This window comes from uncultured Parabacteroides sp., assembly GCF_947855115.1.
GTDB lineage: Bacteria > Bacteroidota > Bacteroidia > Bacteroidales > Tannerellaceae > Parabacteroides.
In genome coordinates this window covers 1-57,671 of sequence record NZ_CANTZW010000022.1, presented here as the reverse complement: position 1 = coordinate 57,671, position 57,671 = coordinate 1, and the positions used below count along the sequence as shown (strand labels likewise).

49 protein-coding genes and 1 pseudogene (1 of these 50 running past the window's edge) are annotated in these 57,671 nt (G+C 44.6%); 17 read left to right on the top strand and 33 right to left on the bottom strand.

Annotated features, from left to right (window positions below; all coding sequences use genetic code 11):
• A protein-coding gene (locus Q0110_RS13260) for a sugar-binding domain-containing protein (protein ID WP_297907161.1) crosses the window boundary here: on the bottom strand, positions 1-977 show its 5' portion. The gene continues 1,846 nt to the left of window position 1, outside the view; only the first 977 of its 2,823 coding nucleotides appear in the window; the start codon lies at positions 975-977; the stop codon falls past the left edge of the window.
• Between the two features lie 167 nt (positions 978-1,144).
• On the opposite strand from Q0110_RS13260, the gene Q0110_RS13255 reads away from it, so the two are divergent.
• The 6 genes from Q0110_RS13255 (at position 1,145) to rho (ending at position 8,742) form a co-directional block, all read left to right on the top strand.
• The gene (locus Q0110_RS13255; RefSeq protein ID WP_297907159.1) at positions 1,145-1,318 is read left to right on the top strand and encodes a hypothetical protein; all 174 of its coding nucleotides are present in this window, start codon (positions 1,145-1,147) and stop codon (positions 1,316-1,318) included.
• A 120-nt stretch (positions 1,319-1,438) separates the two neighbouring features.
• Positions 1,439-3,196 (top strand): aspartate--tRNA ligase, encoded by a 1,758-nt coding sequence (aspS, locus tag Q0110_RS13250; RefSeq protein WP_297907156.1) that lies wholly within the window; start codon positions 1,439-1,441, stop codon positions 3,194-3,196.
• Between the two features lie 111 nt (positions 3,197-3,307).
• Positions 3,308-4,405 (top strand): Nif3-like dinuclear metal center hexameric protein, encoded by a 1,098-nt coding sequence (locus Q0110_RS13245; protein ID WP_297907153.1) that lies wholly within the window; start codon positions 3,308-3,310, stop codon positions 4,403-4,405.
• A 1-nt stretch (position 4,406) separates the two neighbouring features.
• Positions 4,407-5,171, top strand: a complete 765-nt coding sequence (locus Q0110_RS13240) for a C4-type zinc ribbon domain-containing protein (RefSeq protein WP_297907150.1) — start codon at positions 4,407-4,409, stop codon at positions 5,169-5,171.
• A 73-nt stretch (positions 5,172-5,244) separates the two neighbouring features.
• Positions 5,245-6,561 (top strand): tRNA lysidine(34) synthetase TilS, encoded by a 1,317-nt coding sequence (gene tilS, locus Q0110_RS13235; RefSeq protein WP_297907147.1) that lies wholly within the window; start codon positions 5,245-5,247, stop codon positions 6,559-6,561.
• A gap of 201 nt (positions 6,562-6,762) precedes the next feature.
• Positions 6,763-8,742, top strand: a complete 1,980-nt coding sequence (rho, locus tag Q0110_RS13230) for a transcription termination factor Rho (RefSeq protein WP_297907144.1) — start codon at positions 6,763-6,765, stop codon at positions 8,740-8,742.
• A 161-nt stretch (positions 8,743-8,903) separates the two neighbouring features.
• Here the strand turns inward: rho and Q0110_RS13225 are convergent, their stop codons facing one another.
• Positions 8,904-10,184: a DEAD/DEAH box helicase gene (locus tag Q0110_RS13225; protein WP_297907141.1), complete on the bottom strand. Its 1,281-nt coding sequence runs from the start codon at positions 10,182-10,184 to the stop codon at positions 8,904-8,906.
• A 136-nt stretch (positions 10,185-10,320) separates the two neighbouring features.
• On the opposite strand from Q0110_RS13225, the gene Q0110_RS13220 reads away from it, so the two are divergent.
• Positions 10,321-12,189: a PAS domain-containing hybrid sensor histidine kinase/response regulator gene (locus tag Q0110_RS13220; protein WP_297907137.1), complete on the top strand. Its 1,869-nt coding sequence runs from the start codon at positions 10,321-10,323 to the stop codon at positions 12,187-12,189.
• A 3-nt stretch (positions 12,190-12,192) separates the two neighbouring features.
• Here Q0110_RS13220 and Q0110_RS13215 read toward each other — a convergent pair whose 3' ends face one another.
• The 14 genes from Q0110_RS13215 to Q0110_RS13150 all read right to left on the bottom strand — a co-directional run bounded on the left by Q0110_RS13215 (position 12,193) and on the right by Q0110_RS13150 (position 28,266).
• Complete coding sequence (locus tag Q0110_RS13215) at positions 12,193-13,017, bottom strand: transporter substrate-binding domain-containing protein (protein ID WP_297907134.1); 825 nt, start codon at positions 13,015-13,017, stop codon at positions 12,193-12,195.
• A 9-nt stretch (positions 13,018-13,026) separates the two neighbouring features.
• Complete coding sequence (locus tag Q0110_RS13210) at positions 13,027-15,108, bottom strand: putative porin (protein ID WP_297907131.1); 2,082 nt, start codon at positions 15,106-15,108, stop codon at positions 13,027-13,029.
• Between the two features lie 132 nt (positions 15,109-15,240).
• Complete coding sequence (locus tag Q0110_RS13205) at positions 15,241-15,789, bottom strand: 2-oxoacid:acceptor oxidoreductase family protein (protein ID WP_297907128.1); 549 nt, start codon at positions 15,787-15,789, stop codon at positions 15,241-15,243.
• 20 nt (positions 15,790-15,809) lie between these two features.
• On the bottom strand, positions 15,810-16,574 hold the full coding sequence (locus tag Q0110_RS13200; protein ID WP_297907124.1) for a thiamine pyrophosphate-dependent enzyme: 765 nt from the start codon (positions 16,572-16,574) through the stop codon (positions 15,810-15,812).
• 12 nt (positions 16,575-16,586) lie between these two features.
• The gene (locus tag Q0110_RS13195; protein WP_297907121.1) at positions 16,587-16,757 is read right to left on the bottom strand and encodes a hypothetical protein; all 171 of its coding nucleotides are present in this window, start codon (positions 16,755-16,757) and stop codon (positions 16,587-16,589) included.
• A 5-nt stretch (positions 16,758-16,762) separates the two neighbouring features.
• Complete coding sequence (locus Q0110_RS13190) at positions 16,763-17,842, bottom strand: 3-methyl-2-oxobutanoate dehydrogenase subunit VorB (protein WP_297907119.1); 1,080 nt, start codon at positions 17,840-17,842, stop codon at positions 16,763-16,765.
• A gap of 14 nt (positions 17,843-17,856) precedes the next feature.
• Positions 17,857-18,084 carry a 4Fe-4S binding protein gene (locus Q0110_RS13185; RefSeq protein WP_005856324.1) on the bottom strand — a complete coding sequence of 76 codons (228 nt, stop codon included), beginning with the start codon at positions 18,082-18,084 and terminating at the stop codon, positions 17,857-17,859.
• Between the two features lie 309 nt (positions 18,085-18,393).
• On the bottom strand, positions 18,394-19,311 hold the full coding sequence (locus Q0110_RS13180; protein ID WP_297907107.1) for a DUF368 domain-containing protein: 918 nt from the start codon (positions 19,309-19,311) through the stop codon (positions 18,394-18,396).
• Positions 19,312-19,327: 16 nt separating this feature from the next.
• Positions 19,328-20,785, bottom strand: coding sequence for a CDC27 family protein (locus Q0110_RS13175; protein ID WP_297907104.1), 1,458 nt, complete (start codon positions 20,783-20,785; stop codon positions 19,328-19,330).
• Positions 20,786-20,795: 10 nt separating this feature from the next.
• Positions 20,796-22,535, bottom strand: a complete 1,740-nt coding sequence (locus Q0110_RS13170; RefSeq protein ID WP_297907101.1) for a glutamine--tRNA ligase/YqeY domain fusion protein — start codon at positions 22,533-22,535, stop codon at positions 20,796-20,798.
• A 52-nt stretch (positions 22,536-22,587) separates the two neighbouring features.
• On the bottom strand, positions 22,588-23,841 hold the full coding sequence (locus Q0110_RS13165; RefSeq protein WP_297907098.1) for an Nramp family divalent metal transporter: 1,254 nt from the start codon (positions 23,839-23,841) through the stop codon (positions 22,588-22,590).
• Between the two features lie 303 nt (positions 23,842-24,144).
• Entirely contained in the window at positions 24,145-25,464 is a 1,320-nt protein-coding gene (locus tag Q0110_RS13160; RefSeq protein ID WP_297907095.1) for an ATP-binding protein, read from the bottom strand.
• Positions 25,454-26,803, bottom strand: a complete 1,350-nt coding sequence (locus tag Q0110_RS13155) for a sigma-54 dependent transcriptional regulator (protein ID WP_297907092.1) — start codon at positions 26,801-26,803, stop codon at positions 25,454-25,456. Before Q0110_RS13155 ends, Q0110_RS13160 begins: the two co-directional genes overlap by 11 nt.
• 116 nt (positions 26,804-26,919) lie before the next feature.
• On the bottom strand, positions 26,920-28,266 hold the full coding sequence (locus tag Q0110_RS13150) for an MATE family efflux transporter (RefSeq protein ID WP_297907089.1): 1,347 nt from the start codon (positions 28,264-28,266) through the stop codon (positions 26,920-26,922).
• Between the two features lie 320 nt (positions 28,267-28,586).
• On the opposite strand from Q0110_RS13150, the gene Q0110_RS13145 reads away from it, so the two are divergent.
• Positions 28,587-29,150 (top strand): Crp/Fnr family transcriptional regulator, encoded by a 564-nt coding sequence (locus Q0110_RS13145; protein WP_366139677.1) that lies wholly within the window; start codon positions 28,587-28,589, stop codon positions 29,148-29,150.
• Positions 29,151-29,236: 86 nt separating this feature from the next.
• Entirely contained in the window at positions 29,237-30,613 is a 1,377-nt protein-coding gene (locus Q0110_RS13140) for an MATE family efflux transporter (RefSeq protein ID WP_297907083.1), read from the top strand.
• Positions 30,614-30,671: 58 nt separating this feature from the next.
• On the opposite strand, the gene ftsZ is transcribed toward Q0110_RS13140, so the two are convergent.
• The 7 genes from ftsZ to Q0110_RS13105 all read right to left on the bottom strand — a co-directional run bounded on the left by ftsZ (position 30,672) and on the right by Q0110_RS13105 (position 38,961).
• Complete coding sequence (gene ftsZ, locus Q0110_RS13135; protein WP_297907080.1) at positions 30,672-31,937, bottom strand: cell division protein FtsZ; 1,266 nt, start codon at positions 31,935-31,937, stop codon at positions 30,672-30,674.
• A gap of 6 nt (positions 31,938-31,943) precedes the next feature.
• Positions 31,944-32,678 carry a hypothetical protein gene (locus Q0110_RS13130; RefSeq protein WP_297907077.1) on the bottom strand — a complete coding sequence of 245 codons (735 nt, stop codon included), beginning with the start codon at positions 32,676-32,678 and terminating at the stop codon, positions 31,944-31,946.
• 195 nt (positions 32,679-32,873) lie between these two features.
• On the bottom strand, positions 32,874-34,547 hold the full coding sequence (locus tag Q0110_RS13125) for a tetratricopeptide repeat protein (protein ID WP_297907074.1): 1,674 nt from the start codon (positions 34,545-34,547) through the stop codon (positions 32,874-32,876).
• Positions 34,548-35,133: 586 nt separating this feature from the next.
• On the bottom strand, positions 35,134-35,847 hold the full coding sequence (locus Q0110_RS13120; protein ID WP_297907072.1) for a hypothetical protein: 714 nt from the start codon (positions 35,845-35,847) through the stop codon (positions 35,134-35,136).
• A gap of 76 nt (positions 35,848-35,923) precedes the next feature.
• Positions 35,924-36,298, bottom strand: coding sequence for a HepT-like ribonuclease domain-containing protein (locus Q0110_RS13115; RefSeq protein WP_297907069.1), 375 nt, complete (start codon positions 36,296-36,298; stop codon positions 35,924-35,926).
• A complete protein-coding gene (locus Q0110_RS13110; RefSeq protein ID WP_297907066.1) occupies positions 36,276-36,572 on the bottom strand; it encodes a nucleotidyltransferase domain-containing protein in 297 nt (98 codons plus the stop codon). Before Q0110_RS13110 ends, Q0110_RS13115 begins: the two co-directional genes overlap by 23 nt.
• A gap of 97 nt (positions 36,573-36,669) precedes the next feature.
• Positions 36,670-38,961, bottom strand: a complete 2,292-nt coding sequence (locus Q0110_RS13105) for a CHAT domain-containing protein (protein WP_297907063.1) — start codon at positions 38,959-38,961, stop codon at positions 36,670-36,672.
• A 266-nt stretch (positions 38,962-39,227) separates the two neighbouring features.
• Here Q0110_RS13105 and Q0110_RS13100 point away from each other — a divergent pair, with 266 nt between their 5' ends.
• Genes Q0110_RS13100 through Q0110_RS13090 form a run of 3 tightly spaced genes read left to right on the top strand, consistent with a single transcriptional unit; the run spans position 39,228 to position 41,416 of the window.
• Positions 39,228-40,106, top strand: a complete 879-nt coding sequence (locus Q0110_RS13100; RefSeq protein WP_297907060.1) for a caspase family protein — start codon at positions 39,228-39,230, stop codon at positions 40,104-40,106.
• Between the two features lie 8 nt (positions 40,107-40,114).
• Positions 40,115-40,642, top strand: coding sequence for a sigma-70 family RNA polymerase sigma factor (locus tag Q0110_RS13095; RefSeq protein ID WP_297907057.1), 528 nt, complete (start codon positions 40,115-40,117; stop codon positions 40,640-40,642).
• Between the two features lie 15 nt (positions 40,643-40,657).
• Entirely contained in the window at positions 40,658-41,416 is a 759-nt protein-coding gene (locus tag Q0110_RS13090) for a hypothetical protein (RefSeq protein WP_297907054.1), read from the top strand.
• Between the two features lie 97 nt (positions 41,417-41,513).
• Here the strand turns inward: Q0110_RS13090 and Q0110_RS13085 are convergent, their stop codons facing one another.
• From Q0110_RS13085 to Q0110_RS13060, 6 genes are all read right to left on the bottom strand, one after another.
• On the bottom strand, positions 41,514-42,287 hold the full coding sequence (locus tag Q0110_RS13085; protein WP_297907051.1) for a prephenate dehydrogenase/arogenate dehydrogenase family protein: 774 nt from the start codon (positions 42,285-42,287) through the stop codon (positions 41,514-41,516).
• 99 nt (positions 42,288-42,386) lie between these two features.
• Entirely contained in the window at positions 42,387-43,457 is a 1,071-nt protein-coding gene (locus Q0110_RS13080) for a bifunctional 3-deoxy-7-phosphoheptulonate synthase/chorismate mutase type II (protein ID WP_297907048.1), read from the bottom strand.
• A 37-nt stretch (positions 43,458-43,494) separates the two neighbouring features.
• Positions 43,495-44,679: an aminotransferase class I/II-fold pyridoxal phosphate-dependent enzyme gene (locus Q0110_RS13075; RefSeq protein WP_297907045.1), complete on the bottom strand. Its 1,185-nt coding sequence runs from the start codon at positions 44,677-44,679 to the stop codon at positions 43,495-43,497.
• Positions 44,654-45,499, bottom strand: coding sequence for a prephenate dehydratase (locus Q0110_RS13070; RefSeq protein WP_297907041.1), 846 nt, complete (start codon positions 45,497-45,499; stop codon positions 44,654-44,656). Before Q0110_RS13070 ends, Q0110_RS13075 begins: the two co-directional genes overlap by 26 nt.
• 263 nt (positions 45,500-45,762) lie before the next feature.
• Positions 45,763-46,428, bottom strand: coding sequence for a response regulator transcription factor (locus tag Q0110_RS13065; protein WP_297907038.1), 666 nt, complete (start codon positions 46,426-46,428; stop codon positions 45,763-45,765).
• Between the two features lie 26 nt (positions 46,429-46,454).
• Positions 46,455-47,834 (bottom strand): HAMP domain-containing sensor histidine kinase, encoded by a 1,380-nt coding sequence (locus Q0110_RS13060; protein ID WP_297907035.1) that lies wholly within the window; start codon positions 47,832-47,834, stop codon positions 46,455-46,457.
• Positions 47,835-47,941: 107 nt separating this feature from the next.
• Between Q0110_RS13060 and Q0110_RS13055 the strand changes: the two genes are divergently transcribed.
• Together Q0110_RS13055 and Q0110_RS13050 are read left to right on the top strand one after the other, a co-directional pair.
• A complete protein-coding gene (locus tag Q0110_RS13055) occupies positions 47,942-48,091 on the top strand; it encodes a hypothetical protein (protein ID WP_297907032.1) in 150 nt (49 codons plus the stop codon).
• Positions 48,092-48,334: 243 nt separating this feature from the next.
• On the top strand, positions 48,335-50,659 hold the full coding sequence (locus Q0110_RS13050; protein ID WP_366139672.1) for a TonB-dependent receptor: 2,325 nt from the start codon (positions 48,335-48,337) through the stop codon (positions 50,657-50,659).
• Here the strand turns inward: Q0110_RS13050 and Q0110_RS13045 are convergent.
• A complete protein-coding gene (locus tag Q0110_RS13045; RefSeq protein ID WP_297907026.1) occupies positions 50,640-51,482 on the bottom strand; it encodes a helix-turn-helix transcriptional regulator in 843 nt (280 codons plus the stop codon). The genes Q0110_RS13050 and Q0110_RS13045 overlap by 20 nt on opposite strands.
• 97 nt (positions 51,483-51,579) lie before the next feature.
• Complete coding sequence (locus Q0110_RS13040) at positions 51,580-52,161, bottom strand: HdeD family acid-resistance protein (protein WP_297907023.1); 582 nt, start codon at positions 52,159-52,161, stop codon at positions 51,580-51,582.
• A 158-nt stretch (positions 52,162-52,319) separates the two neighbouring features.
• Between Q0110_RS13040 and Q0110_RS13035 the strand changes: the two genes are divergently transcribed.
• Entirely contained in the window at positions 52,320-52,724 is a 405-nt protein-coding gene (locus Q0110_RS13035) for a lipocalin-like domain-containing protein (protein WP_297907020.1), read from the top strand.
• 126 nt (positions 52,725-52,850) lie between these two features.
• Here Q0110_RS13035 and ybaK read toward each other — a convergent pair whose 3' ends face one another.
• Entirely contained in the window at positions 52,851-53,333 is a 483-nt protein-coding gene (ybaK, locus tag Q0110_RS13030; protein ID WP_297907017.1) for a Cys-tRNA(Pro) deacylase, read from the bottom strand.
• A 3-nt stretch (positions 53,334-53,336) separates the two neighbouring features.
• Positions 53,337-55,463 carry a Tex family protein gene (locus tag Q0110_RS13025; RefSeq protein ID WP_297907015.1) on the bottom strand — a complete coding sequence of 709 codons (2,127 nt, stop codon included), beginning with the start codon at positions 55,461-55,463 and terminating at the stop codon, positions 53,337-53,339.
• Positions 55,464-55,615: 152 nt separating this feature from the next.
• Here Q0110_RS13025 and Q0110_RS13020 point away from each other — a divergent pair, with 152 nt between their 5' ends.
• Positions 55,616-57,124, top strand: coding sequence for an ATP-binding protein (locus tag Q0110_RS13020; RefSeq protein WP_297907012.1), 1,509 nt, complete (start codon positions 55,616-55,618; stop codon positions 57,122-57,124).
• Between the two features lie 155 nt (positions 57,125-57,279).
• Positions 57,280-57,596: pseudogene (locus tag Q0110_RS13015) on the top strand (tyrosine-type recombinase/integrase); the annotation flags it as partial.
• Positions 57,597-57,671: the final 75 nt, after the last annotated feature.

Sequence of the window (57,671 nt, the reverse complement as noted above, 5' to 3'; positions counted from 1 at the left end):
GTATCCATCGGCACATGGCCTGTTAGCGGGAATACGCAAGCGTCGTGTTTCCCACGGAGAAAGGTGGTCAATCCATTGATGATGAATTGTGTACCTTCAGCCTTGAAATCCCTTAATCCGAAGGTGGTGCTTTGGCTATCTTGGATATTTTCTCCTTGGATGTGCGCTGTCAGGCGGTATAAGGTAGGGGAGAACTCACTCCATTCCAAAGCCTCATCACCCATCGGTATTTGGAATACGACCTCGTCTTGTTGCACTACTATATTCTTATTGAATTTGATATGGTGCTCTAAGCCTGTGTTGAAAGCTTCCATCTCTATTTGCACAGCGGCGATTATCATTTGCTCGAATGGATTTGAGAGCTTTATTTTTACGTCTACCGTTTTTTGATCCGCGTGTGGATATACTTGTATCCGGTGGATGTGGAATTGCGGACGGGCTTCCAGTTTCAGGTCTCCGATAATACCGTTCCAGTTTGTCTGCGTGGATTCCGTATAAGCGTGTGAGTTATCCAATAATTGGGGTGGTACGCTCAAGCCGTTATCAACCAGAATTGTCAAGCGATGTTTTCCGGCAGAGAGGTATTCGGACAAATCGTACTCTTGAGGAGTAGAAATATAGTCGGATGAACCGACGTATACGCTATCTACCCATATTTGGGTCGGTTTGGTCCGTTCTAAGGTCAACCAGATGCTTTTGCCCTCCCAATTTTCCGGAATCGTGATCTCTTTCTGATACCAAGCCTTACCTTGATAGCGGAAAGGCCTGGATAAATGGGTTGTCTCGTCCTTGTCCTTGTTTGGGTATCCTTTTTGGTTGGTATCCGTGGTACCCGGTAATTGAATTTGCTCCGTGACATCTGTTGAATCCAATCGTAATTCCCAGCGACCGGCAAGCGATAATTCTTCTCGACTCTCTTTAGGAGTTTGGCATGCGAGTAGCATAAGCATAAGTGGTATACTCCAAAATCTCTTCATGATAATGTCCTTATTCTAAATATGGTTTATTCAATTAATAATAGACAAAGGTAGTATTTTCGAGGGGTTATTTGTTGGTTGGATACTGTTTTTTTTCATCATAAGGTATGAACTATCAGCAACGTTTGCCTGTTTAATGGCTATTATTACGTTAAAAAATAAAGAATATGGCAACAAATGATTCAAAGACATCCATAGACTCTAAACAAGAGAGGATGGAGGAGATATATCCGGTAGAACAAGTCGCTGTTAAAAACGAGGAAAAGATAACCGCCAAGGAGGTAAGAGAGGCGGTAAAAAAGATTAATCCTGATGCGGACAGCCTAGGTAGCAGAGGGTAGAACGTATTTTAATTTGCGAAAAAGAATAATTATTAAGATTTATAGTATTATCTTTGCGGTTGCGGTTTGCAATAAACCGAGGTGTAAGGATTGGTAAATCTAGCAAATTAAATAATAAAGATGTATAGAACAAGAACTTGTGGCGACTTGCGCCTTGCGGATGAAGGCCTGGTGGTTACACTGGCCGGTTGGGTGCAGAAAACCCGCAAAATGGGAGGAATGACATTTGTCGATATCCGCGATCGTTATGGTATTACTCAGTTGGTTTTTAATCAGGAAATTGACGCGGAGCTTTGCGAGAAAGCGAATAAGTTAGGCCGTGAATTCGTGATTCAAGTAACTGGTACGGTTCGTGAGCGTTCGAGTAAGAATACGCATATCCCGACAGGTGATATCGAGTTGATCGTTTCCGAATTGAATGTCTTGAATTCTGCGCTTACGCCTCCGTTCACGATCGAGGAAGAGACAGATGGTGGTGATGATTTGCGTATGAAATACCGTTATCTGGATTTGCGCCGCGCTTGCGTTCGTAAGAATCTGGAGCTTCGTCATAGAATGGCGTTCGAGGTGCGCCGTTATTTGGATGAGCAGGGTTTCTTGGAGGTCGAGACTCCGGTTCTTGTAAATTCTACCCCGGAAGGCGCTCGTGATTTCGTGGTTCCCTCACGTATGAATCCGGGACAATTCTACGCTTTGCCTCAGTCTCCGCAGACCTTGAAACAATTGTTGATGGTTTCCGGTTTCGACCGTTATTTCCAGATCGTAAAATGTTTCCGCGATGAGGATTTGCGTGCGGATCGCCAGCCGGAGTTTACGCAGATCGACTGCGAGATGAGCTTCGTGGAGCAAGAGGATGTATTGAATATGTTCGAGGGCATGGCGAAACATCTGTTTAAGGTAATCCGCGATGTCGAGTTCAAGGAGCCGTTCATGCGTATGACGTGGCAGGATGCCATGAAACAATATGGTAGCGATAAGCCGGACTTGCGTTTCGGCATGAAGTTCGTTGAGTTGATGGACATCATGAAAGGCCATGGCTTCTCCGTATTCGATAACGCCGCTTATATCGGTGGTATTTGTGCAGAAGGTGCCGCTAGCTATACTCGTAAACAATTGGATGCGTTGACAGAGTTCGTGAAACGTCCGCAGGTAGGCGCTAAAGGTTTGGTTTACGCTCGTGTGGAAGCCGATGGTAACGTAAAATCAAGCGTGGATAAATTTTATAGCCAAGAGGTTCTCCAAGAGATGAAGGATGCGTTCGGCGCTAAGCCGGGCGATTTGATCTTGATCCTTTCCGGTGATGATGCGATGAAGACTCGTAAGCAACTTTGCGAGTTACGTTTGGAGATGGGTAATCAATTAGGCCTTCGCGACAAGGATAAGTTCGTTTGCTTGTGGGTGATCGACTTCCCGTTGTTCGAGTGGAACGAGGAGGATCAACGTTTTTACGCTATGCACCATCCGTTTACCTCTCCGAATCCGGATGATATACCTTTATTAGATACCGATCCGGGCGCTGTTCGTGCGAATGCGTATGATATGGTTATCAATGGCGTTGAAGTGGGAGGCGGTTCTATCCGTATCCATGACAGCCGTTTACAAGATAAGATGTTCAAGCTCTTAGGATTCACGGAGGAGAGAGCACAAGAGCAATTCGGTTTCTTGATGAATGCGTTCAAGTATGGAGCTCCTCCTCATGGAGGTCTGGCTTATGGCTTGGATCGTTTTGTGTCTTTGTTCGCCGGTTTGGATTCCATCCGCGACTGTATCGCTTTCCCGAAGAACAATTCCGGTCGGGATGTTATGCTTGATGCCCCGGGTGTCTTGGATCCGGCCCAGTTGGATGAACTGAATTTAATCGTTGATATCAAGAAATAATCCAGCCTGAATTTCCATTCGGATGGAACAAGACTCCCATCCGAATGGAATTTTCTTTTCTTCCGAAAGGAATTACTTTTTCTTTCGAACGTAAATCGAAGGATATTTAGTATGGTAAAGGTTAAAGATATATTGAGAGAAATCGAGCATTATGCCCCGCTTCCGCTTCAAGAAGGTTTTGATAACGCGGGGGTGCAAGTAGGCGACGTGAACCAGCATGCGACGGGGGTGTTGCTGTGTCTGGATGTTACCGAGGAGGTGCTTGATGAGGCGATCGAGATGGGGTGTAACCTGATCATTTCTCATCATCCTTTGGCCTTTAAGCCGTTTAAGTCGTTGACAGGTTCCAGTTATATCGAGCGTTGCATGATGAAAGCATGTAAGTACGACATGGTGATTTATGCCGCCCATACCAATCTGGATAATGCCGTAGGAGGTGTGAATTACCGTTTGGCTGAGTTGATCGGCTTGCAGAATGTACGGATCTTGAGCCCCCAGAAAGGAGCCTTATTGAAGTTGGTGACGTTCGTTCCGGAAGCTTATGCCGAGATCATGCGGAATACTTTATTCAACGCCGGTGCGGGAAGTATCGGGAATTATGATGCTTGCAGTTATAATTTGCATGGCGAGGGGACATTTCGTGCCAATATAGGGTGCAATCCGTTTTGTGGCGAGATCGGTGAGTTGCATTTGGAGAAAGAGGTGCGTATAGAGACGATCCTTCCGGCATTTAAGAAAACGGCAGTGATGCGTGCTCTCTTATCCGTCCATCCATATGAAGAACCGGCTTTTGATTTCTATCCGTTATCGAACACGTGGGAACAAGCTGGTTCCGGTGTGGTAGGAGAGTTGCCGGCCGAGGAGGATGAGTTGAGTTTCTTGCTGCGGATCAAGGATCTGTTTAATGTCGGTTGTGTGAAGCATTCTCCGTTCACGGGTAAGCCCATACGTGAGGTCGCTATTTGCGGGGGAAGTGGCGCTTTCTTGATTAAGGACGCTATTGCGTATGGCGCTGATGTCTTTATCACCGGCGAGGCGAAATACAATGATTTTTACGATGTGGAGGACCAAATTCTATTGGCGGTTATTGGTCATTATGAATCGGAAATCTGTACAAAAGACATATTTTATAACATAATATCGAAAAAATTCCCTACCTTTGCGGTACATTTTTCGAATGTTAATTCAAACCCAGTAAAATATTTATAGAATGGCTACAGATAAACAATCATCTGAAAAGGAATATACGGTTGAAGAAAAGCTTTCTACGCTATATCAACTTCAGACGATGATGACTGAAATTGATAAGATCAAGACCCTTCGCGGTGAGCTTCCTCTGGAGGTTCAAGACTTGGAGGATGAGATCATAGGACTGGAAACACGTCTCCAGAACTATCAAGCGGAGATCAAGGAGTTTGAGGCTTCTGTTGTTGAGCAAAAGCATAAGATCACGGAATCTACTACATTGATAGATCGCTATAAAACACAATTAGACAACGTGCGTAATAACCGGGAGTTTGATAACCTGTCTAAGGAGATCGAGTTCCAGGGTTTGGAAATTGAGTTCTCAGAGAAAAAGATCCGTGAATTTGGAGAGGCTATAGAAGCTAAGAAAAAAGATATTACCGAATTAACAGAGAAATTGGAAGGCCGTAAGGCAGACTTGGTTCAGAAAAAGAGCGAGTTGGAGCAAATCATTTCCGAGACAAAGCAGGATGAGGAGAAGCTGCGCGAGAAAGCGAAAAAACTGGAAGCTACTATCGAACCTCGTTTGTTGACTGCTTTCAAGCGTATCCGTAAAGGCGCTCGTAATGGTTTGGCTGTTGTTTATGTACAACGTGGTGCTTGCGGTGGTTGTTTTAATAAGATCCCGCCCCAGAAACAGTTGGATATTAAGCTGCGCAAGAAGATTATCGTTTGCGAGTACTGTGGTCGTATCATGATTGATCCGGAATTAGCAGGTGTAGAAGATTAATTCGAAAGATCTATAGGTAATGGCTCTAGCTAAGATTGGTTAGGGCCATTGTTGTTTTTAATGCGAAAGTGTCATGATACATACGATACGTTTATACATCGAGAAATACCAGTTGTTGTCCGAGGATCGTCCGGTTTTGGTCGGATTGAGCGGCGGGGCTGATTCCGTGGCTTTGCTAGGCGTATTGGTTCGTTTGGGGTATCCGTGTATCGCGCTTCATTGTAATTTTCATTTGCGCGGAGAGGAGTCGGGGCGAGACGAGACGTTTGCCCGTAAGTTCGCCGAATCCTTGGAAGTGCCTTTTCATAAGATAGATTTCGATACGGTCTCTTATGCGGGAGAGAAGCGTGTTTCAATAGAGATGGCTGCCCGTGAGTTGCGTTACGCTTGGTTTGAGAAGATGCGGGAGCGGTTAGGAGGACAAGCGATCGCTGTTGCCCATCACCGGGATGATAGCGTGGAGACTGTACTGATGAATTTGGTGCGGGGTACGGGAATCCGGGGAATGGGGGGGATCCGTCCGAGGAATGGTTTTATTGTCCGTCCGTTGCTGTGTGTAGGTCGTGAGGATATCTTGACGTGGTTGACAGATCGAGGGTACGTTTATATGACGGACAGTTCGAATTTGTCGGATGCCTATACCCGTAATTTTATCCGTTTAAATGTGTTACCGCTTTTGGAGAAGATAAATCCTTCGGTGAGAAATACCATCGCACGTTCCGCTGAGCATCTTTCCGCCGTGGAAGCCCTATATATATATGTATTGGAACAAGCCCGGAAAGAGGTTGTCGTGTCGGATAATCGTCTTTCTATCGGGGCGCTGATGCGATTTCCGGCTCCGGAGACGATTTTATATGAGCTATTGAAAGGATATGGCTTTACCCGTTTGGTCTCGGAAGAGATTTTCGTAGCCTTGTCCAAGGAGTCTGGTAAGTTGTTTTACTCGTCTACCCATCGCCTGCTGAAAGATCGGGATGATTTGTGGATCGTTCCTTTGGAGAAGAAAGAGGAACGGACTTTCGTCTTGGACCCGGAAAAAGGTATTTATCACGAACCCATTGAACTATCTTTCCGTAAACTTGTTATAACTATAGATTTCCCTATCGAGAAGAATAAGCGGATCGCTTATTTGGATTACGATAAACTTGATTTCCCCTTGACATTGCGGACTTGGAAAGAAGGGGATTGGTTTATTCCCTTCGGGATGAAAGGACGTAAGAAGTTGAGCGACTATTTCTCCGATCATAAATTTAGCCGGATTCAAAAGGAGCGTATATGGCTTCTTTGTTGTGGTGACGCTATCGTTTGGGTGGTAGGAGAAAGGATTGATAATCGTTTTCGTATAGACAAATCAACAAAGCGTGCGCTAATTGTGAATTTTTTTGGTTAAATCCTCGTTTATTGTAAAAATATTCTTACATTTGCGAAGATTTACTCCGCAGATATGTTACTAATGGTTCAAATTAGCTGGACAATCCGCTTATTACATGAAAATTAAAATTTAATAAAGATACAATGATACCATTGGATGTACATCGTGTTCGTACATGTGAGCCGTGTGTATAAGCCATTTATATTATTACTTCGCAATATGCAGAAATATAACATTCTAGAACTAAATGAAAAACTTCTTCCCGAGCTTCAAGGTATCGCGGAAGAGTTGGGTATAAAAAAAGTTAGCAGCTTAAAAAAAGAAGAGTTAGTTTATCGGATTCTTGATGAGCAGGCAATCTCCTATGCCGGCATTCAGGCAGAAAAGATGAAAGAGAAAGAGGCTAAGAAGCCTGCCGAGGGCCGTAAGAGAGGCCGACCGGCTAAGGCTGTTTCTTCTAAGGCCGCCAAGACCGAGGTAACCGAAGCTGTGGAAAATCCCCAACCGGTTCCGGAGAAGCCGATCGTTACTCCGGCTGATAAGAAAGAGCAAAAGGAGCAACCCGAGCGTAAGAAAAGAGTTCGTATCGAGAAAAAAGAAAAGGTAGCCGGCGCTATCGCTCCTTCTGAGGAGAATAAGGAAGTGGTAGTCTCGAAAGAGCCACAAACGATTTCTACGGTAACGGAAATTCCCGTCGTGGAAACTCCGGTGGTAGAGAGCCCGGTAGAAAAACCTTTGTTGCCCCCCGTTGTGGTGGAACTGGAGTCGGAAGAGGAGGTGGTTTTGCCGGAAAATCCAACTCCGGTAGAGGAAGCGGGAGAAAACCCGCAGCAACCAGCGGAAGAGGAACCTAAGCGTATCGTATTCCGTCATCCGGACGCTAAATCCGTGCTAGATCAAGTTTTCCCATTCTCCGCTCCGAAAACCGAGACTAACAAACCTCAACCCGAGGCCGCTCCCCAACAAAATAATCCTCGACAGAACAATCGACAGAATAATCATAATAACAACCGTAATAATAACAATAACGCTAATAACAATCAGCAAGCTCAAGAGAAGATGTATGAGTTTGACGGTATCCTCACTGGAACCGGTGTATTGGAGATGATGCAAGACGGTTACGGTTTCCTTCGTTCTTCCGATTATAACTATTTGACCTCTCCGGACGATATTTATGTTTCTCAATCCCAGATCAAGTTATTTGGCTTGAAAACGGGTGATGTGGTAGAGGGTTCGATCCGTCCACCGAAGGAAGGTGAGAAATATTTCCCGTTGGTGAAAGTGGATAAGATCAATGGTCGTACACCGGAAGAGGTTCGTGACCGTGTTCCTTTTGATCATTTGACTCCGTTGTTCCCGGATGAGAAATTTATGCTTACGGCACGTAAATCACCGAAAGTATACGATAATATCGCTGTACGTGTAGTTGATTTATTCTCCCCGATCGGAAAGGGACAACGCGGTTTGATCGTCGCTCAGCCGAAAACCGGTAAGACGATGTTGTTGAAAGATATCGCAAACGCTATCGCTTACAATCATCCTGAGGTTTATATGATCATATTATTGATCGACGAACGCCCGGAGGAGGTTACCGATATGGCTCGTAGCGTAGATGCGGAAGTTATCGCTTCTACGTTCGACGAACCGGCAGAACGTCACGTGAAAATTGCGGAGATCGTATTGAATAAGGCAAAACGAATGGTAGAATGTGGTCATGATGTCGTGATTCTTTTGGATTCGATCACTCGTTTGGCTCGTGCGTATAATACGGTGCAACCGGCTTCCGGTAAGGTACTTTCCGGTGGTGTGGACGCAAATGCGTTACAGAAGCCGAAGCGTTTCTTTGGTGCTGCCCGTAATATTGAGAACGGCGGTAGCCTTACGATCCTAGCCACCGCTCTTACGGAGACAGGTTCTAAAATGGATGACGTGATCTTCGAGGAATTTAAAGGTACAGGTAACATGGAGTTACAATTGGATCGTAAGTTATCCAACAAACGTATCTATCCGGCTGTGGATATTACGGCTTCCAGCACTCGTCGGGATGATTTGTTGCAGGATGAGAGTACGCTGAACCGTATGTGGATATTACGTAAATATTTATCAGATATGAACTCGATGGAAGCTATGGAATTTGTTAAGCAACGGATGGAACAGACCGTTGATAATATGGAATTCTTGGCCTCCATGAATGGTTGATAATATTTGATTAAAGTATATAGTAACTATATTATTGCCTTACAGTGTGAATTCTTATTAAGCAATAGCGCATATTAAAATATAAGCCCTCTATAAATCGTACAATCGTTTATAGAGGGCTTTGCTGTAAGGCTGTATATAGTTACCTAAAGTAATAATGTTTATTGCACCTTTTTAGGTCTTCCACGGTGTCCCGTATTCCGTTTTTGTGAGCTTGATGATGTTCCTTTTTCCCCGTTTTTACGAGGTCTTCCTCTACCTCTTTTATTCATGCCGTATTTTTCCGGCTCATACAAGGGTACTTCACCAAATTCCGGACTGATCGGTATCTTATAGACTTCTTTATCTAAGAAATCCTCTATGCGCTTGAATTGCGCTTGCTCGTCGATAGATACGAAAGTGATTGCCAATCCTTCGCCGTTCGTACCCCGTGCCGTACGTCCGATCCGATGTACATAATCCTCCGGGTCATGCGGGATGTCAAAGTTCACGACAAGTTTGATATCGTTGATATCAATTCCTCGTGCCACGACATCCGTAGCTACGAGGATATCGATATGTCCGCTCTTGAATTCTTTCATGACTTCTTCCCTTTGGGATTGCTCGAGATCCGAGTGCATGGCAGCTACATTAAATTTCATTCTTTTTAATGTAGACGCTAATTCTTTTACCTTCATTTTAGAAGAGGAGAAGATGATTACCCGTTGGGGATGGCTTTGTGAGAAGAGATCTTGTAGAATCTTGATCTTTTGTGGGTCATAGCAGATATATGCGGTTTGCATGATAGATTCGGGCGGGCGTGAGATCGCGATCTTGACTTCTTCCGGATCTTTTAAGATGGACTTGGCTAACGTTCGGATTTTAGGGGGCATGGTTGCCGAGAACATGATCGTTTGACAATCCGGGGGGAGCAGCTTATGAACTTGCATGATGTCATCGTAAAATCCCATATCCAGCATACGGTCTGCCTCATCTAAGACGAAGAATGATACTTTAGATAGATCGACAGTACCTAATTTAATATGTGATAATAAACGTCCTGGGGTAGCGATCACAATATCCGCACCCATTTCCAAGCCTCTTCTTTGTTGTTCCCAAGCGATTCCGTCGGTGCCTCCGTACACGGCAACCGCAGATATAGAGGGTATAAAATATGTGAATCCTTGGATTTGTTGGTCTATTTGTTGAGCCAATTCCCGGGTTGGTGCCATAATAATCGCATTCACGGCGTCTGTCGGGTGGCAGCCTTTACTTAGTTCGTTAATAACCGGCAAAACATACGCCGCCGTTTTACCGGTTCCGGTCTGTGCGCAAGCGATGATGTCTTTACCCTCTAAAATGACAGGAATCGTTAACTCCTGGACAGGAGTCGTTTCATCAAAATTCATGTCATAAAGCCCGTCCAAAACGGCATCTTCCAAATCTAATTCATCAAATCTCATCTTTTTACATTCAAATTCCCGGTAAAGATAAATATTATTTAGAAATATTATGCAATAGCTAGGTTTCTCTTTGGTGATAAATAGAAAAATAAATACCTTTATCCCCAAGTTATGTCCCAAAAACGGAAGAATTAATATGGATAGTCTAGAAAGCGGAAGTAACATTCGGTCTGGATTAGAGATGATCATGGAGAAGAGCCCCGATACGGTTATATTAGTGGATCGAGATCTTACTCTTGTGAAGGTTATTTCTGCAAAAGACGATTACTATCATTATTTAGCGAAAAACTTTATCGGAAAGCAACCTCAAGTATTGTTTCCGGATGGAAAAAATCATGATCAATATGAGGTCTATAGAGCTGCGATTAAGCGTGCTTTTGAGGAGCGTGTAAAAGTTGATTTCTCTTTTGAGATCAACTTTGAGGGAAAGAGTTATTATTACTTGTCGCAGGCTAGCCTTTTTAATGAGGAGCTTGCGATCGTTTATACCCGTGATGTCTCTTCGCTGAAAACAGAAAGAAACCTGCAAGAGTTGATCAATACGATATTAGATCGTTTGCCGTTAGGTGTTTTTGTGAAAGACGGGGATAACCATTTTAATTACCTCTATTGGAACCATTTCATGGAGGAATTAACGGGTATTGAGACCCGGGTTATCGAAGGACATGATGATTTCGAGGTGAACTATGACGCGTTAATGACTGCCGAGGAACGTTTGGAGACAGACATGAACCTGATCAAGACCGGACAGGAACTGAATTTTAAAGGAAAGATGAAGTCAGCTTCCGGTGATTACCGGGATATAGAAGTCTCCAAATATCCTATTTCCCTAAATAATGGTAAACCGCTTATATTGGCTTTATGGAGAGATGTAACTTCCGAACTAGCTACTGAGAATGCCCTGAAAAGAACCCGGATATTGACGAAAATGGCATTGCAGATAAGTGATATACGTACTTGCTCGATTTTTGTCAATACGGATAGCGTATCCGATTTCAAGGATTCCGTCGTGGCCTTGAATGACTGGAATACGATGTCGGAAGATATGATGGAAGTATCGTGGGGGCAGTTTGTCAGTCGGGCGCATCCCGATGATCAAGAACGTTATCATGATATGTTTATCCGTCTTTGCCGGGGTGAAATCTCGGAGGCAAGGATCGAGGCCCGTATGCTATTCCCCGGTAAGGAGGAGTATGTCTGGAGAGAGGTATTCGCTACCGTCTATGAACGGGATGAGAAAGGAAGGCCTTCGATTATTTTAGGATGTTCGACAAATATCCAGGAACGGAAAAATCAAGAATTGAGTCTGGAGGAAGCGAAAATGAAGGCTGAGGCCGCTGATAAGATGAAGTCGAAATATCTAGCGGATATGAGCCATGAGATCCGGACTCCTTTGAATGCGATTACTGGTTTCTCGGAGTTAATGGCTTTCGCCGATACGGATGAGGAACGTATGTCATATTACGACGTGATTAAGATGAATAATCAATTATTGATGCAATTGATCAACGACATCTTGGACATCTCGAAAATAGAGGCAGATGCGATAAAAATCACGTATGAGCGGCTAGATGTCAGTGAATTGATGGATACGATTTATGCTTCCGCTAAATTGAGGGTTCCGGAAGGAGTCGAGCTTGTCTTAGAAAAAGGGGCCGATCACCATATGTTCGGTACGGATAGTATGCGTTTGCTGCAATTGATCAATAATTTGGTGAACAACGCTATCAAGAACACGAAAGAAGGCCGTATCACAATGGGATATACTATTCAACCGGATAATCAATTACGTTTTTATGTGAAGGATACGGGTATTGGCATCGATGAGGAAAAATTGAAAGATGTCTTTGGGCGTTTCGTGAAGATTAATGACTATATGGATGGTATCGGGCTTGGATTGGCTATCTGTAAAGGGCTAGTTGTCAAGATGGGAGGTTCGATACATGTCACATCCAAATTGGGAGTAGGCTCGGAGTTTTCCTTTATCTTACCATCCCACGAATAAATGCTATTTGTAATAGCGCTTATAGATTTGGTCGTATAATCCGCTGTCCTTGATTTGTTGTAGCCAACTATTTAAGCTGTCCAGTAGGATAGGGGAGTCTTTACGGACGGCCCACGACTGCAATTGGGTAAAACTAATATCCGTCATAATATCAACCTCCGGTAGGTCTTTCTGTGTTGTTCGGGCGATTTGTTGGTCGCATACGGCATAATCGATGTCTCCTTTAGCTACCATGATCATAAGTTGCTCGGTAGAATATAACTCGTCTTCTATCACGAAGATCGTATCGCCTATCTCATGTCCCAGGTTTTGCAGACGTAATAAAGCCGGAGAATCTTTCGGTATATATAAAGTCTTTTGGGCTAGATCCAGTTGGTTACGGATGGGAGATTGCCCGTTGTTCGCCTCTGCCGTACGTTGTACCAAGACTTGTTTGTTGAGAACGATCGGTTCTGTAAATAGGTAGTCTTCACGCATCTCGGAGGTGATGGGTATGTTTCTAGCTATTACGTCGCATTTATTGCCCGATAAATCCTCAAAGCTTTTCGCTAAGCTCATTTCCAAAAGCGTCTGTACCTCCAGGCCCGATAATTTAGCGATTGCTTGGCTAAGCTCATATTGAAAACCCTGTACCGTATCACCGGATACGAAATATCCGGATTGATTGTACTCGGTTATCATCCGGAGGACTCCTTCTTCCCGGATTTCCGGATAATCACGAGGCCCGATCTCTTGAGGTGATTGGTTAAACTTCCACAGCCGTATCATTGTCGTTATGGCTATGATCAGTAAAAGTACATATAGGATAAGCAACTTCTTAGATCTCATGGCTATCGATTAATTGTTGAACGTCACGGAGATACCCATCTTCAGTACCATCGGGTCTAAAGGATAATGCGCTAAGGAGAAATAGTTCGGATCAACGAACTTAGAGCCTAGATTGTATGCCATAATAAAGAAACGAGCTTGCTTCAAATGGAAGTTTGCGTAGGCGTTGATCAACGGATAATTTCCGACCTTCACCTTCGTATCCTCTTCCTGTACTTGAAACTGCTGGGTAGCCGGCTCGTAATAAGGTGCGTAATAAGCGGTGTTATAATATACGTTTGCACCGATCTGCACTGTTAAAACTTTTGCCAGCTTGAATGCTAAATATATGTTCGAGTATGCGCTGAAATCTGGTAACGGAAGTTGGGATTTTTCGCTGGAAAGTTGGTAAGCTATTTCGTTTTCCCATCCGAACGCACGATACATGACATCTTGCTTGATACGGGCAGAGATAACTTGGATATTCCTGCTACTTTGCTCCGGTAAACCTTTACCATTGAAAAACACGTAATTCTGGATACTCTCCACTCCTCCGGATAACTGGGTACGAGTAGACTCCAAGTTAATTTTCGCTCCGGCATAGATCCTTTGCACATTCTTTAACGACATGTCCCACCAAAAGTAACGCCCGTGGTGATGACGTTGGTAAAATGCCGGAGTGATGTTTTTGATGTATCCTTCTGCCTTGATCGTGGCATCTTTCTTGAAAAGCTTGAACTTCGTTTGTAAGTCTCCGACTACACGAACCTCTCCGGCATCGCTTCCCGCAAGCCCTAGTTCTCCGCGTACATTGTAGGTCAGCAGGCTTCCTCGGCGCTTGGATAGCTCACCCCCGATGTATGTGGTAAACTCATCATATACTTCGGAGGAGGGAAAATTTAACGTGCTTGGTTCTGAGTAACCACGACCATCCGGCCCGTAGTCTAACCCGGGAACTTGGGCAGCTAATCTGAACCTGCGTTTCTCGAAAGTGACAAAAGCGGTCAGTCCGAACTTAGCCCAATCTTGGAAACCTTCCCGCAAGGACAACGCAAATGTATTCTTTAAATTCCAAGCGGAAGTCTGGTCATTCAATGATGCGTCCATACCGTAGATATGAGTGTAACAGGTGTCTATTCCGGGATCATTCGAGATAAAACGTCTGCGGTTATCCTCGTAATCGATGGTATGGATGATACTGGAAACAGGGATGAATACTTCTTTCGGATTTCCCTCCTCGTCGGTCTCTTCCAGTTCCTTGGTAAAACCGAGGTTATATCTATGCGTCAAGAAATATCGTTTTCCACGGACACGGTTCCAGGTATCCGTATAACGGACAGGATATGACTTGCTATCGATGTTTCTTTGATTTTCGGCCAAGTCATCGGGATTCGTGATATATTGATCATTCGTTAGTCCACCGTTCTCGTAGTTTACGAAATTGAAATTGCTTAAATAGGCGTTTAGTTCATAACGGTCAGTGATATAACTTCCGAAGAAGCGATAGCTTAATAACTTATTACCGTTGGAATTGTAATATCCGCGGCTATAGATATAATCCATCTCGCCACCTACATTGATCTTCTTGCCGAAATTCAAGGTCAATACTCCTTTCAGGCGGTCCATCTTACTCTGGCTGGCTCCCCCTGTCGTATAAGTAGCTTGTGTATAAGGTACCTTGGTATCATAGAAATAAGCGTTTGTCGGAGTCGTGATGTAATAATCATAAGCATCGGCAAAAATGAAATCACGTTCTTCCTTGCGTTCGTTGAAAATACGGGTTTGTGCCGGCGATCCTACATTCGCCAGATAACCTACGGCTAATGAGTTCGCTTCCACTAAGGTACTATTCCCGAAATTTAACCGGTCGGTATCCATGGGGGCGATATAACGTTCTCCTAAAAGAGGCGTGAGCCGATAACCGATGATTCGTTTTGATTTTAGCGCCGCGCTATCTGTTTGCAGCAAGCTATCCGGTATTTCTTTATTTGAGGATGATAAATTGGATAACGAGAAACCTCCTCGTCCTCCCCGGCTTCCGGAACGTCCTTGCGCATGTATAGAAGCCGCCGTTCCTATCAGAAAAAGTAATATGTACAGATAATACTTCATGGGTTGCAAAGATACGATAAAATAGTTGACAGTTGATAAGTGGCAGTGGACAGTTAATGGTTATAATGTGTAATTTTCAACTCTTAACTATCCGCTGTCACTTACCAACTGTCAGCTCTCCACTGTCACTTGTCAACTGTCAACTCGCTGGATGATCTCCATTCCTTTCTTAATGGCAGCCTCGTTCATTGGCAACAAATGATGGTGGCGTTCGGGCAAGGATTTTTTCAATCCCAACATGACGTTCTCCAGTTGAACCATCGGGGCGATCTTTAGCAACCCGCCTAATATCAACATATTAAACGCCTTCTCATTCTTCATTTCGGTAGCGGCATCCATGGCATCTACCCTATATATGTTAATGTCCGTACGTTTCGCCGGCGTATGGATGCCATAGCCATCGTAAATCAAGATACCGCCCGGTTTCACCTTGCTCTCGAACTTATCCATGGAAGGTTGGTTCAAGATAATAGCGATATCGTATTCGTTCAATACGGGTGAGCTGATACGCTCGTCGCTCAAGATAACGGTCACGTTGGCCGTACCGCCGCGTTGCTCTGGTCCGTATGAAGGCATCCAGCTAACCTCTTTGCCTTCCATCAAGCCGGAATAGGCCAAGATCTTACCCATAGACAATACACCTTGTCCACCGAAGCCTGCTATAATTATTTCTTGTTTCATATTGTCGTTTACCGTATTACTTATTCAACATTCTTTAAGTCGCCCAGCGGATAGAAAGGAAACATATTTTCTTCCATCCATTTATTGGCTTTTTCCGGGGTCATCTTCCAGCCAGATGAGCAAGTCGAAACGAACTCTACCACAGAAGTACCCTTGCCGGCCATGGCGTTCTCGAAAGCCTTGCGAAGCATCTTCTTCGCTTTCCGTACGGCTGCGGCTGTCTGTACGCTTTGGCGTGTCACCAGACAGGTTCCTTCCAGTTGAGCTAATAAATCACCGATCTTCAGCGGATAACCGTTCAAGGCGATGTTGCGCCCATACGGACAAGTAGCGGTAGGCATGCCTTCCAAGGTGGTCGGGGCCATCTGCCCGCCGGTCATGCCATAGATAGCGTTGTTCACGAATACGATCACGATATTCTCGCCACGATTGGCGGCATGGATCGTCTCGGCTGTACCGATAGCCGCTAAATCTCCGTCACCTTGATAAGTGAATACCATTTTCTCCGGATTCAAGCGTTTTACGGCAGAGGCGATAGCCGGCGCACGCCCGTGGGCAGCCTCAATCCAATCGATATCCAAGTAATTATAAGCGAATACGGCACATCCTACGGGAGAGATACCGATTGTCTTATCTTCCAGTCCCATATCGGCTATAACCTCGGCAATCAGCTTATGTATCACGCCGTGGCTGCAACCGGGGCAGTAGTGCATGGGGTTTTCATTCATCAATCTGGGCTTTTCATACACCAGATTTTCCGGTTTAATTATATCGTTGAGTTCCATAATCTTTAATTATTAATGTATATATCTTAGGACATATTGCACCAGCCGCAATACGATCGCCGCTCCACCGCAATACAGGAACACGGTCTTGTCGCTAACAGCGAAATAACATACCACGGCAGCTATAGCCAATAGCATAAAAATCAGCGTTAATATCTCGTCTGCTTTACTTCCTCGTGTCATATGGATCAGAATAATTTTTCCTTCAGTGCGTCCAATACCTCATCCGGGGTGAATACGATTCCACCCAATCGGCCGAAATGCTCTACTCTCACCTTGCCATTTACGGCCAGGCGAACGTCTTCTACCATCTGTCCGGCGTTCAACTCAACCGATAACATGCCTTTTACCTTGTCAGCGTAAGCGGCGATTACTTTTGTCGGGAACGGCCATAGCGTGATCGGGCGTAACAAGCCTAGCTTGATACCTTCCGAGCGGGCTATCTCGACTACCTTCTGGCAGATACGGGCAGAAGAACCGAACGCTATCAATAAATAATCAGCGTCCTCGCATTGGAATTCCTCGTGACGGACCTCGTTCTCTTCGATCTTGCGGTATTTCGCTTGGAACCGGATATTGTTCTCTTCCATCTTTGCCGGGTCTAATTCCAAGGACGTGATGATGTTGCTTTTGCGTCCGCCTTTTCTCCCTTGTACGGCCCAAGGGCATTGAGCGATAATCTCTTCCTCGGTACGACGGGCATGGAAAGGAGGCAATACCACTTTCTCCATCATCTGTCCGATAATACCGTCGGCCAGGATAATAGCCGGATTATTGTATTTGAAAGCCAGATCAAAGCCAAGGCCTACGAAGTCTGCCATCTCCTGAACGGAAGAGGGAGCGAGTGTGATCAAGCGGTAGTCGCCGTGCCCACCTCCCTTTACGGTCTGGAAATAATCTGCCTGGCTCGGCTGGATCGTTCCTAGTCCGGGACCGCCGCGCATAACGTTCACGATCAAGCAAGGAAGCTCCGCTCCCGCGATATAAGAAATACCTTCCTGCTTCAAGCTCACGCCCGGGCTGGAGGAAGAGGTCATCACTTTCTTTCCGGAACCGGCTCCACCGTATACCATGTTAATAGCGGCTACCTCGCTCTCCGCTTGTAAGACTACCATGCCGGTCTTTTCCCACGGCATCTCTGCCATAAGGGTTTCCAATATCTCCGACTGCGGAGTGATCGGATAGCCGAAGTAACCGTCCACGCCATAGCGGATAGCCGCATGGGCGATGGCCTCGTTACCCTTCATTAATTTTATATCTTCTGCCATATCTTGATATAACTTTATATTTTTACTTTGTAGATCGTTAGACAACCGTCCGGACAAACTAACCCGCAGCTAGCGCAACCGATGCATGCGTCCGGGTTCTTCATGTACACATAGTGATACCCCTTGTTGTTTACTTCTCGTGGGTGCAACTCCAGTACATCCGACGGGCAGGCTACTACGCAAAGGTTGCATCCCTTGCAGCGCTCTGTGTTTACAACAACAGCTCCTTTTATTTTCGCCATAATCTTATTTATTTAAAATCTAAATGTAACACACTTCAATGTTGAGGCATCAAAGTTAGTAAAAAAATACTCGTTGCCAAGATTATAACGTTTCATTTTCTTGAATAGCGTCTTTCTGTTAATGTTTAAAGCCCCTGTGGTTAGGGTGGGATTAATGGAGGTAAGTTTCGTGTGCCGGAAAAATGCGATGTGCGATAATGAGAATCGCGGGCAGATAAGAATAGGCATTATAAGGAAGTAAGGATGGGCATTATAAGGAGGTCGTATTGCCTATTCTAATCACCTTATAATGCCCGTTGTAATATTCAGTTACGCCTTAGCGCTTTTTTGTGAGAGTTTCTCTAGGAAATATACGATACCGAAGCCCAGGATCATCAATCCCACGGCCTCCCAAACGAATTGGTTCGGAGCGATATTCGCCTCAACCAGCGGCTTGGTCATGCCGTGGCTATCCACGTATGTCTCGATTGTCTCTTTCCAAGGCCATACCTTGTTGAGTGAGCCTAGCATGAATCCTGCCAATACAGCGATCGTGATATCATGGAATTTGCGAAGCGCGAAAGACAGCACCCGGGAAAACGTCGTGATACCGATAGCGGCCCCCGCTATGAATACCAACATGACCGGAATGTTGAAGCTCTTGACCGCCTCCATGATATAGAAATATTTCCCGAGCAGCACCAGGATAAAACTCCCTGATATACCCGGCAAGATCATGGCGCAAATGGCGATCGCCCCGCAAAGGAAAATAAATAGTAAATTACTTGGGGTCTCGGCCGGAGTCGCTACGGTAATGTAGAAAGCGATCGCCGCTCCGACGACAAAGCTCAATACCGTCTTCCAGTTCCACTGCTTGATATCCTTAGACACGAACCAAGTAGAGGCTAGCACCAAGCCGAAGAAAAAAGACCAAACCAAGATCGGGTGATACACCAAGAGATAGGTTATGATTTTCGCCAAGGAGAATATACTGATACCGATACCGGCCACGATCGAAAGCAAGAAATTAGCATTGATCCCTTTCCAGAAAGCCACGATTTTCCCTGTGAATAATTGCCTCAGTGTCGTTCCGTTAATACTTTTGATAGAGTCGATCAATTCCTCGTAGATACCGACAATGAAAGCGATCGTTCCACCCGATACTCCCGGAACAACGTCTGCCGCCCCCATACCCATACCTTTTAATACTAAAAAACCGTAATCCTTGAGATTTCTTTTGTTAGGCATATTACAATTAATTTGTCTAATTACTGTTATCTTTATTCTTTAAAAATTCCTTTACCAGATCCTTAGGCTGGATATACTTTCCCTTTTTATCGAAATCAAACTCTGATCCCATAAGCAACTCAGGTCCCATCTCATGTATCAAATAAAGAAGATCATCCCCGGATATCTGGCTGAGATGCTCCATGAAGTTCTCTTTATCCCGGTTGTAGAAGTAAGCCATGGCCAGGTGAATATGGATCATCGGAGTCTTAGGGTTGATTTGGAGTACTTTTTTGTAATAAGAGATCGCCTTGTCCACCTCTCCCTTAGAATAGAGATAATGTCCGGCATGAAGCAGGCTGTCGCACTCCTCTTGGGTCTCCGGATCGAAGCTCTTCTTGTCGATGATCTTGAATATCTTGTTCGTGATAGCGACCGCCTCTTCTTTTTTACCCCTGTCGAGCAAATAAATCGTTAGGAGAGAGAGGATGCGGAGATTATCCGGATACAACTGCGCTGCCTTGAATAACATTTTGGAAGCCTCGTTCTCATCTCCTGTCTCGGTGCAACAACGGATATAGTTGATATAGTTACTCGGTCCGTCTTCCATATCCGGATCGTTTATGATCGTGGAAAGCAGTTGGTAAGCATCCTCGTATTTCTCCAGCTTCATATAGCACTCTGCCATCAGTGGCGAGATACGGCGTATCATTTCTTCATCGCCCTCTACCTCTTGGTATACCTCTATCGCTTTCTCGTAGCTCTCGTTCATATACAGGCAATATGCCTTCAATATTTTCAGTTCCATATCGGAATCATCGCATGTCAAGGCGAAATCAAAAGCCTCTATCGCTTTCTCATAATCACCGACCATGGAATGTAACCTTCCCAACATAAACCAATACTCGTATGAGAAGGGATTGTTGTCGATCAGCTCATTGCATAAATCGATCGCCCGGTGAACGTCTCCTTCTACCTCAAGGATGTAGCAAAGCTCGTTCTTGAGGATCAAGTTCTCCGGGAATAAAGCCAAGCCGCGGTCTATGAAGTCCCGGGCCTCTTTATACATGTCCAGATCATTTAGTATGGGAGAGATATACTCGAAGATTTCCTCTAAATAATCACATTCCCTGGCGATCAGCTCCTCTATGATCTCCAAGACCTTGGGGTATCGGTTGAGCGAGCAATAACATTCCAGTTTTAACATATCCAGATCTTGGTTATCCGTTTCCGCTATATTCTCGAGTAGAGCGAGAGCGCTCTCGTAATCCTCATTATATGCGAATTGTCTGCCTTTCTTGATTTGCAAGGCTGAATTACCGGGATGAAGTTTTAGCCCGAGGGCTAAGACTTCATCAAAGTAAGTGTAATCGTTCGAATCTTCAAAGCTGTCCAACAGATCATCTATTTGGTCTGCGTCGAAATAAGGTTCCTTACCCTCTTCCTTGGCAGAAAGGTAACGTTGTAACAAGCGTGAGATATCGTCTTTTTTCATTTACTATCCTTTATTTATTAATCTTGCTCCACGTATCCTTTAGTCCTACGGTACGGTTGAATACCAAGTTGTCGGGAGTGGATTCGCTATCTATATTGAAATATCCGATGCGTTGGAATTGAAGGTAGGAAAGGTTGGGCAAGGTAGCCGCGAACTTTTCCACATAACAATTTTTCCGGATCTCCAAGGAGTTCGGGTTGATGATCTCCTTCATGGCTTCCAGCGGAGAGCAATTTTTCTTCTCCCGGATAGCGGCCAACTCGTCCCTGGGATTCTCCACTTTCCAAAGACGGTCGTATAAACGGACTTCCGCTTTTTGGCAATGACCGCGGCTTACCCAGTGCAAGGTTCCTTTTACTTTGCGATTGGCATCCGGCATGCCGCTACGGGTATTCGGGTCGTATTCGCAATATACCTCGGTAATCTCGCCATTCTCGTCTTTCTTACAGCCCGTACATTTTACTATATAAGCGTTTTTCAGGCGAACTTCCTGTCCCGGTGTCATCCGGAAATATTTTTTAGGAGCGTCTTCCATAAAATCCTCGCGTTCCATCCATAATTCACGGCTGAACTCGATCTTATGGCTTCCGGCCTCCGGATCTTCGGGGTTATTGATCGCTTCCAGCTCCTCAACCTGTCCTTCCGGATAGTTGGTGATCGTCAGTTTCACCGGATTGATCACGGCGGATATACGAGTGGCGCGGGCGTTCAGATCCTCGCGAACGGCGCTTTCCAGCAACGCGAACTCGTTCAACGCGTCATAAGTCGTATAACCGATCTTGTCGATGAACTTGCGGATAGATTCCGGGGAGTAACCGCGACGGCGAAAACCGCAGATGGTCGGCATACGGGGATCGTCCCAGCCATTTACCAGGTTCTCTTTCACCAAGGTTAGCAAGTTTCGCTTGCTCATCAGGGTATAGCTCAGGTTCAATTTGTTGAATTCCGTCTGTCTCGGACGGTTATCGTTCAGGTCTTTGCCTTCTTTCAGCCAGTCGATGAACAGATCGTAGAGAGGACGGTGTACGACAAACTCCAGGGTACACAAGGAATGCGTCACGCCCTCGAAAAAGTCGCTCTGTCCGTGGGCGAAATCGTACATCGGATATGCCTTCCACGTCGTGCCCGTGCGATGATGCGGATGATTGACCACCCGGTAGATGATCGGATCGCGAAAATGCATGTTCGGGCTTGCCATGTCTATCTTCGCGCGAAGTACCATGGCACCTTCCGCTATCTCGCCCGTATTCATCTTCTTGAAGAGAGCCAGGCTTTCCTCGATCGGGCGGTTACGGTATGGGCTTTCTATGCCCGGTTGTGTAGGTGTGCCCTTTTGCTGGGCTATTTGTTCGGATGTCTGCTCGTCTATATATGCTTTCCCTTCCTCGATAAGGCGGATAGCGAAATCCCACAATTGCTGGAAGTAGTCGGACGCGTAATAAATATTTCCCCACTGATATCCTAACCATTGGATATCTTCCTTGATCGCCTCCACGTATTCTTCATCCTCTTTCGTCGGGTTCGTGTCGTCGAAACGGAGGTTGCAGATACCGCCATGGCGTTCAGCGATGCCGAAATCTAGGCAAATGGCCTTCGCGTGGCCGATGTGAAGGTATCCGTTGGGCTCGGGCGGGAAACGGGTTTGTACACGTCCTCCGTTCTTGCCTTCCGCTAGATCTTTCTCTACGGCTGCCTCAATGAAATTCAGGTTCTTCTTGCCTTCTTCTTCGTTTGTATTGATATCGCTCATACTTAAAAATTGATAGTTTTTCTTCGAATGGGGCAAAGGTAGCGATTTCTTTTTAAAATAGGCTGATGAGTAGGGCTATATTTAGGACGGTGACCATAGTGCCCAGCAGCAACAGCAGGATTGTCGTGGAGCGGCTGTTCGCGTAGACTCCCATGACCTTTTCGCTGGAAGTCAGGTACACTTGCGTGAATACCGTGATCGGCAATTGCACGCTCAGCAGCATCTGCGACAGGATCAATCCCTTGAACGGATCGCCGATCAGGAATATGATGGCCAAGGCCGGGACAAACGATAACAAGACTCCCAGTTTGGAGTGCAGGTCGGTATGATTGTACGCCTCTCCGTAGAATCCGGCGAAGATGGAAGCCCCGGCGATACCGGAGGTGATGGTCGATGAGATTCCGGCCAATAACAGGGCGGTCGCGAAAATCACCCCGGCGTTATTCCCTACGAGGGGAACCAGCAATTGCTGGGCCTGATCCAGCTCGCCTACGGCTATGTTTTGCTTGAAGAAGGTAGAGGCGGCCAGGATGATCATCGCGGAGTTGATGGCCCAGCCGATCACCATGGATAGGAGCGTGTCGTAAAACTCGTATTTTAGTTGTTTCTTGATGACCGACTCGTCTTCCAGGTTCCATTCCCGGCTCTGTATCACCTCCGAGTGCAAGAAGAGGTTGTGAGGCATCACGACAGCTCCTAGCACGCTCATGATGATCAGTATGGAGTTGTCGGGAAAGGTCGGTTTGATCCAGCCAGTCACGGCTTGTCCCCAGTTGACATCCACCAGCATCAGCTCGTACAGGAACGACAGCCCGATAATGGATACGAACGTGATGATCCATCGTTCGGTCTTACTATACGTGTTGCTGAGTAACATGGCAAGGCATACGATGGTGACGATCACTGCCCCGGCCTTGATCGGCAGGCAGAATAGCATCCTGAGGGCGATGGCCCCACCAAGTATTTCCGCGAGGGAGGTCGATATGCTGGCAAGCATGGCCGAGCCTAGAATCGGGCGGCTTAGCATGCGGGGCATGTATTTGTTGGTCGCTTCCGAAAGGCAGAGGCCGGTTACGATACCCAGGTGGGCTACGTTGTGCTGGATGATAATCAACATGATGGATGAGAACGTGACAACCCATAAAAGAGCGTAGCCGAACTCGGAACCCGCCGCGAGATTCGTCGCCCAGTTTCCGGGGTCGATAAAGCCTACGGTAACAAGTAGTCCGGGACCGATATATTTTAATAAGTCCAATGCTCCGGAACGGGGGCGATGGTTGATCTTCAGTTTGTCTAGTAGATTCATGTCTGTATAGGTGCTTTTATTTGCAAAAACAGCGTAAAGATACGAATTGTTTCTTTGTTACCCAACGGGGGCATGAAATACATTCGCACGGGCGATGGTTGGTATCCGTACGGCCGCGACCTTGTATCTACCCGGCTGTGAATTCGTATCCGTACGGATACAAAGGTGTATCTGCCCGGATACGGATAACTACCCGTACGGATACGCGGATGTACCCGTACGATCGCGCTTGGGTATCTGGGTTTGTGCGTCCGTGTGTCCGCCCGGTTACATGCTCGCGTTCGTACGGATACGGTAAACAGGCTACGGGAATGTCAGTACAAAGGTAGTCTGCTGTTGGGCCGGGTTACTTCTCAGTGTGATGCTACCACCGGATAACCGCATGATTTGTCGAGAGATAGATAACCCGATACCGCTTCCTCCCTCTTTCGTGGTAAAGAACGGCACGAATATATGCTCGGCTTCTTCCGGGGGGATGATGGGGCCGTTGTTCGTTACTTCTAGGATCACGGCCTCGTTGGGGTCGCAATACGCCTTCAATATGATTAGCCCGTTTTCTTGTTCATGCCCGATCGCCTGCATAGCGTTTTTCAGTAGGTTCAAGACTACTTGCGTGATCAGGTTCTCGTCGGCATAAACAATCAGGTCCTCCGGCTCCACGTCGATGCGGATGGTTATGTTCGGGTAATTGTTGTGATGGCGGGCGAGCTGCGTAAGTCGCTCGGCGAATTTATTGACGTAGAATAAAGATGGCTGGGGAGTCGGTATATGCGTAAACTTACGGTAAGACTCGACGAACGCGATCAGGCTTTTTCCGGTGGAGCTGATCACCTCCAATCCGTTGCGTATCTCCTCGTCGATATTCTGGTGAAGAGATAACAAGGTATCGCTCAAGGAGGTGATGGGAGTGACGGAGTTCATGATCTCATGGGTCAAGACACGTGTCAGCCGTATCCAAGACTCGATCTCTTTATCGTCCAACTCGCTGTTGATGTCATTGATAGCGATGATGCGGACGTGTTTCTCCTGGAGCGTCATCTCGGATACACGGACCGAGAGATGTACCGTGCCTCGCTCGTTGATAAAGGAGATCTGGTGTTTCTCTCCGGGACGGACGTTGCTGATGAGCCTCTCCAGATTCTCGTCGATGCGTCCGAGTTGGCGGACATGGGTAAAGACCGTCAGCCCCAGTAGGCGCAAAGCCTCGTTGTTTATCTGGAAAATATAGCCTTTATCATCTTCTACGATAATCCCCGTATTCACTTGGTTCATGATCAACTCATAGTATTTCTCTTTCTGGATCGCCTCGGCTTTCGCTTGGAAGAGTATCTGGGTGATACGGTTCAGGGATTCGCTAACCAGCTTGTCGTTGGAGGAGCGTCCGTGGGTAGCGTATTTGAAGGCGTAATCGCTATTATCGATAGCGTCGAACATAAAGGCTACCTTTTGTGCGTTCCGCTTGAATAACAGGCTGATGCCTCGCAAGGCTATCAACCATCCGATGCCTAGGAATATACACCATACCCATTTTTCCTCCAAGGCCAGATAGGTGAGTGCCGCCGTGAGCCCGGTAGCTAGGGCGAGACGGAAGGTGAGGCTGTAATAAATGCCTTTAAAGCTCATACCGCTTGATCTTATTGTAAAGCGTTTGCCGTGAGATTCCCAACTGATTGGCCACGAGCGAGAGGTTGCCGCTGTATTTATCCATGGCGGCTTTGATCATATTATATTCCATTTCCTCGAGCGTGGTGATATCATTCTTGATAGGCGTTTCCCGCTTACGGGGGAAATCGAAATTGTTGCCATCTAACGTGTCGCTGTCGGCGATGATGATCGCTTTCTCCACGGTATGTTCCAATTCGCGGATATTACCCAGCCAAGATTGGGTTTTCAGCTTTTCCTTGGCGTCGTCGGTAAGGGTCATGGATTTCTTACCATAGATATTGGTATATTTCGTGATGAATATCTCGGTGAGCGGTACGATATCCTCCGGTCGTTCCCTCAATGGCGGGATCTCTACGTGGATCGTATTGATACGATATAGTAGGTCCTCGCGGAATTGCTCTTTCTGTACCATTTCCTGCAAGTCCCGGTTCGTGGCGCATATCAAGCGGATATTGATCGGGACCGGGGTGTTGCTACCTACCCGGACGATACTCCGGCGTTGCAGGGCGGTCAGTAATTTGGCTTGCAAATGATAAGACAGGTTCCCGATCTCGTCGAGGAATAAGGTCCCGTTGTTCGCTACCTCGAACTTACCGGGGCGATCCGTCCGGGCATCGGTAAAGGCCCCTTTGACGTGGCCGAACAACTCGCTCTCGAAAAGAGTCTCCGTGATCGCTCCCATGTCTACCGGTACCATCGCCTCGTTTTTGCGGGATGATAACATATGTATTTCCCGGGCCAGCATTTCCTTGCCCGTCCCGTTCTCTCCCGTGATTAATACGTTGGCGTCTGTCTTGGCGACTTTCTCTATCAACATCCGTATTTGTTGCATGGCGTTGCTATCTCCCCAAAACATACCGCTTTCCTTGGATATCAACTGTTTGTCGCGGGTACCGCCTTTGTGGTTGGCCGAGCGGATTCGGTAAGCGGCTTGTAGCGTTTCCAGCAGCTTCGCGTTATTCCAGGGTTTCACTACGAAATCGGTAGCCCCTTCCTTGATGCCTCGTACCGCCAGGTCGATGTCGGCGTAGGCGGTAAAGAGAACGACTTGTATCGAGGGATAAGCCTTCTTGATCTCGGAGAGCCAGAACAGCCCTTCGTTGCCGCTGTTTATACCGGCGCTGAAATTCATGTCGAGCAATACGACATCCACATTCTCGTCGTGCAGTACGTTTTTTATCTTGTTCGGGGTAGAAATCGTGATAACCTTTTCAAAGTAAGTTCCTAACAGCATTTGTACGGCGGTCAGGATACCTTTATTATCGTCAACAACTAGTATAGTGCCTTGTTTTGCCATGTCATGTCCATTTATGCGGGCAAAGATACTTGATCTGGTCGATACTTCCTAAACCTGAAACGTCCTATTTCTGTTCCATATACCGACATGAATAAGGAAATAGCGAATATAGACAATCAGGCGAGATGCGATTTCACCTGCATTCTCGCCCGGTATCCCAACAGGCATACGGAGCATAGGAAGCCTAATGGGTAAGCCATCCAAATCCCGGCGATACCCCAGTGGAACGTGAATCCCAATATATATCCGGTAGGTATGGCTATGATGAAATAAGCGAAAAACGAGATCCACATGATTGCTTTCACGTCGGCTAGCCCTCGTAAGGAGTTCGCTAAAATGATTTGTGCGCTGTCGCCTATTTGATAGAGCATCAGTATGGGGAGTAATGTCATCACGATCGCGTTGACATGAAGATTATCCGTGAATATCAATCCCAGACCGGATTTGGTCATGAATAAGGTGATACAAACGATGCAAGCGACAATGAACCCTAGATGAAGCCCGGCAATGGTGATCTTACGTACCATATACCAGTCGTTCGCCCCCTTATAATAACTGGTACGGATCGCTACGGCGGCTCCAAGACCTAAATAGAGGGTAAAACTGATCGTTGATATGGTAATGGCTATTTGGTGGGCGGCAAGCTCAAGGCTACCCAGCCAACCTACCATGATGGCCGTGACGCAGAATGTTCCCGCTTCCAGGCCTTGTTGCAGGCCGATCGGCCAGCCTATGGAATTCAGCCTCCTCCAACTCTGCTTATTGATACGGATATGGGTAAAGCCTTTCCGGTAAGGCTTATAGTCGGTTCTCAACATGAATACGGCGATGAAAAGCAATAGCATGATGATTCGCGAGATAAAGGTGCTTATACCTGCCCCGAGCAATCCGAGTTCCGGCATTCCGCATTTTCCGTAAATGAGGATATAATTGCCGATGATATTCAGCAGATTCCCTGTCAATAATACCCACATGGATATAGACGGGTTGGCGATACCTTCCACGAATTGACGGAATGAATTATAAAGCATCACGAAGATGATCGAGACTAATGAGACCGCGAAATAAGGCCTTATCAAAGGCAAAAGTTCTTCGGGTTGGCCTAAAGAGTCTAGGTTTAGGTAAATCCCCAGTAAGATGGTTATCAATAATAAGGTGGTAGTCATATTGGCAGCCAAGCTGTTTTTTAACCAGCCTCCGATCGCGATCTTTTTGTTAATCGCTAGATTCTGCCCGATCAGCGGGGTGAGATTATAAGAGAATCCGGTCCCCATTATGATGAATGCGTTTATTACATTATTGACGAACGATGCCGCCGCTAGTTCTTCCGTACTGTGTTGTCCTACCATGATGGTGTCTGCCAATCCGGTGATAATAGCCCCCAATTGCCCGATAATGATAGGTACTCCTAGTGTTACTAAAGATTTATAGTATTGTTTGTAACCCGTTATTCTGTTGTACATAGTGTATTGTTCTGTTATAATGATGGTATAAAAATCCTTTACCGTATATGCCGGATATACGATAGAGTTATTCTAAAATGAAAATGTAAAGATGGATTATAAGGAATAGAGAGCGGATACGGTAGAGCCTCTCGTAGTCCAATGGACGAACAAGATACTTTTAGTAGTAAAAAAATAGTGTTCGAATTTACAGCTCATACCTCTTCTTGGATTTAGTGGCGCAAAACTACATAAAATCACCGAGACCCGCAAATCTTTAAAAATGCCTTTGTTTCTGAGATTACGCTTTTTTTGTATCTTTACGGTTATAAGAAAAATGAATGGTTATGGATCAGTTCGTGGAGCAATTAAGGCGGGTATCTCCTTTATCGGATGAGATCGTGGGGCGGTTGTTGGAAGAAATGGAAGAGGTTTCGTTCGCTAAAGGTGAGTTATCAGTCCGGGAAGGAGAAAGAGATCCGTTTGTCTGGTTCGTGAAAAAAGGATTGGTCCGGACTTTTGTGGAACGGGAGGGGAAGGATATCTCGTTGTGGTTCGCCTCGGATAGCGAGATGATCAATTTTGTTTATCGGGGTGTCTCTGCCTATAATGTCCAAATGGTAGAGAATACGATATTGTTGAGGATACCGAAAACGAAATTGGATTACTTATGCGGGCACTCCCTTGAGTTAGCCAACTGGGGATTGAGAATCCAGGATTACTATCTTCGGGAATATGAGAACTATTTTATAAACGATAGCTGGATGGAGGCCCGTGAACAATATGAGTCATTACTGAAAACCCGTCCGGACTTAATATTGAAATTACCGTTGAAACATATCGCCTCTTATTTACAGATAACCCCACAGTCATTGAGCCGTATCCGCGCTTCCGTAAAAAAGTAGGGGAGAGTCATTATTTATCATAGGGTAACTTTTCTTGTTTGCGATAGCTATACCTTCGCGTCGTTAAAAACGTGAAGTGGATAATTATGAAAATGAGTGGAGAAAAGGCGATCCGTCGCCAAGAATTGGAGCGTGGTTTACTGACCCAAAAGATTTCAAGGTTATTTCTGAAATATACGATACCGGGAGTAGCCGGCTTATTGTTCCTCGGGATCCAGTCGGTGATCGATGGCGTGATATTAGGGCGGTTCGTCGGGGCGAACGCCTTGGCCAGCGTGAATCTGATCTTGCCTTGCTATAGTTTGATGACTGCTTTGTCTATCGTGATAGGAGTGGGATGCCAGACCTTGATCGGTATAAACCTCGGACGTTCGGATCGGCAAGAGGCGAATAACGCTATAACCACCTCGTTCTTGTTTCTTGGAGGAATATCCGTTTTGATTAGCGGGTTGATTTATATATTCGCCGGAGATCTCGCCCGTATGCTGGGAGCGAATGATGTATTAGTTACGGGAGCCGTGGATTATATTCGTTCCCTTGTCCCGTTTTTCCCTTTATTGTCATTGATGTTCTTAGGAGACTATATGATTAAGGCGATGGGGCATCCGCTTTATGCCATGATCGTAATGGGAAGTACGGTACTGATTAATATCGGTCTGGATCTTTTGTTTATCCCGGTAATGGATTTAGGGATTAAAGGGGCAGGATTGGCTACCGGCTTGGCTTTTACCTTGGGAGCGCTGTTCAATATTCCCCGGATGTTCCAGCGGGGGCAAGTCGTGGCGGTACAAAGAGGACGTTTCCGTTGGCCTCTGGTCTGGAATGCGTTATATAATGGCTCGTCGGAAGGGATATCCGAGCTATCAGCCGGAATCACGATCTTCTTGTTCAATGTAACGATGATGCGATATTTAGGAGAAGATGGAGTTGCCGCCTTTACAGCGATTAACTATATCCTGTTTATCGCCACCACGGTGTTCTTAGGGATATCCGACGGGATTATACCGATTATCAGTTATAATTTCGGGGCGGGAAGACTGGACCGGATCGAGAAAGTGCTGAGATTAGCGGGGCGTGTTAACTTTACGATAGGTATCACGTTATTCGCCATCTTATTCTTTTTCGGGCAACAGATCACTTCCTTTTTCTTTAAGGGAGGAGAGGCCTTAGGCGCTTTGGCGATCGCTAATTACGGCATAACGATCTATTGCTTCACCTTCTTGATGAGTGGACTGAATATATTAGCCTCCAGTTATTTCACGGCTATCGGCAACGCTAAGCTGTCGGTCATTATCTCTATGCTGCGCAGCTTGGTATTCGTAACCTTTGGTATTATCGTTTATCCGTCTTTATTCGGTATCCAGAGCATTTGGTATAATGTACCGGTAGCGGAGTTGTGTACCTTGTTCGTGTCTTTTATGTTGGTGAGAAAGGAGTTGAGAAAGGAGATGGATTTTTTGTAGATGCGTCTCTAGCTCTAGAGTAATCTCTTTCTCTGATTACTCTAGAGTTTTATGAGGCTTATTCATCTTTCGTCATTTCATCTATAATATTCCCAAATCTTTGTAGCAAGCGTTCTGCCAAACTAGGTTTAGTGGATGAGGGAGTGGGAGTGTACGCAGGGGAGTCGATCGGTTTTGAAGGCTCGTCAGACTTCTTTGGTTCTTCCGGCTCTTCTGTTTCTTCCATAGGTGCTTGTATGGACGGCTCGTTGGTTCGTAGAGATACAGGTTTTTTCCTTTTTCCGTAAAGCCGATCGATCATGTCGCCATATTTTTGATCTTTGTTCTCTTCTGGAACAGAACTGATTCTTTCTTCGGCTTCGAAGCCTGTGGCGATAATCGTAATCTTTACGTCCGTATCAAGTGAGTTGTCATCGTATAATCCCCATATCACTTCTATATCAGGATTCAATTCTTCCATAAAGGCATCCAACTCATCAAATTCTTCGATCAATAGAGAGTGTTCCTCGCTTGTATAGATGATGAACAAGATCTTTTTTGCATTCTCTATGTTGCTGTTACTCAATAAAGGAGAATGTAAAGCGTTTATGATAGCCTTTTGCAGCCTTTTCTCTCCACTCGCCTTGCCGATAGCCATAAGAGCGTTTCCTCCGTTTTTCATGATCGTTTCCACATCGCAAAAGTCGCATGAGATGGTTCCGACAATCGTGATAATCTCTGCGATACCTTTCGTTGCGGTGGTTAAGATATCATCCGCTTTGGAGAAAGCGTCTTTAGCGGTGGTGATGCCATCCGTGTAAATGTCTCTCAGACGTTCATTGTTGATAATCAATAAGGAATCTACATTTTTTCGCATTTCGGACACGCCTTCCAATGCTTTAATTATCTGGGGACGTTTCTCAAAATAGAAGGGGATGGTCACGATGCCGATCGTAAGCAGTCCCATCTCTTTAGCCAGTTTAGCGATGATAGGAGCGGCTCCAGTACCTGTTCCTCCTCCCATTCCGGCGGTAATGAATACCATTTTGGTCTCATCGTTAAATAACTGTTTGATGTCATCCGTATTCTCTTGCGCCGCTATTTTAGCCCGTTCCGGATTACCGCCGGCTCCTAATCCGGTTTTCCCGAGTTGGATTTTTACTGGAATCTCAGATTTCCAAAGCGCTTGACTATCCGTATTACAGATAGCGAAAGAGACGTCTTTGATACCTTGCTTATACATATTGCGTACGGCGTTTCCGCCACCTCCGCCCACACCAATTACCTTTATGATATTCTTGGTTTTATCCGTAGGTAGGTTGAAGTTGATGATAGAGTCGTCCATGTGTTTTTATTTATTTATATGATTCTGATTAATAGATCGAATAGTCCCATTTTTCATGTCGTAAATCCAATATAGATTATTTTTATTGGATTTAGCTTGTATGAGCAAATGGTTGTTTATTAAGCTAAAAGAAGAGTAGGTGATGTTGATTGTTTTCTTTTGCTTCTCAATATCCCTATTGTCTTCTTCGCTTTCTATCTCCGATGTGAGAGGTTCTTCTTCGGGGAATATCAAAGAAAATGGGGCTTGACATTCTACTTGGACCGATTGCTCTTTTCTTTCATCGAAGATATAAAAGCAATCTTTAGCCTCGATAATCCAAAGCCTAATATGGCCTACGCTAACTATTTTATGCTGATAAATACGTAATCCTTTAGGAAAAAGAAGTTTATTGACGGGGGTGTCTATTTCTGAAACAGAAAAGTTTAATACTGTCCGATGTTTTCCTAAAGAATCTTGTTTCATTTCTATTATCGGTATGATGAGTTGATTTCTAAATCCGAAGATTTCTCCTTGCACCGTGTCGCAAGAGAGTGTGATTTCTTCTTTGCCTATATATTCGGAGTATCGCTCAAGCCTACTTTTCCAAGTATCTGTTCGCGGTGCCTCTCTAAAGCTCGAATCGGTAAATAAGGCTGCTTCTAGAAAATATAGCGTCGTTAATATAATAATTACGCAAATACAGGTACCGACTATTATGTTCACTGTTCGTTGTGAGAAAAATTTATTGAAGAAACTCATGATGTGTTTGTTTTAATTATGTTTCTATTGGGTTCTGTTACCACCAAAACGACCAAATCAATAATCCCAAAGCGATAGATTCTAAAGGCCCCGGATGTGCGATGCACATTAATGGCCAGATGGGAGAACCTGTTAAAAAAGCAACGATGATGTAAATGATAAAAGGGTAAAGCATAATAAAATAAAATTAATTTGTTATTTATTCAGTTTATAATTATTTACGATGTAGTTATCTATGAGTTGTTCTTTATCTGATAAATCTTGTACTTCTTGTAAGTGCTTACGTTTATATTTATCAAGGAGTTTCTTGAAGGCAGGAAGCATACGGATGTTATTCAGGTCATTGTCTCGCTCAATATGGGCGAAGCGCCTGAAACCTTTTTCGAATGCCAGTTTTAGGTACTCAATGGCTTGTTCCTTTTCTCCTATGACAGAATAAAGACAAGCGGCATCATAATAGTTGCCTTTATCTGTGCTTTTCTCTAGGACTTTATTCATCCATTCTTTAGCCTCGGTTATTTGTCCTAAATATAAGTAGGCATATTGAGCGGAAGAATTATTGTTAGGTACCGTATCCAACTCGATTGTTTTCTTGAAATCAGCGACTGCTGCATCTTTGTTATTTTTCTTCCAATATAAGATGCCTCTGTTCATATATGCGTACGCATATGAAGGCTCTAAGACTATAGACATTGTATAATCTTCGATAGCTCCATCAATATCTTCTGTATTATCTTTGAACCATCCCCTGCGATAATAGCCGGAATAATGATCCGGTTTGTTTGATATATACCTGTCTAAATCAGCGATCGCTTCTTTAGTCATACCAGCATTATATTCTATATTCGCTTTTTGCATGAAATAGTAGTTATAGGTAGAATCCAGTTGGATGGCTTGGTCTATATATGTCAAAGCCTGTTTATAATCTCCGGCTTCATTTAAGCAATCGGCGATTCGTTCGCATATAACATCACTTATCTCTTTTGATAAGCTTGTTTTGTAATATTTTATGGCAATAGGGTATTGTTTGGATCTTTCATAGATGATTCCTAGGCAATAAGGCCAGTAATAATCATTCGGATACTTGTTCGTTTGTACTTTGAGCTTAGCGGTGACGATTGTCTGTGCGGAATCCGCTAAGTCTTGCAGCAAGTAGAACGCCTTTTTATCCCTGTCTATATCCAATGCCGTGATCACGTCATCCATCGCTTCGTTATATTTTCTCAAAAATATATAGCTTTCAGCCCGAAAAGAATACCCCAGCGCATAGTCTGGGGCTAATTTAATGACATAATTGAATTGGTTAATGGCCTCTTCGTATTTTCCCTGCTTTTTAGCGTTTCTTCCCAGTCCCATATATCCCATTGTTCTTCCCGGATCTAGTGCGATTATTCGCAGGTAATCCTTGTCTGAGAGATTATATTTTCCCTCTGTAAAATAGAACTCAGCTCGTTTTTCATAACAACCAACCTCATTGGGTAATATTTCTATGGCAGTGGAATAGTCTGCCAGTACTTTTTCCTTTTCGTCCAAGGCTAAAAAGATATCTCCTCTGGTAGTGAAAGCCAGAGCGCTGAATAGTGAATCCTCTTTGGGGATATACTTGATCGATGAGTTCGCTGCTGTCAAAGCTTTTCCATACTCTTTTAAATGGTTCTTGATGATAGCGACCCATACGAAGGCATATCCGTTATCTTTATGTTCCTGTAGTTCTTTGTTTAGATATTCCAGTGCTTTTTCCAGATCATTATTTTGCAAAGCTTCGACTCCTTGTTTGTAGTTGTAGGATTCGGGACGATGAGTTTCTTGTGCATTTGTACTACATACAAGAAAGAATAAGAAGATGAGAATTGATAGAAACTGTTTCATTTATAAATTGTATTTATTTTATCCGAAAAATCGAGTTATGTCAAACCAGCCTGTGACCTCATAACTAATCCTCATTGATTGGGTAAGTTCTTGATATCTCTTAAAACCATCTGGATCATTTATATATCCATTGTTTTTTTCAAAATCATTCTTAAGGAATTTGAAATCATCCTTTGTATATGCGGAAACAGTCATGGTAATTTTGTCATAGTGTTTTATTGATTATTAACTTTTGCGAAAAGTATTCTGAATAGCCGAGTTGGGATTTTGACTCACTCGGAAATACCGTTCCTTTTCTGTCTCCTTGTAGCGGGCCTGTTCGAAAGTGCTGAATGTTCCTTTCTTCTAATATATACTTACTTGGCCGATGAAGTATATATTAAATGAGCCACGAAGTATATATTCGTTGGACAAGTAAGTACTACTGCTTTTTTCTGACTATTTAAAGATACCGCCCCTCTCAGTCACTCTGTAGCGGCTTATCCGAAATTTGGCGATTTGGTGAATCCGGAATAACATTGAGGGCGGTATTACTTTCTTCGAGAAAAATAAAGAAAGTTAATGAAAAACATATGCTTTGCGGTTTTTATTCTTCCTTGTTCTCTTCTTCCTCGAATGCCTCATCGGCCATCTCCGCATAGTAGGTATGGCGTTCCTCGGGGGAGAGACAACATTCTTCTTCAAATAGGCATTCCTCTTCCTTCATTTGTGCTAATCGGGAGAAGAAGTTCATTCGGGTATTTGCGTCTTTCCGCATACATGCGTTGATGCCTTCCTCGCTGTATGTGAAATTGCGGGTGTTATGGATGGCCATTTCCATGGCTACCTCTACCGAATTTTGATTGGCACCCATATAGGTGAAAGTCCATCCTTCGGTACGGAGTGTCTTTACAAGTCGCTTGATACTTGACCCGGTGTATTCTTTTGAGGCGTTCTCCATCCCGTCTGTGATGATGGTCACTACTACTACCGCATCTTTTAAAGGTTTGACATACTTACGTATGTTCGTAAAAGTGAATCCCATCGCATCGTAGAGGGGAGTGCAGCAACAAGGCTCATAGTCTTCTAATCGCAAGGGGTGAGCCTCGCAAATCGGTGTCTTGTCAAAGACATTTCTCATCTCGCAACTACAAAAGGTCACAAGTGATATGAAATGCTCTTGAGTATCGGCGAATTTTTGTTGCGCTTTCTGGATTCCTGCCAATGTCTCGTTAAAACTGTCTATGGCCGCTTGCCGGATACTATTCATCGAACCGCTGCGGTCGAGGATGATTACGTTGTGTACTTGTGTCTTCTCCATGTTCGCTATCTGATTAAATATTCTTTGACTATGAATAGCGGTAAAAGGCGAAAGGTAAACAAGGGAGGATGTTTTTTTATTTACTTAATTTTTCATGAAAGAATCGGGCCGCATCTAATAAAGGATCTAGATGATTCGTTATTACATTAAATATGATTTCAGTATCAATATCAAAATACGCATGTGCGATATGATTACGTATGCCTATAACATCTTGATATAAACATAATAGCTTTTTGTCTGTTAGTTTATCGATTTTCTTAAAACCTTCTCCTATGGCTTCTATAAGCATACAATTAGCCGCTAAATCTTTCAGACCTTCGGGTGAAAGTAAAAAATCATTGACATCTTTAATGTCACGGTTCCAAACTTTAAGCAGTAAAATAGATTTTTCGATCTGAAGCATGATAGCTTGAATCTTATTCTTATTATTTAAAGATATAGATTCCATCTCGATCGATTTCTTGTTTTAAAAAATTATTCATATTACGATGAAGGCGGATGAGATCCACTGAGCAGCCTACCAACTTTTCCAAGAATCTTTTTAGTCGGACCATCATGAATAAATCAGGTTCCATCTCGACGCAGATGTCAATGTCGCTTCCCTCTGTATGTTCGTCTCTTGCCACGGATCCAAACAAGCGAAGAGAGCGTATTCCGAATGTAGATTTGAAATCGGAAATATGGGATTCCAACAAATTAAGATATTCTGCTCTTGTTTTCATCTTCTTTTATGATTTAGTACAAATGTAGATAGAATAAATAAAGGTGGCAAATATTTGATTAAATTCTTGTCAGAGAGAAGTTCTATTTCTTCTCGCTTTAATCAACCATCACAAACCCCGCCCAATAATACGGATTCTCATACCTCTCGCTGAAAGCATGTTGGGTTTCCATGAAGGCGGTTCGCATATCTTTGCCTGTTAGCCAAGCGTGGTAGAAGGCGATCATGAACTTGGCCGTCGTCCGGTCGTCTACAGGCCATAGGCTGATGATAAGGGTTTGCGCTCCAGCTAATTTGAAAGCTCGTTGGAGGCCGAAGACGCCCTCGCTGTTGTTGATCGAACCTAAGGCCGTATTGCAAGCGGAGAGGACGGCTAGGCGGAGATGATCCAGCCGGAGAAGGGAGATCTCATCGGCCGTAAGCAGTCCGTCTTCTATATCCTCGATGATATCTTTCTGTAGCCAAGCCCGGTTCGCTCCGGAAAGAATCAAGCCGGATCGGAGCATGGGGTTTACTCGCAGACTGTCATCTTCCAAAAAATAACCGTGGGTAGAGATATGAAGAATATGGATATCGGATCGGTCGAGCGACTTGAAGGCTTCCTCGTTCCCCGACAGGCCGGTGTATGCGGTTGTTTGGATATGGAGGCTGTCCAGCAACGCCTTGATTTGGTAGATTTCGCTACCGGAGTATCGGAGTGGTCCCCAAGGATGTCGGGAGAGCCCTTCTCGGGTTGTCGCCTCTTGTGCCGCTTTCTGTAAGGCGCTTTTTGGAGCGTCATAACGTAAGGCTCCGAAAAGAGTGGCGTTGAGAGGAAGGTATTTACTCTCTTCCTTAAACTTTATGATCTCCCTTGTACTACTTACCCTGTAAAGCTCGTAAGGGGCTTTTTGTGGGAAGTGTCCGGCTAGGGTAGCGGAAAAGGATATTTTATGCAGGATTCCGGAAGGACTGTAATAGATTCGCTTGATATCGTGTACATATCCGGATATTGGCTGCCATATCTTTTGATAGAGATTTTCCTTATTATATAATGTATGGATTTGATCTTGGATGGGCAAGGTGTCTGCCGGAAATAGAGAGCTTATCTCTTTTTCTTCGAACAACGGGATAAAGAGCGGCCTATCGAAGTCCGACCGTAGAAGCAAGGCGGCGTAATGATTTTCCCCCTTATTCGGGTAGGTGATATATTCGACGCAAGTCTCGTCGGGAGCGAGGGCTTTCCGTATATCCATCCAGTTGATGGGATCCAAAGAGATCGCCTCTTGCCAGCCAAGTGTCCGGGCGGCTAGGTCTTTCTCTTGCTTTTCAGCTTTTTCCTCTTCCAACTGACGCTTGAGTTTAGCGATCAGGCCGTCTTGGGTGGCGAGATAAGAGATTTCCCGTTTACGTGCGAGCCATTGATCGTAAGCCTGTAGTAGGGTCGTGTCGCTTTGGCTATCCAGCGTATTACGCAGGCGATGACCGGAACGTAGCAAAAGTCCCTTGATGAAAAGGGCATTGTCGTAGCAATGGCCAGCCCAGTCCTTATCTGGGGCGATGTGTTGGAGTTGGTAGGTTTGTATAAGGTCTTCTTGGTACTTTTTGTATAAATAGGTTTGCTGGTGTGTGGACATGAACAAGAAGTTCCGGTTCAAGATAGCGCGGATGACTCGGTTTTGTTCGCCGATGAGCTCCCTAAGTCGTGCCGTGTCTTGATCTGCTGCGGCAAAAAAGCTCTCTTTTTTTAGGGCATTCACGTAAAAAGGATGTTCTTCCCCGTAGTCTTTCCGGGTGGCTTGGGTGAGTTGGTGGGTTTCTTCCCTATTTAAAGGAGGAAGCGAAGGCTTGGGTACCGATCCTTTTTGCAGGCAAAGGGCTGCTGTCTGGAAACTTTCGGGTATTTTATCGGTATGCGCTTGGTTGAAACGGACAACTTGTCCGGCTAGTTGTTCTGCTTTAGGGCGGTCACCCAGACGATGATAGAACATGCCGAGTGATAAAATACTTGCCATATATCTTGCGCTGTCTTTTCCTGCCGTAAGGCGGGTTTGATCTACCATGCGTAGATAACGCTGTTCTGCCAAGCGAAACTCCCCGATACCGGAGTAGGCCTCTGCTTCTACGTATAGATAGAAAGCTTGTTTATCGGAGGGCATTCGCTCGATCGTGCTTCGCTTGGTTTGTAATAGCCAAAGAACTTGGTTGAAATAATTTTTATCCAGCAATTGTTTGACGGACTTTTCTGTCAGTTCTTGATTAAAGGCATTCGTGATATCCAGAAGAAAGAAACGGGCGGCACATACGCAGATCGTTCCGATAGTCAGCAAACCAAGTAGGTACATGAAAAGGTGTCCTAACAAATAGAGGATGACAGCAAATAGCTCTTGTATATTTTTCTTTACGCCCATATTGAGAAGTTGGATACGATTTCATACTTTTGTGTAAAAGTACAAATTATTATGAATGGGTGGGGTATTGCCGGAGTGATTTGTGTGATGGGACTGTTGTATGCAGTCTTTCTGTATCGTAGTGAAGATCGGAAAGAAGATAAAAAAGAAGCCTTTTGGAGTGGTTTCTTGCTGGGAAGCTTGGGGTGTGCTGGGATGATTTTCCAGCTGGTTCTAGGCTTTATTTCTCTGTATGTATTGTATTTGATCTTTAGTTGGATATTTGGATGAGAATAGGTAGGTTGGTTGTATTGCTGGGTATGGGATGGTGGTTTGCGTTTTTGGGTATGGCACAAACCCGTAGGGTTCTGGGTGTGATGATCGCTGCGTATCCAGCTCATTCGGGTTGGTCTTCTTTACATGCGGATAACGATTGGTGTTTGCTACGTATGAGTTTTTTGCGGCAGGGTTTTTCGGATATTCGGTTATGCAAGGATAAGGAGGCTACTTATCAAGGGATAACGACCGCCTTAAGCAGGTTGCGGGAGAGCGTGAATCCGGGAGATACCGTTTGGATCCATTTTTCTTGCCATGGACAGCAGATGGAGGACTTGGATGGGGATGAGCCGGACGGGTTGGATGAGGCTTTAGTACCTTATGATGCCCAGATGTATTACGAAAAAGGTGTATATGAGGGAGAATCTCATTTGAGGGATGATGAGATTCATACATATTTAACAGAGATCCGTAAACGATTAGGTGGTAAAGGAAAGCTTTGGGTTTCCTTGGACGCTTGTCATAGTGCCTCGGCTACTAGAGGGGATGAGGTGGAAAGACGATGGATTCGGGGAACGAACTTGATTTTCTCCGCTAATTTGGGCTTTGTGCCTCCCGATGTCTCCGGTAATGGGTATGTGGATACACCGTTGGAGCAAAAAGAAGATTGGGCTTCAATCACTGTATTGAGCGCTTGTAAGTCGTATCAAGATAACTGTGAGTGCAAGGTGGATGGACGTTGGTATGGGGTTTTATCGTATTCGATCGGTAAGGCTTTAGATTGTTTACCGGATTGGACTGAGGATACAGATCGGTTCTTGCGGGAAGTGGACAAGAGAGTGAGACGTATGTCTCCTTTTCAAACTCCTGTGTTTGAGACAACAAAATGAGGATAGACGTGAATATAAATGATAAAATAGGATATGAGCGAAAGATCGCTTGGTTTTATGATGCTTGCAAGGAGGATTTCTTCGCTTTTATCCGTAAGCAATGTGGTGAGTTGCCGATGGAGGATCTGCGAGATCTGTACCAAGAGGCTTTTATCGCCATGCATGAGAATATACGAAACGGAAAGTATGAGGAACGTCCTTCCTGTTCTCTCAAGACCTATTTATTCCAGATAGGGTTTCATAAGACGCTTACTTATTTTAAGTCTAGGCGGGAGACGGTCGATCTGGATGAGCGTAGCATGAGGAATGCAGAGGAAAGTCTGTTATCGGAGTGGCAAGACCGGATATATTCTATAGTCGCCACGATGGAATCTCCTTGTAAGGACATTCTTTTCGCTTTTTATTGGGATAAGTTTAGTATGGATGAGATTGCTACCCGGATGTCTTATAAGGATGCTACGGTGGCTAAATCGCAAAAGTACAGATGCGTGAGGAAAGTTGCGGATGTGTTGAGGCAGATGGGGTATCACAGGTGAGAAAAAGAAATCAATATGAGTTTGGATAGGCAAGATCGAATAGATCGATATATAAGAGGGGAGATGCCGGAAGGTGAGATGCAGGCTTTCGAGAGGGATCTGGAAAAAGATGACTTCTTGTCTCGTCAGTATGAGGAGACGCTTTTAATAGCGGAGTCTATCCGAAATGTCGCGGCAGATCGAGAGTTGATGGAAGCGTTCCGGATGACAAGTGAGGAGGAGATGAGGACATTCATGAAGGAAAAGCGTTCTAGACGGCGTTTCTTGAAGCGAGCGTGTTGGGTTGCGGCCGCTATATTGCTGGTTGCGGTCGTGACACGGATCCTGTTACTGCCGCCGTCTAAAAGTATGGAAGGTTTGTATCTGATGTATTATGAACCTGCCGGATACGAGGCATTGGTTTCTAGGGGGAGTGCTTCCGGTGAACTGGATAAGCTTTTGCGGGAAGCCTTCGTTGAGTATAAGAAGGGGAATTACATCGCTGCGTTACGTGGATTTGAGTCTGCGCCTACTCTCACTGAGGAGATCTCTTTTTTCTCGGCTATTTGTTATTTAGAGCTAAATGATCCGGAGAATGCCATAGCGAGGTTACTACCATTGGTGGAGATGGGGGATAAATGCCGTTATTTTCAACCGGCAGAATGGTATTTATCCATGGCCTATTTAAAAAGTCACCAAAGGGAGAAAGCACTTTCCTCTTTAAAGAGGATCGTGGAAACGGATGGCTTTTATGCGGAGAAGGCAAAGGTGATTTTGGATAAGTTGGAGGAGTAAGAAAGGCTGCTGAAGAGATGTGAATTTTATGGATAAGGGGGCGTCCTATGTTTCTATGCGCCCCCTTACCTCTAGAACCTAGAGCTGGTACGTCTTATCACTCGATATTCTTCCGTATCTTCGTCAGGTACTCTTTCATTTTCTCGGAATCCTTATCCTTGATGATTTCTTGCAGGATATGCAATTCCTCCTGTATTCGCTCGATTTGGCGAGGGGTACGGGGGTTGAAAAGGATTTCGGTCAATAGATAATCGTCCTCGGATAGAAGGCCGCGGGCGATTTTCATATGGCGTTTGAAAGTGGTACCCGGAGCGTCTTGATGTTTCATCGTGGCGGCGAATACCATGGTGGAGGCGAAAGGGATACCTAGTGAGTAGGCTACCACTTTATCGTGTTCCTCGAACGTGTATTCGCAGATATGCAGGCGAAGGCTGGAATAAATATCCTTGAAGAATATCTTGCCCAGATGATCGCCCTCGGAGATGATAATCGTATTCTCTTTCTCCAGTTGTCCCAGATTGGCGAATGTAGGACCGAACATCGGGTGGGTGGAAACATACGGGAAACCACATGTCTCATAGAACTCCTTCAAATAAGTCTTTACGGAAGCGATGTCGGAAATGATGCAATACGGTTGCAAATAGGGCATCACGGCCTTGAAAGCCTCTATCGTGTAACTTAACGTCACGCAGTTGATCACCAACTCCGGATTGAAATCCTTAACCTCTTCCGGGTTTTGTAGGCGAAGGGCGTTATAGATAAAACGCATGCGTCTCGGATCTTTCTCCAATACAGCTACCTCATGATCAAAACTAAGCAGATCGGTGAAGAAAGAACCCATCTTTCCTGCACCTAAAATCAATATCTTCATCTTTTTTAGTTGGCTGCTGGCTGTCGACAAGTGGTAGTTGATAGCGGGCAGTTAAATATCTCGCCTGCCACAACTGTCTCTTGTCAACAGTCAACTAATTTATTTCTCGTTCATGATAATCATTTGCTGGCGTACGGATTCCTCATGGATCTCTTTCAAGATCTCCTTTACGAAGTCCGGGCTCAAATCCATTTGCTCGCCCATGCTGGAGCGTTTCTCTAAGATCTCGCTGTAACGGGGAGACTGCAAGATCGGCATATTGTGCTCTTTCTTATAAACACCGATCTCTTTGGAAATACGCATACGTTTAGCCAGAAGTTCCAATAATTGCTCGTCGATACCATCGATCTGGCGGCGAAGAGCGGTCAGGTTCTCGGTAGTCTGGTTTACGTCGCGGATAACCAACAAGTTCAATACGTAATCCAATACATCCGGGGTGATTTGCTGGGAAGCGTCGCTCCAAGCGCAATCCGGGTTGCAGTGAGACTCGACGATCAAGCCATCAAGACTCAAGTCCATCGCTTGCTGGCAAAGCGGAGCTATCAACTCACGCTTACCACCTATGTGGCTGGGGTCGCAGAAGATAGGTAGGTCTGGCATACGGCGGCGAAGCTCGATAGGAATATGCCATAACGGAAGGTTACGGTAGATCTTCTTGTCGTACGAGCTGAAACCTCTATGGATAGCTCCCAGGCGATGAATACCTGCGCCGTACAGACGCTCGAATGCCCCGATCCATAATTCCAGGTCCGGGTTAACCGGGTTCTTGATCAATACGGGTACATCGACCCCTTTCAACGCATCGGCGATCTCTTGGACAGCGAATGGATTTACCGTCGTACGTGCCCCGATCCAAAGGATATCGATACCGGCTTTCAACGCCTCGAATACATGATCCTTGGTCGCTACCTCGGTCGCTACCAACATACCGGTCTCCTTTTTCACTTCTTTCAGCCAGGGCAGGCCTTGGGCACCGATACCTTCGAATCCCCCCGGTTTCGTACGAGGTTTCCAAATACCCGCACGGAATATTTTAATACCTCTGGAAGCCAATCCTTTGGCTGTTTCTAATACTTGTTCTTCAGTCTCGGCGCTACAAGGGCCTGCGATTACGATAGGACGTTGTGTGTCAACTCCCGGTAATGCTAACGGTTCAATCTTCATTTCCATCTTTGTGATCTATATTTTAATTTTCGATTTTCAATTCTCAATTTTCAATTTCCCTGATTCTTCTCAAGGCTTCTTCCAAAGTCTCGTTCTTACAGCAAAGGGATATACGGATATAACGCTCGCCACGGCTACCGAAGATAAATCCCGGCGTAAGGAATACGTTGGCCTCGTATAGCACCTTGTTGGCGATTGCCTCGCCGCTCTCGGCGGAGTCGGGGATACGTCCCCAAAGGAACATTCCTACTTGGTTCTCGTCGTACTCGCATCCCAAGGTACGCATGATTTGTCCGGCAAGATCCCGGCGGCTACGGTAGACACAGTTCATGTTATCGTACCACTCTTTCTTCGCGCTCAAGGCCTCTACCGCCGCGTATTGCATCGGCTTGAACTGTCCTGAGTCGATATTGCTCTTTACCTTCAATATCCATTGTACGAATTGGGCGTTGGAAGCCAGCATTGCCATACGCCAACCCGGCATATTATGCGCCTTGCTCATGGAGTTCATCTCGATACAGATCTCTTTGGCTCCCGGTATGCTTAAGATACTTAGCGGATGCTCATTCAAGATGAAACTGTACGGGTTATCATTACATATAATAATACCGTGTTTCCGGCCGAAGGCCACCAGCTTCTCGTACAGCTCCACGCTAGCGTTCGCCCCGGTAGGCATATTCGGGTAATTGGTCCACATCAGCTTTATGTTGGAGAGATCCATTTTCTCCAGTTCCTCGAAATCCGGTTGCCATCCCAATTCTTCTTTCAGCTCGTAGGGGATCAAACGGGCCTCTACCAGCTTACTTACGGAACTATACGTCGGATATCCCGGGTTCGGAACCAGCACGCCATCCCCCGGATTCAAGAATGCCAGCGAGATATGCAAGATACCTTCTTTGGAGCCGATAAGCGGTTGGATCTCTGTTTTAGGGTCTAAGTCTACGTCGTACCATGTCTTGTACCAGTCGGCGAATCCCTTACGCAGTTCCGGTATGCCCACGTACGGTTGATAACCGTGCTCGTTCGCTTTGCGGGCATGTTCACACAACGTCTCGATGGTCTGTTCCGAAGGTGGGAGGTCGGGGCTGCCCACGCCAAGGTTGATGACGTTCTTGCCTGCGGCGTTCATCTCGGCTACTTCCTTCAGTTTCTTGGAGAAGTAGTATTCCTGTACGCTACCTACACGGTTAGCGGGTGTAATATTACACACTTTGTCTTCCTTCTGCATATTCGCCTAATATTTTTAAGTCTTTTGTTAACGGTCTGATAGCGTCCAACGCTTGTTTGTAACGGGTGAAATCCGTGAAAGTAAGATCGATGTAGAACAAGTATTCCCATTCACGCCCGATAATAGGCAAGGACTGTATTTTGGAGAGATTCATGTCGTAAAAAGAGAGAACGGAGAGAACTTTGGAAAGGCTGCCGGAGGTGTGGGGGAGAGCGAATACGAGAGAGGATTTGTTTTTATCGGTTCCTCGAAGCATCTCATCCGCCGTCCAGCGGTCCGCTATGGCGAGGAAGCGGGTGAAATTCCGTTTGTTTGTCTCGATCCCCTCGGCAAGGACTTCCATATTGTAAATCTGGGCGGCCAGTTTCCCGCATATCGCCGCGTGTCCTTTCAGTTGGTTCTCCGAGATCCATCGGGCGCTCATGGCGGTATCCTCTTTCTCTACCACCTTGGCGTTGGGCAGGGTATCCAGGAAATCTGTACATTGCATCAACGCGATCGGGTGGGAGTTGACCTCTGTTACCTCGTGTATCGAGGTTCCCGGAAGCGCTACCAAGGAATGGGAGATACGTAGCTTATACTCGCCGGTGACGCTCAACCCGCTCTCGCGGATTAATTCATGGTTTTGAAGGAGGCTTCCCGCTATCGTATTCTCGATGGCCATCATGCCCAAGACAGACGGATCTTTCTTGATCGTCGTGATAACATCCCGAAATGTATTACAAGGGATGATCTCTATTTCCTCACCTTCATGATAATTACGGGCGGCGATGTCGTGATACGAACCGGCTATTCCCTGTATTGCTACTTTCTTTTTCATATTAATTTTCAATTTTCAATTCTCGGTTTTCAATTAAAAAAAAAGTCCCACCAAAACCGGCAGGACTTTATATTTTATTGATATTTTTATTCAATCATCAACGCTTTACATACAAACTCCTGCCCTTACTCTGCTAAAGTAAAAGTAATAAAAGTAATATGTAAAGCTAAATCGATTCATTATCTCTTTGTTTTTAAATACGCAGCAAAAGTAACGCTTTTTTGGAAACTACAAGCAAAAAGTGATATTTTTTTTCGTTGATACTAGAAAATAAGTCTGTATCCTGTTTTTCGTATGGTTTGGATCTCTATCTGTGGATCTAGTCTCAACTCGTTTCGTAAATAAGCGATATAATTATTTAAACTCTCGTTAGCGTCTTCATTTCCCCATACTTCTAGCAATATATCTTGACGACTCATGATCTCTCCTTTATTATGAAGAAGGAAACAGAGAAGCTGGTATTCTTTTGGATTTAATGTTTTTACGGATTTGTCGAGATATTCCAATCGATGGTCGGTATACAGTTTATATTGTCCTATCGGAATATAATATGAAGGAGTCGGATCTGATACTGGTAAAAGCATATTGATTTGATGAAGAAGCTCTATAAAAGGGAAAGGTTTTTTGATATATAAGCTAGCTCCTGTCAAATAACCGCGCTCTACCGTCTCATTATCTATATGCGATGACATAAAAAGAACCGGTATCGATGGATATTTTGAACGGATGGCAGGTAGGATATCTAAACTGCTCTTATTGCCGACCTCAACATCCAATAAAAAGATATCTGGTGAAAAGGAAGATATTTTCTGCATAAACCCATCCAAGGTATTCAAGTAATTTACTTCAAATCCGTTTTCTATCAGCGATTTGGTAATTAACGCTCCATTTATTAAATCGTCTTCTACAAATAGGATATTTCGAGTCATTTGTGTGATTGTTTTTTGGATTAAATTTACTGCGGCAAGTTAATGATAAATTCGGACCCTTCACCTTCTTTGCTCTGAAAAGTAAATATCCCACCTCGTTCTTCCACGATTTGTTTCACGCTGGATAGTCCGATGCCATATCCTGATCGAGACGGCTTACCGGTTTGTCTCACCCTGTAGAATTGAGTTCCTATTTTTTTTAGTGCCTCTTTCGGGATTCCCCAGCCGGTATCTTTTACGGAGATTTGTATTTGCCCTTTGTCAGACTTGGCTGATACGGATATTGCTACATCTTCATTGGAATATTTCAATGCATTTTCCAGCAAGTTACGCAAACAGCGTTCCAAACTCACACGATCAATACCTATATTAATGGTAGGAGAGGGTAGTTGGTAGTCTAGTTTATAGGTATGCTTTTTATCTTTATAGAGTAGATCTAGCCCGGACTGTATTTGTCCGATCATCTCCGGGAGATTGATCTCAGTGTTTTGTTTATCTATAGGAGTATGCTTGAGTATATTTAGCATAGACTCAATTGTCTCGCATAACTGGCGGACTTTAGTCTTGCTGTCTTGCAGGAATGTGAGCATGAAAGTGTCGGTTTCTTTTTGCTCAACACTGTCTAATATGGTAAAGACAGTGTTAAGTGGTGACTTTAAATCATGTACCGCACTCTGTACTGCGGCCTCACGTGCTTCTAGCTTTTGCCATATCCGGCGAATGACAACTAACTGATAATATAGGCAACCAAATATAATGCAAATAATTAGGCCGGAGACAAGTAGGGCGATGAACATATCCAAGAAAATTGGATAAATAGCTAATTTTACTTTGGCTTGCACAAAAAGGAGTCCTAGGGTACCTATTGGTTGTTGTATTGTCTCAATGTAATTAAAACCTTTTGATAAATAAGTATTTGTGGAGGATTTTGTGATTTTATGTTGTTTGTCATAAAAGATGATTTGAAATGTAGTATTTATGTTTTGTCTTTTTAATCTGTTCGCAAAAATACTATCCATAGATTCTATATTAATAGGTCGTTTGAGCAGTAAATCATCTCGCATTTTCTGTTCGAGAACTTCTGAAAAACTGTTACCAAGGCCGATTTTCTCAGCCTTCCTTAAATAGATTGTATCTCCTTTTAATTTTTCACGTTCTTCTGGAGTCATATCACTTGCTTTTCTTATGATTAACTTTGGATTATTAGGATCTCCAATTTTTCCAAACCAACGTGAAGTTATCTCGTCTTGGATAGATAAAGATAAAATCTCTTCTATTTGTTTTGTCTTTTGTACTTTGTATTCTTTATATATACTATTCAACCAATATCCTTGGGATATAAGTAAAGCAAACATACCTATGATAGGTAGAAATATAGTTTTATTCATGCTTTTCAGTATTTTCATGTAAAAGTATGTGTTTTTTTGATTTTGTGATGTATTTATGACGATTTTGTTAGATTTCTATTGATATATTGTATGTATGTTTGTGACATGATCAAAATGAAGAGAAAATGGAAACATTAGAACTTGAAATTTTAACAACAAAAGAGTTTGTATTTTTAATGGGAGGAATATGGGTTTTTAATCCAGAAATAGAAGAGTGGTATTGGATTGAACCAAGAGGCTTGGATGATCCGTTTGTGATAAGAGATATTAATTAAGTTGAATTTCGTCTGATGACTTCGGCTTGTAGATGAAATTCAACTAAGACTAAAACAACAAAAAGAAGCTACCGTTCTCGGTTTCTGTTTTGTTGGTGTGACTTTGTAAGATGCATATTATGAAGTTTGTGATAGGTGAGAACGAAAGTGTTAAAATACTGATACGTTAAAAAAGACAAAATACCTTTGTCGCTAGATTTATATTACGAACAAAAGTTTGCGAGAAAATAAAAAAATACGGTAATGGCACGTTTGTGGATATTAGTTGCTTTGTGTAGTATATTTTTTCAGGGTTCTCTGTCTGGGCAAAATATGGGATCACTGACAGGGAAAGTCATGAATGAAGAAAATGTAGGCATTGAGTTCGCGAATGTCGTCTTGCTAAACGTACAGGATTCTTCTTTCATTGAAGGAGTGACTACTACTACGGATGGACTTTTTGAATTGAAGATGGAAGCTACGGGCGATGTGATTCTCCGGATATCTTATTTGGGATATGCTGATTTATATGAAAACGTCCGGTTGGGAGCCGGAGAAAATAAAATAGGGACACTTGTGTTGAAAAGCCAGAATGTAACTTTGGGGGAAGTAGAGATAGTGGGGCATCGCCCTGTGGTGAAGATCAAAGGTAATTCGATCACGGTGGATATAATGAATAGCCTGCTATCGAGAGAACCTAATATGATTGATATGCTTTCGAAAATCCCCGGGATGATGAAGTCTAAAAATGGAGGGCTGGAAATATTTGGAGCTGGGGCACCTGTTATCTATATAGATAACCGCAAGGTATATGGAATGAGTGAGATAAAATCGTTGGATGTTAAGAGTATCAAACAAGTTGAATTAATTACAAATCCGGGCGCGCGCTATGATGCGGAGGGGAAATCCGTGCTAAAGATTACGACATTAAAAAAAGCAGACGGATGGTTTGTTCAACTAGGAGCGACAGCTGTACAAAGTGAAAGATTCAGCCATGATGAGACGATTCGTATGGGATTCAAAAAAAACAAGGTGAATGTGTCTATGAGTTATAGCTTCTACGACATGCGGAACGACTCTGAGCAAATGCAAGAAAAGAATGCTTGTGTTGATACGCTATGGCAATATGCGTCGAAAAAAGAAAGTAACTTTATTCAACAGTATCACGCATACGATGTGAACTTCAATTTTGAGATTTCAAAAAAACAATATATGGGAATTCAATTGAATGGCTCAGTGAACCCCTATGATGATTATGCGATAGAAAAAAATGAGATAAGTAAAAATGAATTATATTACAAACACCTTGATATTAGTAGCTCTTATAACACGAGAGCCGATAATATGCGGTTGAATATGTTTTATAATGCGGTATGGCTTGAACGATTGAGCTTTGATTTAAATATGGATTATGCGTGGAATAATAATAAACAAAAACAATGGGTTCTTGAAAATGCGAAAGATGTATTTACTTCAAGCAATTCTGATTATAAAGTTTATTCAGCCCGATTCATCCTAGGTTATCAATTGGGTAACAATGGGAGTGTAAGCGTAGGTGGAGAATATGCCCAAGTGGATGGGGTGGGTGATTTGTATAGTCAGAACTCAGGTGTACAGGAAAGTAACTACACAAATAAAGAGATAAAATGGGCAGGTTTTGCCGAATACAAATGGAAAAAAGGCGATTTCTCTCTGGAAATGGGTGTACGCTATGAGAACGTGAAGTCGGATTATATAGATTTGCTGAGCCAAGAAAATAACATATACCGTGATTATAGCGAGCTATTCCCTTCCTTATCATTGTCTTATGCTCACGCGGGATGGAGTAACTCGTTGTCTTATACATCCCGGGTAAATCGTCCCGCTTTTCGGTTGTTAAATAGTCGTACTTACTACCAAAATGAATTTCTGTATCAGCGAGGAAATCCTTTGCTGAAACCGCAAATGTCGCATACATTACAATGGTTGTCTGGGTATAAATGCCTGAGCTTTACATTGGGATACATGCGTACTAAAAATTATATAGATTTCGCTTTTGAGACTTTGGGAGATGGCTCAACGATTATAAGTACGTATCAAAACTATGATATGTATCAATCTTTAAAGGCACAGCTAGGTTTTCAATATACTTTCGGTTGTTGGAATCCTGTTTTTACACTTAATTTACTTCAACCTTTTTTTAAGACAAGCTATATGGGTAATGTGATTACTAATAATAAATTGGGGGCTTATGCCCGGTTTAATAATATGTTTACTTTACCTAGGGATTATATAATTTCGGTGGATTATTTTATTAATAGTGGAGGAAATGTAGGTGTTGTCTTGTTTAAACCCTATCAATCATTTAACTTGGGGATTCAAAAAACCTTTTTTAATAAGCGACTGGAAGTAGGTCTACGAGCAAGTGACTTGTTTAGAACGATGGTTTATAAAGAGGGAATGGCTATCGGATATGTTAATTTTGAGCAGACAGAAGATTATAATTCACACAATTTATCGCTGAATGTTATTTGGCGCTTTAATCAACAAAAGAAAAGCCAATATAAAGGACGGAGTTCAGCGGCGGATATTATTCGGCGGCTATCCTGAACTTCTGTGGAGATACCCCTACGTAACGCTTGAAATACTTGCCGAAAAAGGATACATTCGGGAAGTTCAGGGAGTAAGATATTTCTTGGATAGTCAGGTCTGTAGCTTTCAATTGCGACTTGGCGTCCATGATGACCATATCGGCTATGATATCGGATACGGATCGCCCGGTCTTTTGCTTGATGATCATGCAAAGATGTTGGGGAGATATGCTTAGTTGGCTGGCATAAAAAGCCGTTTGCCGTTTTGAGGTATAGTTTTTCATCACCAGTTGGATGAATTTCTTGTGGATCTCGTCGCTACGGGTCGTTATCTTGTTAGGCCATGATTTTCCTTGATACAAATCGCTGATCCCATGGATCATGGTAAGCAGGATATGTTTCACCATCTCCCTGTTTATGGATTTCTCCTTCGCTTGTACCCGCTCTAATAAATGAAGGTAATCGTTTATAAAGCTTGCCCGGTCCTCGTTCAATGATATGACCGGATTCTCGTAGATAGTAGGTAAAGTACTCATCGTAGACTTTATCATGTTCACGCAATCCATGAACTCGGAGGAGAAACCGATGAAAGAGAGGCGGAAACTTTCTTCTTGCTCGCAAAACTGGATGATGCTTCCCGGCATCAAGGTGATGAAATCATTCGGCTTCAACGTGTATTCCGTCAAGTTGATGGAAGCCCGTAAATTTCCTTCAACGCATAAAACGAAAATACCTGCTTTTAACCGGCAAGTCTGCTTGTAAAAGTTTAGGATTGCCTCGGTGATGTCGTTTCCTACGACATAATCCCGGGGCAAATCTAATTGTGGTAAGTTTGCGTTCATCCGTTATTTTTATTAATGGTTGAACACAAAGGTAGTAAAACTGCCGCTGATTCATTTATTTTTTTAATAATAGACCAATTAATCCTTGGATCAGACTTTATTCCATTCGTGCTTCTTTATTCCGTTTGTGCAAGCTTTTCAGCTCGAAAGATAACATGACCCGGAATATACCTATTATCAATAAAGCGTAGGCGATCATGTAAACCAGCGTAAACGCCCCTAATGCGGGTTGCCAGATAACACCGATGGAGCATAGGATAGCCAAGATACCGAATACCATGTACCATCCCCAGTTCCGTGTACCGTATCGTTTCAGGTCCATCGAATAACCGGTGGCCGAGAAGCCCCTGAACATAAGCCAGAAAGCCAAGACAAACGGAAGTACTTCCATGCTGAGCCCCGGGCTTGCCATCAAGAATATACCTAAGATCAAATCGATGATACCTCCGGCCAAATACCATCTCCAACTGTTGATCCCTTTTTTATTCGCCAAGGCGAAAGCGATCTCGAACACGCCGCTTACGAACATAGAGACGCTGAATAAGATACTAAGCGCTACGTAGCTCGCCAATGGCGCGAACATTAAATAGATAGCGACGATGATGTAAAGCAGTCCGACCAATAGTGATAGCCACCAATTCTTGACCGCGTAATCCATTTTATCAATAAATGTTTTCATATTGGATAATATTGTATTGTAATTACCCAATTAACAAGGGGAAGAAAGGAAAAGTTCCAGGTATTTATGGCTAGGATGTCCTTAAAAACTTTGTCCTTTGGAAATTAATTCTTTTCTTTGGCGTTTCAAATCAATATAGGTATATAAGTACGAGTATTATGGTGAAAAATTTGATAGCGATAACTTGCTTTGTCATAGCGTTGGTGTCTTGTAATAAGGTAGAGCATAAGCTAGAAGGAAAATGGCAATTGAAAACCGTAGAGGTGAATGGGACAGTCCAGACGGTGGATACGGTTTGGTATAATTTCCAGACCTCTTTGTTCGAGTACCAATTGTACGATCCGGCAAAGAATGTATATCGTACGAATTTTGGTTATAAGACGTTGGAGGGAGATATGAAACTGGATTTAGAGTTGATCAACTACGGAAGTACCCCTTTGGAGCAATTCATGCGCTATACGGATTGGACCTCGCCCAAACAGACTTTCACGATCGAGCAGTCTTCTGTAACGAATCTGGTAATGAGCTGCGAAGGAAGAACTTATACGTTTAAGAAATTCTAGGATATCATATGCTGTTTGATCTCGGTCCTTCATGAGGAATACTCCAGTACTTCCAAAGAAGTACTGCGATACTCTTTGCGGAGTACTGGAGTACTTCCTGCGAGGTACTCTCTCTTCGGTGTTGGATCACGCGATCAAATCCGTTTCTATAGCTTGTGCCGCCTTGATCAGATCGGCGGGAGCTATCTGTATCTGTAAGCCTCGTTGCCCGGCGCTTACATAAATACTGTCGAAGCCGGACGCTGTATGATGGATATACGTGGGGAAATGCTTTTTCATGCCGATAGGCGAGCATCCTCCCCGGATATAACCGGTAAGCGGTAACAACTCTTTCACGGGGATCATCTCGCATTTCTTATTCCCGGATACCTTGGCCGCCTTTTTCAAATCCACCTCGTCCGCTCCGGGGATCACGCATACGAAATAACCGCTCTTATCGCCATGCAAGATCAAGGTCTTGAATACTTGGGCGATATCCTCCCCTAATTGTTCCGCTACATGCGTAGCGCTCAAATCATTCTCGTCTACCTCATAAGGCACGAGCCGATAAGCTATCTTAGCCTTGTCTAGCAAGCGTGCCACGTTTGTCTTATTGATTTTCTCTTTCATCGCTCAGATCCCTTTCATGGATAATTGAACACGTTTTCTGGATAAATCTACGCTTAAAACCTTCACCTTGACATGCTGGTGGATAGAGACCACTTGGGTCGGGTCGCTAACGAAACGATCTGCCAGCTCGGAAATATGGACAAGCCCGTTCTCCTTGATCCCGATGTCGACGAAACAACCGAAGTTGGTGATGTTGGTCACGATACCGGGCAATACCTGTCCCTCTTTTAAATCCTCGATCGTTTTTACCGTAGGATCAAAAGCGAATACCTGAATGGTTTGGCGGGGATCACGGCCTGGTTTATCCAGTTCCTCCATGATATCGAGCAAGGTAGGCATTCCTACCTTATCCGTAAGGTAATCCGTTAGCTTTAGTTTCTTTTTAAGCGCTTTGTCGGTGATCAGATCGGCTACCGAGCATTTTAGGTCTTTCGCCATCCGTTCTACGATCGGGTAGCTCTCGGGGTGTACGGCCGAGTTGTCCAACGGATTCTTCCCACCGGGTATCCGCAGGAACCCGGCGCTTTGCTCGAAGGCTTTCTCGCCCATGCGGGGAACTTTCATCAGTTCTTTCCGGGAAGTGAACGGCCCGTGTTCCGTCCGGTAATTCACGATATTTTGCGCTAGCGTAGGGCCTAGCCCGGAGACGTAGGTCAATAAATGCTTGCTTGCCGTATTCACGTTTACACCCACCAAGTTCACGCAGCTCTCCACCGTTTGGTCCAGACTCTTCTTCAAGGCGTTTTGCTCTACGTCATGCTGGTATTGGCCGACACCGATACTTTTCGGATCAATCTTGACCAGCTCGGCCAGCGGATCCATCAGCCGGCGACCGATACTGACAGCCCCTCGGACTGTGACATCATACTCGGGAAATTCCTCCCTGGCGATCTTAGACGCGGAATAGATAGAGGCCCCATTCTCGCTTACCACGAATACTTGCACTTTACGGTCGTAACGGATATTCGTGATGAATTGCTCGGTCTCACGGCTGGCCGTACCGTTGCCGATGGCGATAGCGTCTATAGCGTATGTGGCAACCAATTGGGCGACCTTGGAGGAAGCCTTGCCTTTCTCGTTCTGGGGTGGATGCGGGAAAATCGCCTCGTTGTGCAATAGATTCCCCTGTGCGTCCAGGCAGACCAACTTGCATCCGGTACGGTATCCGGGGTCTATGCCTAATACCCGTTTTTGCCCCAAAGGGGGAGCGAGCAGCAGTTGCCGGAGGTTCTCGGCAAATACCCGGATCGCCTCCTCGTCGGCTTTCGCTTTGCTCTGGTTGGAGAACTCTGTCTCGATGGAAGGCTTCAGCAAGCGTTTGAATGAGTCTTCGACGGCGGTAGCCACTTGCTCGGAAGCCTCTCCGCGCCCTTTTACGAAACGCCGGTTCAAGCGATCCAAGCAAGATTCCGTATCGGGAGAGATACTTATGCGGAGGATTCCTTCTGCCTCTCCCCGCCGGAGCGCCAATAAGCGATGGGAGCTAGCCCGGCTCAAGGGCTCGCTGAAATCAAAGTAATCCCTGTATTTAGCGCCTTCTTCTTCTTTTCCCTTGATAACTTTCGATGTGATCATGGCAGTGTGGGCGAAAGAGTTGCGCACGGTGTTGCGTGCCGATTCATTCTCGTTGACCCATTCTGCGATAATGTCTCGTGCCCCTTGCAGGGCTTCTTCAGCGTTCTTCACTTCTCCCTTGATGAAATTTTTAATGCGTGCGGATAGGTCTTTCTCGTTTTGCGTCATCACGATCTTGGCCAAGGGTTCCAACCCTTTCCTGCGTGCGATTTCTGCCTTGGTGACCCGTTTGGGCTTGTAGGGGAGATATAAGTCCTCGATCTCTGTGCTGTCCCAAGAATCCTCGACACGTTTCCGAAGCTCAGGGGTAAGTTTCCCTTGCTCTTCTATCGTGGCGAGGATTGTCTCCTTCCGTTTGCTCAGTTCCGTCAGTTTATCCAGTTGATCTTTGATGGCACCGATTTGCACCTCGTCTAAACCTCCGGTCACCTCTTTCCGGTAACGGCTTATAAATGGTATGGTAGCACCTTCGTTTAAGAGCCCGATTGTCCGTTCCACTTGTTTTTCCGGGATTTGCAGGAAACGGGCTATAAGCGTGTGAAATACGTTTGTCATGTCTAGTATTCTTAGAATTGGAGTACAAATATACGGTTTTACTTATATTTTCGGTCGGGATGCTCACTTCTTGGGTTTATTATTTGTATCTTTCATTAATTTTCAAGAATTTTACGGCCAGAATACTCAAGCCTCTGATTAAAAAAGTCAACATGGAAGTTAACACTACAGGGAATAAGACATTGGAACAAGATTATAGGGATTTAGCAGGCTTACTATCTAATATCGTGGATTCGTTGCCCATATACTTTTTCGTGAAGGATACCGGTGATAATTTCAGGTATGTGTACTCCAGCTCTTTAATGAACCAACTTTACGGGCGATATCATGATAATGTGGTCGGGAAGACGGATTTCGACCTATTCTTGGATCCGGTTGCCGCCCAGTCTTTCAGGGATATGGACGAGGAGGTGGTGAGAACGGGGAAGATGCAACGTTTCGTAGAACAGATGATCGACCCGAAAGGTATCTTGCGTACCATGGATACGATGAAACAACTAGTGCCCCGCGAGGGCAAGCCTCCTTATCTAGTGGGGATCTCGTGGGATATTACGAAACAAAGGCAGATCGAGGAGGAATTGCATAGCTATAATAAGCGCTTGGCGCTCGCTTGCCAAGCGGGTAAGATTTATCCGTGGCTTTGGGACCTGGTGAGTGGTACGGCAGAGCTTTCCTTGGAAGAAAACGGCCAGATCAAGCACGTACATATCTCGCACGCCAGTTTTACGGAGAAGATCCATCCGGATTACCGGAAGGTATATGAGGATATAACTACCGCGTTCATGCGGGGAGAGATCGATTCCATGCGATTCAGTTTTCCCTGTCGTTATTTCTCGGATGAGTACGTGTGGCTGGAGAAGATCGGCGAGGTCTATGAGGCCGATCCGGATGGCAAGCCGATCCGCTCGATCGGAATCCTCCGAGACATGACCGTTGATAAACGGCATGAGGCAGATGTACAAGCCAAACATCTGGCAGAAGAGAGCGACCGGATGAAATCTGCGTTTATCGCCAACATGAGCCATGAGATACGTACCCCATTGAATGCCATCGTTGGTTTCTCCACTTTATTGGCAGAGAGCGACGACGAGGAGGAGAAAAAGGAATATCTGAAGATCATAGAGAGTAGTAATGAGTTCTTATTGCAATTGATCGGTGATATCTTGGATATATCGAAAATCGAGTCCGGAAAGATGGAGTTTATCTATACGACCTTGCGTTTGAACGAGATATTCATTCCTCAACAGCAGGCTTTCTCCTTGAGAGTGGCTCCGGGGGTAAAAGTTATTTTCGAGTCGGACGGTAATGACTATTGCATAGTATCGGAAAAGACCCGCTTGACTCAGGTCTTGACCAATTTCCTTTCCAACGCCGTAAAGTTCACGAGCGAAGGTTCTATACGGTTTGGTTATCGCTTGACCACCGACGGTATTTATGTCTACGTAACGGATACGGGTGTAGGGATCAGCAAGGAGTCTCAAGCGACCATATTCGATCGTTTCGTAAAATTGAACAGTTTTAAGCAAGGAACGGGATTAGGCCTTTCCATTTGCAAAACGATTATCGAGAAGCTAAAAGGAAAAATCGGGGTTGAATCAGAAGAAGGGAAAGGCTCTACATTCTGGTTTACGATCCCTTGCCAACCGATGATTGTGAGATAAGGGTATCCAAAACCTGCTATGGACAAAGGGGAGCTAATTTCACGCCCCCTATCCAATGAACAAAATACTTTCCCTTTGGTCAAAAGGTTTGCGAGAGACATGCTGCTTCTCAGTTTTTATACAGGGAGATCGTAGACCGTTACAATATCCCCGAGTCCCCGTACCTTCTTCCCATCATCGCCAGGCTGGGTATAGACGAGAGGAAACAATATACACAATGCCTCCCATCGTATCGACAGATATTTGAAGGCCATTGGGAAAGAGTCGGGCTTATCCGTTCCTTTGACCCACTATGTCGCGCGCCATTCCTGGGTCAGCGTAACCCGAAAGTAAGAATATTCCGATTTCCGTGATCAGTGAAGGTATGGAACATGATTCGGTGACCACTACAAGAATCTATCCGGCCTCATTGGACACTATCACTATCTATAAAGCTAATAGATTGATTCTGAAGTTCTTATATAGGGCGTAGCATATTGAGTGGATGAATGCTCTCTTTTCAAGAGATGAATTTCTCGATGCAAAATTATACAAAATATAGAAAAAC

Bases quoted from the DNA above. Each gene is read 5' to 3' on its own strand.
- Q0110_RS13255 (WP_297907159.1), top strand. From the start codon at position 1,145: ATGGCAACAAATGATTCAAAGACATCCATAGACTCTAAACAAGAGAGG.
- aspS (WP_297907156.1), top strand. From the start codon at position 1,439: ATGTATAGAACAAGAACTTGTGGCGACTTGCGCCTTGCGGATGAAGGC.
- Q0110_RS13245 (WP_297907153.1), top strand. From the start codon at position 3,308: ATGGTAAAGGTTAAAGATATATTGAGAGAAATCGAGCATTATGCCCCG.
- Q0110_RS13240 (WP_297907150.1), top strand. From the start codon at position 4,407: ATGGCTACAGATAAACAATCATCTGAAAAGGAATATACGGTTGAAGAA.
- tilS (WP_297907147.1), top strand. From the start codon at position 5,245: ATGATACATACGATACGTTTATACATCGAGAAATACCAGTTGTTGTCC.
- rho (WP_297907144.1), top strand. From the start codon at position 6,763: ATGCAGAAATATAACATTCTAGAACTAAATGAAAAACTTCTTCCCGAG.
- Q0110_RS13225 (WP_297907141.1), bottom strand. From the start codon at position 10,184: ATGAGATTTGATGAATTAGATTTGGAAGATGCCGTTTTGGACGGGCTT.
- Q0110_RS13220 (WP_297907137.1), top strand. From the start codon at position 10,321: ATGGATAGTCTAGAAAGCGGAAGTAACATTCGGTCTGGATTAGAGATG.
- Q0110_RS13215 (WP_297907134.1), bottom strand. From the start codon at position 13,017: ATGAGATCTAAGAAGTTGCTTATCCTATATGTACTTTTACTGATCATA.
- Q0110_RS13210 (WP_297907131.1), bottom strand. From the start codon at position 15,108: ATGAAGTATTATCTGTACATATTACTTTTTCTGATAGGAACGGCGGCT.
- Q0110_RS13205 (WP_297907128.1), bottom strand. From the start codon at position 15,789: ATGAAACAAGAAATAATTATAGCAGGCTTCGGTGGACAAGGTGTATTG.
- Q0110_RS13200 (WP_297907124.1), bottom strand. From the start codon at position 16,574: ATGGAACTCAACGATATAATTAAACCGGAAAATCTGGTGTATGAAAAG.
- Q0110_RS13195 (WP_297907121.1), bottom strand. From the start codon at position 16,757: ATGACACGAGGAAGTAAAGCAGACGAGATATTAACGCTGATTTTTATG.
- Q0110_RS13190 (WP_297907119.1), bottom strand. From the start codon at position 17,842: ATGGCAGAAGATATAAAATTAATGAAGGGTAACGAGGCCATCGCCCAT.
- Q0110_RS13185 (WP_005856324.1), bottom strand. From the start codon at position 18,084: ATGGCGAAAATAAAAGGAGCTGTTGTTGTAAACACAGAGCGCTGCAAG.
- Q0110_RS13180 (WP_297907107.1), bottom strand. From the start codon at position 19,311: ATGCCTAACAAAAGAAATCTCAAGGATTACGGTTTTTTAGTATTAAAA.
- Q0110_RS13175 (WP_297907104.1), bottom strand. From the start codon at position 20,785: ATGAAAAAAGACGATATCTCACGCTTGTTACAACGTTACCTTTCTGCC.
- Q0110_RS13170 (WP_297907101.1), bottom strand. From the start codon at position 22,535: ATGAGCGATATCAATACAAACGAAGAAGAAGGCAAGAAGAACCTGAAT.
- Q0110_RS13165 (WP_297907098.1), bottom strand. From the start codon at position 23,841: ATGAATCTACTAGACAAACTGAAGATCAACCATCGCCCCCGTTCCGGA.
- Q0110_RS13160 (WP_297907095.1), bottom strand. From the start codon at position 25,464: ATGAGCTTTAAAGGCATTTATTACAGCCTCACCTTCCGTCTCGCCCTA.
- Q0110_RS13155 (WP_297907092.1), bottom strand. From the start codon at position 26,803: ATGGCAAAACAAGGCACTATACTAGTTGTTGACGATAATAAAGGTATC.
- Q0110_RS13150 (WP_297907089.1), bottom strand. From the start codon at position 28,266: ATGTACAACAGAATAACGGGTTACAAACAATACTATAAATCTTTAGTA.
- Q0110_RS13145 (WP_366139677.1), top strand. From the start codon at position 28,587: ATGGTTATGGATCAGTTCGTGGAGCAATTAAGGCGGGTATCTCCTTTA.
- Q0110_RS13140 (WP_297907083.1), top strand. From the start codon at position 29,237: ATGAAAATGAGTGGAGAAAAGGCGATCCGTCGCCAAGAATTGGAGCGT.
- ftsZ (WP_297907080.1), bottom strand. From the start codon at position 31,937: ATGGACGACTCTATCATCAACTTCAACCTACCTACGGATAAAACCAAG.
- Q0110_RS13130 (WP_297907077.1), bottom strand. From the start codon at position 32,678: ATGAGTTTCTTCAATAAATTTTTCTCACAACGAACAGTGAACATAATA.
- Q0110_RS13125 (WP_297907074.1), bottom strand. From the start codon at position 34,547: ATGAAACAGTTTCTATCAATTCTCATCTTCTTATTCTTTCTTGTATGT.
- Q0110_RS13120 (WP_297907072.1), bottom strand. From the start codon at position 35,847: ATGGAGAAGACACAAGTACACAACGTAATCATCCTCGACCGCAGCGGT.
- Q0110_RS13115 (WP_297907069.1), bottom strand. From the start codon at position 36,298: ATGGAATCTATATCTTTAAATAATAAGAATAAGATTCAAGCTATCATG.
- Q0110_RS13110 (WP_297907066.1), bottom strand. From the start codon at position 36,572: ATGAAAACAAGAGCAGAATATCTTAATTTGTTGGAATCCCATATTTCC.
- Q0110_RS13105 (WP_297907063.1), bottom strand. From the start codon at position 38,961: ATGGGCGTAAAGAAAAATATACAAGAGCTATTTGCTGTCATCCTCTAT.
- Q0110_RS13100 (WP_297907060.1), top strand. From the start codon at position 39,228: ATGAGAATAGGTAGGTTGGTTGTATTGCTGGGTATGGGATGGTGGTTT.
- Q0110_RS13090 (WP_297907054.1), top strand. From the start codon at position 40,658: ATGAGTTTGGATAGGCAAGATCGAATAGATCGATATATAAGAGGGGAG.
- Q0110_RS13085 (WP_297907051.1), bottom strand. From the start codon at position 42,287: ATGAAGATATTGATTTTAGGTGCAGGAAAGATGGGTTCTTTCTTCACC.
- Q0110_RS13080 (WP_297907048.1), bottom strand. From the start codon at position 43,457: ATGGAAATGAAGATTGAACCGTTAGCATTACCGGGAGTTGACACACAA.
- Q0110_RS13075 (WP_297907045.1), bottom strand. From the start codon at position 44,679: ATGCAGAAGGAAGACAAAGTGTGTAATATTACACCCGCTAACCGTGTA.
- Q0110_RS13070 (WP_297907041.1), bottom strand. From the start codon at position 45,499: ATGAAAAAGAAAGTAGCAATACAGGGAATAGCCGGTTCGTATCACGAC.
- Q0110_RS13065 (WP_297907038.1), bottom strand. From the start codon at position 46,428: ATGACTCGAAATATCCTATTTGTAGAAGACGATTTAATAAATGGAGCG.
- Q0110_RS13060 (WP_297907035.1), bottom strand. From the start codon at position 47,834: ATGAAAATACTGAAAAGCATGAATAAAACTATATTTCTACCTATCATA.
- Q0110_RS13055 (WP_297907032.1), top strand. From the start codon at position 47,942: ATGGAAACATTAGAACTTGAAATTTTAACAACAAAAGAGTTTGTATTT.
- Q0110_RS13050 (WP_366139672.1), top strand. From the start codon at position 48,335: ATGGCACGTTTGTGGATATTAGTTGCTTTGTGTAGTATATTTTTTCAG.
- Q0110_RS13045 (WP_297907026.1), bottom strand. From the start codon at position 51,482: ATGAACGCAAACTTACCACAATTAGATTTGCCCCGGGATTATGTCGTA.
- Q0110_RS13040 (WP_297907023.1), bottom strand. From the start codon at position 52,161: ATGAAAACATTTATTGATAAAATGGATTACGCGGTCAAGAATTGGTGG.
- Q0110_RS13035 (WP_297907020.1), top strand. From the start codon at position 52,320: ATGGTGAAAAATTTGATAGCGATAACTTGCTTTGTCATAGCGTTGGTG.
- ybaK (WP_297907017.1), bottom strand. From the start codon at position 53,333: ATGAAAGAGAAAATCAATAAGACAAACGTGGCACGCTTGCTAGACAAG.
- Q0110_RS13025 (WP_297907015.1), bottom strand. From the start codon at position 55,463: ATGACAAACGTATTTCACACGCTTATAGCCCGTTTCCTGCAAATCCCG.
- Q0110_RS13020 (WP_297907012.1), top strand. From the start codon at position 55,616: ATGGAAGTTAACACTACAGGGAATAAGACATTGGAACAAGATTATAGG.